The organism is Streptomyces sp. A5-4, assembly GCF_051131715.1.
Taxonomy (GTDB): domain Bacteria; phylum Actinomycetota; class Actinomycetes; order Streptomycetales; family Streptomycetaceae; genus Streptomyces.
The window spans coordinates 2,794,809-2,849,845 of sequence record NZ_CP178591.1 but is presented as its reverse complement, the minus strand read 5'-3'; the positions used below and the strand labels follow the sequence as shown (position 1 = coordinate 2,849,845).

52 protein-coding genes, 2 tRNA genes, 1 pseudogene and 1 riboswitch (2 of these 56 cut by a window edge) are annotated in these 55,037 nt (G+C 70.8%); of the genes and pseudogenes, 34 read left to right on the top strand and 21 right to left on the bottom strand.

The window, feature by feature from the left end:
• From ACLLJJ_RS13195 to ACLLJJ_RS13170, 6 genes are all read left to right on the top strand, one after another.
• A protein-coding gene (locus ACLLJJ_RS13195; protein ID WP_434590266.1) for a beta-N-acetylhexosaminidase crosses the window boundary here: on the top strand, positions 1–1,053 show its 3' portion. The gene continues 597 nt to the left of window position 1, outside the view; the window shows 1,053 of its 1,650 coding nt (coding positions 598–1,650); the start codon falls outside the window, past its left edge; its stop codon occupies positions 1,051–1,053.
• Between the two features lie 302 nt (positions 1,054–1,355).
• Positions 1,356–2,255: an FAD binding domain-containing protein gene (locus ACLLJJ_RS13190; RefSeq protein ID WP_434590263.1), complete on the top strand. Its 900-nt coding sequence runs from the start codon at positions 1,356–1,358 to the stop codon at positions 2,253–2,255.
• Positions 2,252–3,715 carry a (2Fe-2S)-binding protein gene (locus tag ACLLJJ_RS13185; RefSeq protein ID WP_434590260.1) on the top strand — a complete coding sequence of 488 codons (1,464 nt, stop codon included), beginning with the start codon at positions 2,252–2,254 and terminating at the stop codon, positions 3,713–3,715. The genes ACLLJJ_RS13190 and ACLLJJ_RS13185 overlap by 4 nt, the downstream gene beginning before the upstream one ends.
• Positions 3,712–6,027 carry a xanthine dehydrogenase family protein molybdopterin-binding subunit gene (locus ACLLJJ_RS13180; RefSeq protein ID WP_434590257.1) on the top strand — a complete coding sequence of 772 codons (2,316 nt, stop codon included), beginning with the start codon at positions 3,712–3,714 and terminating at the stop codon, positions 6,025–6,027. Before ACLLJJ_RS13185 ends, ACLLJJ_RS13180 begins: the two co-directional genes overlap by 4 nt.
• Before the next feature lie 306 nt (positions 6,028–6,333).
• Positions 6,334–7,539, top strand: coding sequence for a lactonase family protein (locus tag ACLLJJ_RS13175; protein WP_434590254.1), 1,206 nt, complete (start codon positions 6,334–6,336; stop codon positions 7,537–7,539).
• Between the two features lie 144 nt (positions 7,540–7,683).
• Positions 7,684–8,868, top strand: coding sequence for an SUKH-4 family immunity protein (locus ACLLJJ_RS13170; RefSeq protein ID WP_434590251.1), 1,185 nt, complete (start codon positions 7,684–7,686; stop codon positions 8,866–8,868).
• 132 nt (positions 8,869–9,000) lie between these two features.
• Here the strand turns inward: ACLLJJ_RS13170 and ACLLJJ_RS13165 are convergent.
• Both ACLLJJ_RS13165 and ACLLJJ_RS13160 read right to left on the bottom strand, forming a co-directional pair.
• Positions 9,001–9,075: transfer RNA gene (locus ACLLJJ_RS13165), tRNA-Cys, on the bottom strand.
• A 175-nt stretch (positions 9,076–9,250) separates the two neighbouring features.
• Positions 9,251–10,117 carry an alpha/beta fold hydrolase gene (locus ACLLJJ_RS13160; RefSeq protein ID WP_434590248.1) on the bottom strand — a complete coding sequence of 289 codons (867 nt, stop codon included), beginning with the start codon at positions 10,115–10,117 and terminating at the stop codon, positions 9,251–9,253.
• Between the two features lie 103 nt (positions 10,118–10,220).
• On the opposite strand from ACLLJJ_RS13160, the gene ACLLJJ_RS13155 reads away from it, so the two are divergent.
• The 4 genes from ACLLJJ_RS13155 to ACLLJJ_RS13140 all read left to right on the top strand — a co-directional run bounded on the left by ACLLJJ_RS13155 (position 10,221) and on the right by ACLLJJ_RS13140 (position 15,770).
• Complete coding sequence (locus ACLLJJ_RS13155; RefSeq protein ID WP_434590245.1) at positions 10,221–11,756, top strand: MFS transporter; 1,536 nt, start codon at positions 10,221–10,223, stop codon at positions 11,754–11,756.
• Positions 11,757–12,065: 309 nt separating this feature from the next.
• Entirely contained in the window at positions 12,066–13,847 is a 1,782-nt protein-coding gene (locus tag ACLLJJ_RS13150) for a DEAD/DEAH box helicase (RefSeq protein WP_434590242.1), read from the top strand.
• Positions 13,848–14,209: 362 nt separating this feature from the next.
• Positions 14,210–14,851 carry an IclR family transcriptional regulator gene (locus tag ACLLJJ_RS13145; RefSeq protein WP_434590239.1) on the top strand — a complete coding sequence of 214 codons (642 nt, stop codon included), beginning with the start codon at positions 14,210–14,212 and terminating at the stop codon, positions 14,849–14,851.
• A 127-nt stretch (positions 14,852–14,978) separates the two neighbouring features.
• Positions 14,979–15,770 (top strand): S16 family serine protease, encoded by a 792-nt coding sequence (locus ACLLJJ_RS13140; RefSeq protein ID WP_434590236.1) that lies wholly within the window; start codon positions 14,979–14,981, stop codon positions 15,768–15,770.
• A gap of 32 nt (positions 15,771–15,802) precedes the next feature.
• Here the strand turns inward: ACLLJJ_RS13140 and ACLLJJ_RS13135 are convergent, their stop codons facing one another.
• From ACLLJJ_RS13135 to ACLLJJ_RS13105, 7 genes are all read right to left on the bottom strand, one after another.
• Positions 15,803–15,991 (bottom strand): hypothetical protein, encoded by a 189-nt coding sequence (locus ACLLJJ_RS13135; RefSeq protein WP_434590233.1) that lies wholly within the window; start codon positions 15,989–15,991, stop codon positions 15,803–15,805.
• Between the two features lie 63 nt (positions 15,992–16,054).
• Entirely contained in the window at positions 16,055–16,663 is a 609-nt protein-coding gene (locus ACLLJJ_RS13130) for an ArsR/SmtB family transcription factor (protein WP_434590230.1), read from the bottom strand.
• Between the two features lie 161 nt (positions 16,664–16,824).
• Positions 16,825–17,805, bottom strand: coding sequence for a glycine betaine ABC transporter substrate-binding protein (locus ACLLJJ_RS13125; RefSeq protein WP_434590228.1), 981 nt, complete (start codon positions 17,803–17,805; stop codon positions 16,825–16,827).
• Positions 17,802–18,683, bottom strand: a complete 882-nt coding sequence (locus tag ACLLJJ_RS13120; protein ID WP_434590225.1) for an ABC transporter permease — start codon at positions 18,681–18,683, stop codon at positions 17,802–17,804. The genes ACLLJJ_RS13125 and ACLLJJ_RS13120 overlap by 4 nt, the downstream gene beginning before the upstream one ends.
• Positions 18,680–19,924 (bottom strand): betaine/proline/choline family ABC transporter ATP-binding protein, encoded by a 1,245-nt coding sequence (locus ACLLJJ_RS13115; protein WP_434590222.1) that lies wholly within the window; start codon positions 19,922–19,924, stop codon positions 18,680–18,682. Before ACLLJJ_RS13115 ends, ACLLJJ_RS13120 begins: the two co-directional genes overlap by 4 nt.
• Positions 19,917–20,564 (bottom strand): ABC transporter permease, encoded by a 648-nt coding sequence (locus tag ACLLJJ_RS13110; protein WP_434590219.1) that lies wholly within the window; start codon positions 20,562–20,564, stop codon positions 19,917–19,919. The genes ACLLJJ_RS13115 and ACLLJJ_RS13110 overlap by 8 nt, the downstream gene beginning before the upstream one ends.
• A 43-nt stretch (positions 20,565–20,607) precedes the next feature.
• Positions 20,608–21,087 carry an Lrp/AsnC family transcriptional regulator gene (locus tag ACLLJJ_RS13105; RefSeq protein ID WP_434590216.1) on the bottom strand — a complete coding sequence of 160 codons (480 nt, stop codon included), beginning with the start codon at positions 21,085–21,087 and terminating at the stop codon, positions 20,608–20,610.
• Positions 21,088–21,210: 123 nt separating this feature from the next.
• On the opposite strand from ACLLJJ_RS13105, the gene hppD reads away from it, so the two are divergent.
• Together hppD and ACLLJJ_RS13095 are read left to right on the top strand one after the other, a co-directional pair.
• Entirely contained in the window at positions 21,211–22,356 is a 1,146-nt protein-coding gene (gene hppD, locus ACLLJJ_RS13100; protein WP_434590213.1) for a 4-hydroxyphenylpyruvate dioxygenase, read from the top strand.
• Positions 22,357–22,443: 87 nt separating this feature from the next.
• On the top strand, positions 22,444–23,385 hold the full coding sequence (locus ACLLJJ_RS13095; protein ID WP_434590210.1) for a phage baseplate protein: 942 nt from the start codon (positions 22,444–22,446) through the stop codon (positions 23,383–23,385).
• Between the two features lie 130 nt (positions 23,386–23,515).
• On the opposite strand, the gene ACLLJJ_RS13090 is transcribed toward ACLLJJ_RS13095, so the two are convergent.
• On the bottom strand, positions 23,516–25,051 hold the full coding sequence (locus ACLLJJ_RS13090) for a tetratricopeptide repeat protein (RefSeq protein WP_434590207.1): 1,536 nt from the start codon (positions 25,049–25,051) through the stop codon (positions 23,516–23,518).
• Positions 25,052–25,148: 97 nt separating this feature from the next.
• Between ACLLJJ_RS13090 and ACLLJJ_RS13085 the strand changes: the two genes are divergently transcribed.
• A complete protein-coding gene (locus ACLLJJ_RS13085; RefSeq protein WP_434590205.1) occupies positions 25,149–26,516 on the top strand; it encodes an FAD-binding oxidoreductase in 1,368 nt (455 codons plus the stop codon).
• Between the two features lie 4 nt (positions 26,517–26,520).
• Here ACLLJJ_RS13085 and ACLLJJ_RS13080 read toward each other — a convergent pair whose 3' ends face one another.
• Positions 26,521–26,997 carry an SsgA family sporulation/cell division regulator gene (locus ACLLJJ_RS13080; protein ID WP_434590202.1) on the bottom strand — a complete coding sequence of 159 codons (477 nt, stop codon included), beginning with the start codon at positions 26,995–26,997 and terminating at the stop codon, positions 26,521–26,523.
• Positions 26,998–27,393: 396 nt separating this feature from the next.
• On the opposite strand from ACLLJJ_RS13080, the gene ACLLJJ_RS13075 reads away from it, so the two are divergent.
• Positions 27,394–29,034, top strand: coding sequence for an RDD family protein (locus tag ACLLJJ_RS13075; RefSeq protein WP_434590200.1), 1,641 nt, complete (start codon positions 27,394–27,396; stop codon positions 29,032–29,034).
• Between the two features lie 92 nt (positions 29,035–29,126).
• Positions 29,127–29,837, top strand: a complete 711-nt coding sequence (locus tag ACLLJJ_RS13070; protein WP_434590197.1) for an RDD family protein — start codon at positions 29,127–29,129, stop codon at positions 29,835–29,837.
• Here ACLLJJ_RS13070 and ACLLJJ_RS13065 read toward each other — a convergent pair.
• Positions 29,826–30,146, bottom strand: a complete 321-nt coding sequence (locus ACLLJJ_RS13065; protein ID WP_434590194.1) for a hypothetical protein — start codon at positions 30,144–30,146, stop codon at positions 29,826–29,828. The two genes, ACLLJJ_RS13070 and ACLLJJ_RS13065, sit on opposite strands and share 12 nt — an antisense overlap.
• Before the next feature lie 487 nt (positions 30,147–30,633).
• On the opposite strand from ACLLJJ_RS13065, the gene ACLLJJ_RS13060 reads away from it, so the two are divergent.
• Both ACLLJJ_RS13060 and ACLLJJ_RS13055 read left to right on the top strand, forming a co-directional pair.
• Positions 30,634–32,991 carry an immune inhibitor A domain-containing protein gene (locus ACLLJJ_RS13060; protein ID WP_434600397.1) on the top strand — a complete coding sequence of 786 codons (2,358 nt, stop codon included), beginning with the start codon at positions 30,634–30,636 and terminating at the stop codon, positions 32,989–32,991.
• 121 nt (positions 32,992–33,112) lie between these two features.
• Positions 33,113–33,430 carry a hypothetical protein gene (locus tag ACLLJJ_RS13055; protein WP_434590191.1) on the top strand — a complete coding sequence of 106 codons (318 nt, stop codon included), beginning with the start codon at positions 33,113–33,115 and terminating at the stop codon, positions 33,428–33,430.
• Between the two features lie 102 nt (positions 33,431–33,532).
• Here the strand turns inward: ACLLJJ_RS13055 and ACLLJJ_RS13050 are convergent, their stop codons facing one another.
• Positions 33,533–34,126, bottom strand: coding sequence for a nicotinamidase (locus ACLLJJ_RS13050; RefSeq protein ID WP_434590188.1), 594 nt, complete (start codon positions 34,124–34,126; stop codon positions 33,533–33,535).
• Positions 34,127–34,361: 235 nt separating this feature from the next.
• The gene (locus ACLLJJ_RS13045; protein WP_434590185.1) at positions 34,362–35,690 is read right to left on the bottom strand and encodes a nicotinate phosphoribosyltransferase; all 1,329 of its coding nucleotides are present in this window, start codon (positions 35,688–35,690) and stop codon (positions 34,362–34,364) included.
• Positions 35,691–35,772: 82 nt separating this feature from the next.
• On the opposite strand from ACLLJJ_RS13045, the gene clpS reads away from it, so the two are divergent.
• The 4 genes from clpS (at position 35,773) to ACLLJJ_RS13025 (ending at position 38,992) form a co-directional block, all read left to right on the top strand.
• Entirely contained in the window at positions 35,773–36,087 is a 315-nt protein-coding gene (clpS, locus tag ACLLJJ_RS13040; protein ID WP_434590182.1) for an ATP-dependent Clp protease adapter ClpS, read from the top strand.
• Entirely contained in the window at positions 36,087–36,680 is a 594-nt protein-coding gene (locus ACLLJJ_RS13035; RefSeq protein WP_434600396.1) for a DUF2017 domain-containing protein, read from the top strand. Before clpS ends, ACLLJJ_RS13035 begins: the two co-directional genes overlap by 1 nt.
• 370 nt (positions 36,681–37,050) lie before the next feature.
• On the top strand, positions 37,051–38,484 hold the full coding sequence (locus tag ACLLJJ_RS13030; RefSeq protein ID WP_434590179.1) for an amino acid permease: 1,434 nt from the start codon (positions 37,051–37,053) through the stop codon (positions 38,482–38,484).
• Positions 38,485–38,575: 91 nt separating this feature from the next.
• Entirely contained in the window at positions 38,576–38,992 is a 417-nt protein-coding gene (locus ACLLJJ_RS13025; protein WP_434590176.1) for a Mov34/MPN/PAD-1 family protein, read from the top strand.
• Here the strand turns inward: ACLLJJ_RS13025 and ACLLJJ_RS13020 are convergent.
• Positions 38,976–39,245 carry a helix-turn-helix domain-containing protein gene (locus ACLLJJ_RS13020; protein WP_434590173.1) on the bottom strand — a complete coding sequence of 90 codons (270 nt, stop codon included), beginning with the start codon at positions 39,243–39,245 and terminating at the stop codon, positions 38,976–38,978. The genes ACLLJJ_RS13025 and ACLLJJ_RS13020 overlap by 17 nt on opposite strands.
• Before the next feature lie 263 nt (positions 39,246–39,508).
• Here ACLLJJ_RS13020 and ACLLJJ_RS13015 point away from each other — a divergent pair.
• The 7 genes and pseudogenes from ACLLJJ_RS13015 to ACLLJJ_RS12985 form a co-directional block, all read left to right on the top strand.
• Positions 39,509–39,637 (top strand): annotated as a pseudogene (locus tag ACLLJJ_RS13015) (diguanylate cyclase); the annotation flags it as partial.
• Positions 39,638–39,684: 47 nt separating this feature from the next.
• Positions 39,685–39,777: riboswitch (adenosylcobalamin (AdoCbl) riboswitch) on the top strand.
• Positions 39,778–39,830: 53 nt separating this feature from the next.
• A complete protein-coding gene (locus ACLLJJ_RS13010) occupies positions 39,831–40,823 on the top strand; it encodes an ABC transporter substrate-binding protein (RefSeq protein ID WP_434590170.1) in 993 nt (330 codons plus the stop codon).
• Positions 40,824–40,828: 5 nt separating this feature from the next.
• Positions 40,829–41,869: a FecCD family ABC transporter permease gene (locus tag ACLLJJ_RS13005; protein WP_434590167.1), complete on the top strand. Its 1,041-nt coding sequence runs from the start codon at positions 40,829–40,831 to the stop codon at positions 41,867–41,869.
• Positions 41,866–42,675, top strand: coding sequence for an ABC transporter ATP-binding protein (locus ACLLJJ_RS13000; RefSeq protein ID WP_434590164.1), 810 nt, complete (start codon positions 41,866–41,868; stop codon positions 42,673–42,675). Before ACLLJJ_RS13005 ends, ACLLJJ_RS13000 begins: the two co-directional genes overlap by 4 nt.
• Positions 42,676–42,719: 44 nt before the next feature.
• Entirely contained in the window at positions 42,720–42,848 is a 129-nt protein-coding gene (locus ACLLJJ_RS12995) for a putative leader peptide (protein ID WP_434590161.1), read from the top strand.
• Positions 42,849–42,961: 113 nt separating this feature from the next.
• Positions 42,962–43,240, top strand: coding sequence for a MoaD/ThiS family protein (locus ACLLJJ_RS12990; RefSeq protein ID WP_434590158.1), 279 nt, complete (start codon positions 42,962–42,964; stop codon positions 43,238–43,240).
• Positions 43,240–44,190 (top strand): PLP-dependent cysteine synthase family protein, encoded by a 951-nt coding sequence (locus ACLLJJ_RS12985; RefSeq protein WP_434590155.1) that lies wholly within the window; start codon positions 43,240–43,242, stop codon positions 44,188–44,190. Before ACLLJJ_RS12990 ends, ACLLJJ_RS12985 begins: the two co-directional genes overlap by 1 nt.
• A gap of 386 nt (positions 44,191–44,576) precedes the next feature.
• Here the strand turns inward: ACLLJJ_RS12985 and ACLLJJ_RS12980 are convergent, their stop codons facing one another.
• The gene (locus ACLLJJ_RS12980; protein ID WP_434590152.1) at positions 44,577–45,038 is read right to left on the bottom strand and encodes a type II toxin-antitoxin system PemK/MazF family toxin; all 462 of its coding nucleotides are present in this window, start codon (positions 45,036–45,038) and stop codon (positions 44,577–44,579) included.
• A 174-nt stretch (positions 45,039–45,212) separates the two neighbouring features.
• Between ACLLJJ_RS12980 and ACLLJJ_RS12975 the strand changes: the two genes are divergently transcribed.
• A complete protein-coding gene (locus ACLLJJ_RS12975) occupies positions 45,213–45,965 on the top strand; it encodes an MBL fold metallo-hydrolase (RefSeq protein ID WP_434590149.1) in 753 nt (250 codons plus the stop codon).
• Positions 45,966–46,053: 88 nt separating this feature from the next.
• Here ACLLJJ_RS12975 and ACLLJJ_RS12970 read toward each other — a convergent pair whose 3' ends face one another.
• Together ACLLJJ_RS12970 and ACLLJJ_RS12965 are read right to left on the bottom strand one after the other, a co-directional pair.
• A complete protein-coding gene (locus tag ACLLJJ_RS12970) occupies positions 46,054–47,319 on the bottom strand; it encodes a PTS transporter subunit EIIC (RefSeq protein ID WP_434590146.1) in 1,266 nt (421 codons plus the stop codon).
• 274 nt (positions 47,320–47,593) lie between these two features.
• Positions 47,594–48,904: a PTS transporter subunit EIIC gene (locus ACLLJJ_RS12965; RefSeq protein ID WP_434590143.1), complete on the bottom strand. Its 1,311-nt coding sequence runs from the start codon at positions 48,902–48,904 to the stop codon at positions 47,594–47,596.
• Between the two features lie 223 nt (positions 48,905–49,127).
• On the opposite strand from ACLLJJ_RS12965, the gene ACLLJJ_RS12960 reads away from it, so the two are divergent.
• The 4 genes from ACLLJJ_RS12960 (at position 49,128) to rdgB (ending at position 51,328) form a co-directional block, all read left to right on the top strand.
• The gene (locus ACLLJJ_RS12960) at positions 49,128–49,361 is read left to right on the top strand and encodes a glucose PTS transporter subunit EIIB (RefSeq protein WP_434590140.1); all 234 of its coding nucleotides are present in this window, start codon (positions 49,128–49,130) and stop codon (positions 49,359–49,361) included.
• An 80-nt stretch (positions 49,362–49,441) separates the two neighbouring features.
• Entirely contained in the window at positions 49,442–50,182 is a 741-nt protein-coding gene (gene rph, locus ACLLJJ_RS12955) for a ribonuclease PH (RefSeq protein ID WP_434590137.1), read from the top strand.
• A 119-nt stretch (positions 50,183–50,301) separates the two neighbouring features.
• A complete protein-coding gene (locus tag ACLLJJ_RS12950; protein ID WP_434590134.1) occupies positions 50,302–50,688 on the top strand; it encodes a hypothetical protein in 387 nt (128 codons plus the stop codon).
• Positions 50,689–50,725: 37 nt separating this feature from the next.
• A complete protein-coding gene (gene rdgB / locus ACLLJJ_RS12945; protein WP_434590131.1) occupies positions 50,726–51,328 on the top strand; it encodes an RdgB/HAM1 family non-canonical purine NTP pyrophosphatase in 603 nt (200 codons plus the stop codon).
• A gap of 58 nt (positions 51,329–51,386) precedes the next feature.
• On the opposite strand, the gene ACLLJJ_RS12940 is transcribed toward rdgB, so the two are convergent.
• From ACLLJJ_RS12940 to bcp, 3 genes are all read right to left on the bottom strand, one after another.
• Positions 51,387–51,471 (bottom strand) — tRNA-Leu (locus ACLLJJ_RS12940).
• A 1,235-nt stretch (positions 51,472–52,706) separates the two neighbouring features.
• Positions 52,707–54,200 (bottom strand): glycine betaine/L-proline transporter ProP, encoded by a 1,494-nt coding sequence (proP, locus tag ACLLJJ_RS12935; protein WP_434590128.1) that lies wholly within the window; start codon positions 54,198–54,200, stop codon positions 52,707–52,709.
• A 147-nt stretch (positions 54,201–54,347) separates the two neighbouring features.
• Entirely contained in the window at positions 54,348–54,815 is a 468-nt protein-coding gene (bcp, locus tag ACLLJJ_RS12930; RefSeq protein WP_434590125.1) for a thioredoxin-dependent thiol peroxidase, read from the bottom strand.
• A 146-nt stretch (positions 54,816–54,961) separates the two neighbouring features.
• On the opposite strand from bcp, the gene ACLLJJ_RS12925 reads away from it, so the two are divergent.
• Positions 54,962–55,037, top strand: the 5' end (the start) of a protein-coding gene (locus tag ACLLJJ_RS12925; protein WP_434590122.1) for a DUF3618 domain-containing protein. It continues 245 nt past the right edge of the window; 76 of the gene's 321 nt are visible here — the first part of the coding sequence; its start codon is at positions 54,962–54,964; its stop codon lies off the right edge, out of view.

Below are 55,037 nucleotides of genomic sequence, written 5' to 3'. Positions count from 1 at the left end.
CGCGCGCGCACCAAATGGGGCCATCGGGCGTCGGAGCTGTGGACCGACACGCCGCACGGCGGCTACTACACGCAAGGCGACATCCGCGAGATCGTCGCGTACGCCGCCGAGCGGCACATCACCGTCGTCCCCGAGATCGAGATCCCGGGCCACTCGCAGGCCGCGATCAGCGCCTACCCGCAGCTCGGCAACACCGACGTCGTCGACACGGCGGCGCTCAAGGTCTGGGACACCTGGGGCATCAACGCGAACGTCCTGGCGCCCACGGACGAGACCCTGCGCTTCTACGAGGGCGTCTTCGAGGAGCTCCTCGATCTCTTCCCCTCCACCTTCATCCACGTCGGCGGCGACGAGGCGATGAAGGACCAGTGGAAGGCGTCCCCGGCCGCCCAGGCCCGTATGAAGGAACTGGGCCTCGCCGACGAGGAAGAGCTGCAGTCCTGGTTCATCCGGCACTTCGACACCTGGCTGGCCGAGCGCGGACGCCGGCTCATCGGCTGGGACGAGATCCTTGAAGGCGGCCTCGCGCCCGGCGCCGCGGTGTCGTCCTGGCGCGGCTACGCGGGCGGCATCGCCGCGGCCAGGGCCGGACACGACGTCGTCATGTGCCCGGAGCAGCAGGTGTACTTGGACCACCGGCAGGACGGCGGGCCGGACGAGCCGATGCCCATCGGATACGTACGCACCCTGGAGGACGTCTACCGCTTCGAGCCCGTTCCGCCGCAGCTCACCGAGGAGGAGGCACGTCATGTCATCGGCACCCAGGCCAACGTCTGGACCGAGGTGATGGAGAACCAGGGCCGCGTCGATTACCAGACGTTCCCGCGCCTCGCCGCCTTCGCCGAGGTCGCCTGGTCGGCGCTGCCCGCCCCCGCGGACCGCGACTTCGCCGGCTTCGAGACGCGGATGGCCGGGCACTACGCCCGACTTGACGCGATGGGCGTCGGCTACCGGCCGCCCGGCGGCCCATTGCCGTGGCAGAAGCGGCCCGCTCCGGAAGGGGCGACGGCCAGTCTCGGACGCCCGATCGAGGGCGCGCCCCCGAACGTGTGAGAGGACCGCGAGCCGACTGCCCCGCCGTCCGGGGCCTGGGACCGTGGAGGCCCCGGCCCGGCACAACTCGAAGCCCCGGACGGCATAAGTCGTACAACGGTCACTGAAGAGTGGCATTTCGCACGCACCGCCAATGAGGTGCGAAAGCGGACCAATGCCCTGGTGGGGGACGAGAGTCCCCGGGTGGACCCTCGCGTCGGACGGTTCGCAAGATGTGCCAGAGTTGCCACGTCCGGGCTGTGAGCACGTACCGTACGGCGCAACAGACGGCACAGCCGGGACACCGGGAAGGGGCAGCTGGGTTGACCACGCACGCACCGCAGGCAGCGCAGTCCGTGACGCTCCCGGTCTCGCTCGACGAGGCCGTGGCGGCGCTCACCGCCATGCCTGCCGCCGTGCCCGTCGCGGGCGGCACGGACCTGATGGCATCGGTGAACTCCGGGCAGCTGAGGCCCGCCGCCCTGGTCGGGCTCGGCCGGATCAGCGAGATCCGCGGCTGGCAGTACCAGGACGGCCACGCGCTGCTCGGCGCCGGTCTCACCCACGCCCGGATGGGACGGCCCGACTTCGCCGCCCTCATCCCGGCCCTGGCCGCCGCCGCGCGCGCCGCGGGCCCGCCGCAGATTCGCAACGCCGGGACGCTGGGCGGCAACATCGTCACCGGCGCCCCGACCGGCGACGCGCTGCCCGTCCTGGCCGCGCTGGAAGCCACGTTGGTGATCGCCGGACCGGGCGGCGCGCGCCGCACGATCCCCGTGTCCCACCTGCTGGCCGGCCGCGAAATGCTCGGCGCCGGCGAGCTCATCGGCTTCGTACGGGTGCCACTGCTGCATGCCCCCCAGGTGTTCTTCAAGGCCACCGGGCGCACCGGGCCCGGCCGCGCCAGCGCCTCCGTCGCCCTGGTCCTCGACCCGGCGCGGCGCGAGGTGCGCTGCGCGGTCGGCGCGATCGCACCGATGCCGCTGCGCCCCATGGAGGCGGAGCGCTGGATCGCCTCGCTCATCGAGTGGGACGCGGACCGCAAGCTGGCGCCCGAGGCGTGTGCGGCGTTCGGCGAGTACGTCGCCGCGGCGTGCATCCCGGACCCGGCGCCGGCGGTGGACGGGGGAGAGACACCTCCCGCGCTGCTGCCCGCCGTACTGCACCTGCGGCGCACGGTCGCCGCGCTGGCCCGACGGGCGCTGGGGAGGGCACTGTCATGAACGAACCCGAGAACGAGCGCGAGAGCGGGCAGGAGGCCGCCGGAGCCCCGCGGGCCCCCGGCGGCTGGCAGCCGATCCCGCAGGGCGGCGAGTACGACGCGGACGCCACGGCGTTCGTGCAGCTGCCCGAGGGCATGACGGGCATCGGCGAGCCGCTGGCCGCGCCGGGGCACGACTACGTACCGCCGGCGCACATCACGCCGCAGGGCGCCCCGCACGACACGTCGCCCGGCCCGGTGGCGCCGGGCACGGACGCCGGTCCGGGCGCGACCGGCACCTGGAGCCTGCCGTCGATGCCCGGCGAGCTGCGCTGGCCGGAGCCTGGAGCCGCCCCCGCCCCGGCCCCCCTTCCGCCGCACGAGCCGGGCGCCACGGGCCAGTGGAACTTCGGCGACACCGCGAACGAGCCCGGCAGCGGAACCGGGGCCGCCGGTGGCGCCCCGGGCGCTTCCGCGTCCGAGCTCACGGGCCAGTGGACCATCCCGGTGGCCCCGGGTGATCTCCCGGACGAATCGGGCGAGTTCACCACCTCGGCCCTCGCCTCCCAGTGGTCCGACGGCCGACCCCCGGTGACCCTGCCCGGCGGTGCCAACGCGCCCTGGGCGAACACGGACGACGCGGGCATGACGCTGCCGGGCGGGGCGCCCGCCCCCTGGGCCGCCGCGCTCGCCCAGGAACACGCGCCGGCGCCGGAGAACGCCCAGGAATCCGCGTCCTCGGCGACCCCGATGCCGCCACTGTCCTTGCCGGAGCAGCAGCAGGGCGAGGCCGCCGAACAGCCCCCGGACGCGGTCGCGCACGCCGCGCCCGAGGCGGACACCGCACCCGGACCGGAAGCCGAGGCCGCGCCCGAGCCGGTCGCCCCGCCCGCCGAACCGGTCCCCAGCGAACACCCCCACGCCTCCTACGTCCTACGGGTGAACGGCGCCGACCGGCCCGTCACCGAGGCCTGGATCGGCGAGTCCCTCCTGTACGTCCTGCGCGAACGCCTCGGCCTCGCCGGCGCCAAGGACGGCTGCTCACAGGGCGAGTGCGGCGCCTGCGCCGTGCAGGTCGACGGCCGTCTCGTCGCGTCCTGCCTGGTGCCCGCGGCCACCACCGCCGGCAGTGAGGTGCGTACCGTCGAGGGCCTGGCCACCGACGGCGAGCCCTCCGACGTACAGCGCGCGCTGGCCACCTGCGGAGCCGTCCAGTGCGGCTTCTGCGTGCCCGGCATGGCCATGACCGTGCACGACCTCCTTGAGGGCAACCACGCCCCCAGCGAGCTGGAGACCCGCCAGGCCCTGTGCGGCAACCTCTGCCGCTGCTCCGGCTACCGCGGTGTCCTCGAAGCGGTACGCGAAGTGGTCGCCGAGCGCGGCGCGTCCGCCGCGGACGAAGCGCGCATCCCGCACCAGGCACCGCCGGGAGCCGGCAGTGTCCAGCAGCAGCCCCACCCGCACGACGGAGGCATGGCGTGACCAACGACGCGGCCACCGCGACCGGCAGCCCGGCGGCCGGGGGCGCTCCGCAGGAGCCGCCCGCGCACGGGCTCGGCGCCTCGCTCCCACCGGCCGACGCCCGCGCGAAGACAGAGGGCACCTTCCCCTACGCGGCCGACCTGTGGGCCGAGGGTCTGCTGTGGGCCGCCGTGCTGCGCTCCCCGCACGCGCACGCCCGCATCGTCTCGATCGACACCACCGCCGCGTCCGAGATGCCCGGGGTCCGGGTCGTGGTGACCCACGAGGACGTGCCCGGCGACCCCGCGCACGGCCGGACCGTCGCCGACCGCCCGGTCTTCGCCTCCACACTGGTCCGCCACCATGGCGAGGCCATCGCCGCCGTGGCCGCCGACCACCCCGACACCGCGCGCCTCGCCGCCGCCGCCATCGCCGTCGAGTACGAGATCCTGGACCCGGTCACCGACCCGGAACAGGCGTTCGCCGCCGAACCCCTGCACCCCGACGGCAACCTGATCCGGCACATCCCGCTGAGCTTCGGCGACCCCGAGATCGCCGGCGAGGTCATCGTCGAGGGCCTGTACCGCATCGGCCGCCAGGACCCGGCCCCCATCGGCGCGGAAGCGGGCCTCGCGGTCCCCCGCCCCGACGGCGGCGTCGAGATCTACACCGCGTCCACCGACCCGCACACCGACCGCGACCGCGCGGCGGCCTGCTTCGGCCTGGAGCAGGAGCGGGTGAAGGTCGTGGTGACGGGGGTACCCGGCGCCACCGGCGACCGGGAGGACGGCAGCTTCCAGATCCCGCTCGGCCTGCTGGCCCTGCGCACCGGCTGCCCGGTCAAGCTCGCGGCGACCCGCGAGGAGTCCTTCCTCGGCCACGCCCACCGCCACCCGACCCTGCTCCGCTACCGCCACCACGCGGACACCGAGGGCCGCCTGGTGAAGGTGGAGGCGCAGATCCTCCTCGACGCCGGCGCCTACGCCGACTCCTCGTCCGAGTCGCTGGCCGCCGCGGTCGCCTTCGCCTGCGGCCCGTACGTCGTCCCGCACGCCTTCATCGAGGGCTGGGCCGTACGCACCAACAACCCCCCGTCCGGCCACGTCCGCGGTGAGGGCGCCCTCCAGGTCTGCGCGGCCTACGAGGGCCAGATGGACAAGCTCGCGACGAAGCTGGGCCTGGACCCGGCCGAGCTGCGCCTGCGCAACGTCCTGGCCACCGGCGACCTGCTGCCCACGGGGCAGACGGTCACCTGCCCGGCCCCCGTCGCGGAACTCCTGCGCGCGGTACGGGACTTCCGCCTCCCCACCCTCCCCAAGGACTCCCCGGAGGACGACTGGCTGCTGCCGGGCGGCCCGGAGGGCGCGGGCGAGCCCGGCGCCGTACGCCGCGGAGTGGGCTACGCGCTCGGCATGGTCCACATGCTCGGCGCGGAGGGCACCGACGAGGTCTCGACCGCGACGGTGAAGGTGCACGACGGCGTCGCGACGGTCATCTGCGCGGCGGTCGAGACCGGCCAGGGCTTCTCCACCCTCGCCCGGCAGATCGTCCAGGAGACCCTGGGCATCGACGAGGTGCACGTGGCCTCGGTCGACACGGACCAGCCCCCGGCGGGACCGGCGACGCACGGCCGCCACACCTGGGTGTCGGGCGGCGCGGTGGAACGCGCGGCGAAGATGGTCCGCACCCAGCTGCTCCAGCCGCTCGCCCACAAGTTCGGCATGTCCACGGAGCTGCTCCAGATCGCCGACGGCAAGATCACCTCGTACGACGGAGTCCTCTCCACCACCGTCACCGAGGCGATGGACGGCAAGGAACTGTGGGCCACAGCCCAGTGCAGACCGCACCCGACCGAGCCCCTCGACGACATGGGCCAGGGCGACGCCTTCGTCGGGCTCGCCTTCTGCGCGATCCGCGCGATCGTCGACGTGGACATCGAGCTGGGCTCCATCAGGGTGGTCGAAATGGCCGTCGCCCAGGACGTGGGCCGCATCCTCAACCCGGCGCAGCTGGTCTCCCGGATCGAGGCGGGCGTCACGCAGGGCGTGGGCGCGGCGCTGACCGAGAACCTCCGCACCCCGCGCGGCCTGGTCCGTCACCCCGACCTGACGTACTACGCGCTGCCGACGTCCCTGGACGCCCCGGACATCCGCATCGTGAAACTCGTCGAGGAACGCGACGTGGTGGCCCCCTTCGGTGCGAAGGCGGCCAGCGCGATCCCGGTGGTCACCTCCCCGGCGGCGGTCGCCTCGGCGGTCCGGGCCGCGACCGGCCGCCCGATCAACCGCCTCCCCATCAGGCCGCAGGCGGCCGTGGGCGTGCCCAACGCGTGACCGCGTGGCCGTCGGCTCCGACGACCGCGGTGCGATGCCGCCGGGCGGGCGGCGCCGACAGGTGCTCGCCGACTGCTTCCCGTGCGTCCGCGCCATCGTCGGCAATGGCGAACGGACGCGGTCCGTGCCCCCGCTGGAAGCCGCTGCCCGAGGCCGATGTCCGGGCGGAGCGCCGCGAGCGGCTGCGGCGCCCTCGATCGGCCCCTTGTCCCGGCGCGGTGGTCCGGGCCACCATGCGAGCGCGAGCGCGAGCGCGAGCGTGACCGCGACACGACCGACGGGCCGACCGAAAGACATGAGGGCTTCATGAGCAGCGACACGCGCACGGGAACAGGCGCAGCCGGTTCAGCCGATTCGCCCGCCGACAGCGACTCGGGCCTGAGCCGGCGCCGGTTCACGGTGCTGGCCGGTGCGGGTGTCGCCGCAGCCGCGCTCCCCGGGACCGCCGCGCGTGCGGCCCCGGCCGTACGCCCCGCCTATCTCGGTACGTACACCGCGCAGCCGGGTGGCGGCGCCGGGATCGGGTTGGCCTCCTACCGGCCCGGCAGCGGGCGGCTCACCCCGACCGGGGTGCTCGGCGGCGTGGCGAACCCCTCGTTCCTCGCGCTGTCGCCCGACGGCAGGACGCTGTACGCCGTCGACGAGCGGGCCGAGGGCGCGGTCACCGCCGTACGGGTGGGGCGCGGCGCGCCCGAGGTGCTCGGCAGCCGGGGCACCGGCGGCGCCGACCCCTGCCATCTCTCCGTGCACCCCGGCGGGCGCTTCCTGTTCAGCGCGAACTACACGGGCGGCAGCGTCTGCGTGCACCCCGTCGGGCGCGACGGGACACTCGGTGAGGCCTGCGATGTCGTACAGCACAAGGGCTCGGGGCCCGACCCGGAGCGCCAAGCGGGCCCGCACGCGCACATGGTGGTCATGGACCCGGCCGGCCGGTACGTCCTCGCGGTCGACCTGGGCACCGACACCGTGCACACCTACCGCCTCGACACCGGCAGCGGGCGCCTCCAGGAGCGGAGCCGCGCCACGATGAGGCCCGGGGCCGGGCCGCGTCATCTGGCCTTCCACCCGTCCGGCACGCACGCGTACGTCGTGAACGAGCTCGACAGCACGGTCGTGGTCTGCGACTACGACCGCCGCACCGGGGCACTGACCCCGGGCACGCCGCGGCCCACCCTGCCGCCCGGCACCGAGCCCCCGGAGCGCAACTACCCGGCCGGGGTGCTGGTTTCGCCGGACGGACGGTACCTCTACGTCTCCAACCGCGGCCACGACAGCGTGGCCGTCTTCGCCGTCGAGTGCGGCGGCGCGGCTCTGCGACCGGTGTCCGTCACCCCGTCGGGCGGCTCGTACCCCCGGCACATCGCACTCGACCCGTCCGGCACGCTGCTGTTCGCCGCCAACCAGAAGTCCGGCTCGGTGACGACCTTCCGGGTGGACCGCGCCACGGGCGGACTCTCCTCGGCGGGCGCGCCGCTGACGGCCCCGATCCCGGTGTGCGTGCTGCCCGGGTAGGGAGCCGGCGGAGGCCGCCCCGGGGGCGCCGTCCGGGCGTTGGTGTCCGGGCGTCACTGTCCGGGCGTCGCTGTCCGTCACGTTGTCAGTGGTGGCGATTAGCCTTCCGGGTACGTGGTGACATCGGCCCGGGGGAGGAACGCCATGCAGGTCGTGAGGGTTGTCCAGGAGGAACTGCACCCGCTGGTGGTGCACGGGCCCACGCGGGCGCGGCTGTCCGGCGAAGGGCTGCCGAGGCAGACCGCGCTGCTGGGATTCGGGCCGGTCGCCGAGGGGCGCATGACGACGGTCGCGGAGCAGTACGAGCACGCGGTGAAGGTGCCGGACAGGGTCGGGGGGATGCTCGTGATCGGACACCTCATCGACGCCGACGGCGAGGAGCTGGAGGAGATCGTCCTCGACGGACGCACCGGGCGGGTCGCGCTGGCCGACCTCGAAAGCCGCTTCCTCGATCCACGGCCGCTCGCCACCGACCTGGACGCGCTGCTGCGCATGGCCGCCGCCGTGGAGGAACTGGGCTCCGGCGCAGGAGAGTTCGGGGCACGGTTCGCCGGGCAGTACGGCCCGGAGGCGGTCACGCGGCTCGCTGACGCCCTGCGGGAGATCGCAGACGAGGACTGCGACTACTGGACGATCGCGACCCGGATACGGCCGCTGGCGCGCATCGCGGGGCCTGGCGACGGGCTGCTGCTCCAACTGCCCGATGGGCTGCTCGACGAGGAGTTCGGGGCGAAGACAGGTACGGAGCCGGGCGCCGGGCCCGGCGCGGGGCCCGAGGCGGACCCCGCAGTGGGCGAGGTGGCGCGGTTCACGGACGCCGACCTGCCGGCCGCGCTCACGCACGAGTCGACCCGGCGGTTCCTTCGGGACGTGGGGCTGCCGGTGGACGGCGGGATGTTCACGCTCGACGAGGACAGGCCGGCCCGGACCCTCGCGGAGGTCTACGCACACCAGGACGAGGACCTGCTGCCGGAGCGGGCGGACCGCCTCGTCTGCCTCGGCTATCTCGTCGAGGACATCGACCTAGTGGTCGACGGGTCCACCGGCCTGATCCTGGGCCGGCACGCCGAGGACGCCGGGCTGCGGCCGGTCAACGCGGATGTGTCGACGCTGGCCTTCACCCTGTGGCTGCTGCGCCGGGCGAGGTCGATGGACGCCGAGTACAAGGTCACCGACGAGTCGTACGCCGTCCTGGCGGCCACGATGCGGGAGATCCTGGCCGAGGTCGACCCGGTCGCGTGCGACCACGCGGCGGGCGGCACACGGGGCGACGACGGCTGGCGTTACTGGCCGGAGGCGTTCGACGACGAGGCGGGCGGCGCTCTCTGACGCCGGGTCCAAAATCCGGTGCGTAGGGCGCGATCCGGGCGGGGCGCTCCGGCCGGGCGCGCAGTGCGCCGGACGCGGACGGGGCGGCGCCCGTATGGGGCGCCGCCCGTCCGTAGCCCCTGATCGGGGAGGTGGAGGCCGTGATCGGAATCGAACCGACGTAACTCGCTTTGCAGGCGAGTCCCTCAACCACTCGGGCACACGGCCGTGGGTGAGAACTCCTTGACCGTAAGCCGGTCGAGGGGCCCGCTCAAGGGGTCGGGGCACGGTGCAACGCGACTGTCATGCCGCGTTCACACAGGGCCGCACGCGCACGGAAGTGCCACCTGGTGCGCTGCCGCTGCCGCGCTGCTCCCGTGTCAGGCGCGGCTCACCGTGCGGCTCACCGTCCGGTCAGGAAGTCCGTCACCGCCGTGCGGAACGCCGTGGGGTCGTCCACCCACGGGTAGTGCCCGACGCCCGCCAGGCGCCGGTACTCGGCGTTCGGGAAGGACTCGGAGACCGCTTCCCCCGCCCGTACGCCCGACACCGCGTCCAGCTCCCCCGTCAGCGTCAGCACCGGGCACCGCACCTCGGCGAGCCCCTTGAGCAGCGCCAGCCGGGCCGATTCGTCCACGCCCTGCCAGAACCCGGCCCGTGGCACCGGGTTCAGCTGGCCCATCTCCGCCGCCGCGTGGGCCTGCTGCGGGGAGTCCCAGTGGGCGTACGCCATGGGGGCCGCGCGGATCAGCAGTTCGCGGATCTCGGCCCAGTCGGAGGCTGCGGCCAGCCGCCGGACGGCTGCGGAGGCCTCCGGCCACCAGGGCTCGGCGCTGCGGGACTCGAAGATCTCCAGGGCGTCGACGGGCAGCTCGCCCTGCAGCTGGGCGCCGGGCGTGACCAGCACAAGACCCGCCAGCCGTGCCGGGTGCGAGGCGGCGTACGCCTGGGCGGTGGTGGCGCCCGCGTCGTGCGCGAGCAGCGTGCAGCGCTCCAGGCCGAGGTGGTCGCGGAGCGCGTCGATGTCCTGGGCCAGGGACGGGAAGGCGTAGCGGTCGGGGTCGGCGGACACGGGGGACTCGCCGGTGCCGCGGGAGTCGGGGATCACCAGCCGATGCGTGCCTGAGGGGCCGCCGAGGCCGCCCAGGTCCCCGAGGTACGCGGCGTCGCGCCCCGGCCCGCCGGCCAGGCAGATCAGCGGTGGAGCGCTCTCGGGGCCCGCCGTGCGGTAGGCGAGTTCGGCTTCGTCGTACGTGCGGAAGTGCGGCATGTGCGTACGCCTTCCCCGTAGAGCCGGTCGTACGACCAAAGGCTGACTCTCGTCCCGCCCTGAGACAGGGGTCACCCGGTATCACGCCCCTTACGCTGGGCGCATGACCGCCCTGGAACCGCGCGACGCCGAGGTCGCGCCCGAACCTGCCGGAATATCCGGCACGCCACCCGACGCAGCTCTGCCCGCGACGGGTACCGCGGCGTTCACGGAAGAGCTCGCGGAGCGGCTCACGGAACAGCTCGTGGAACAGGGCGGCATCCTCGGCCGGACGCATCGCGCGCTGAGCATCGGCATCGTCTCCGTCGTGCTGCTGATCGCCTTCGAGGCGACAGCGGTCGGGACGGCGATGCCGGTGGCGGCCCGCGAGCTGAACGGGATCTCGCTGTACGCCTTCGCGTTCTCCTCGTTCTTCACCACCAGCCTGTTCGCCATGGTGCTGTCCGGGCAGTGGGCCGACCGCAGGGGCCCGCTCGCACCGCTCGCCACCGGCATCAGCGCCTTCGCCGCGGGACTGCTGCTCTCCGGCACGGCGGACGCGATGTGGCTGTTCATCGTCGGTAGGGCCGTCCAGGGGCTGGGCGGCGGCCTGGTGATCGTCGCGCTGTACGTGGTGATCAGCCGCGCCTACCCGGGGCGGCTGCAGCCCTCGATCCTGGCGGCCTTCGCGGCGAGCTGGGTCGTCCCCTCCGTCGTCGGACCGCTGGTGTCCGGGACGGTCACCGAGCAGCTCGGCTGGCGCTGGGTGTTCATCGGCATCCCCGTCCTGGTCGTCTTCCCGCTCGCCCTCGCGCTTCCCGCGATCCGCCGTATGGCATCGGGGCCCGCCGACCCGGACAGGCCGGCCGGGCCCTTCGACCGCCGCCGGATCCGGTTCGCCCTCGGCATTTCGCTGGGCGCGGGGCTCCTCCAGTACGCCGGCCAGGACCTTCGCTGGCTCTCGCTGATCCCGGCGGCGGCGGGCGCGGTCCTGCTGGTGCCCGCCGTCCTGGTGCTGCTGCCGCGCGGCACCTACCGGGCGGCGCGCGGGCTGCCATCCGTCGTGCTGCTGCGCGGCATCGCGGCCGGTTCGTTCATCGCCGCCGAGTCCTTCGTGCCGCTGATGCTGGTCACCCAGCGCGGGCTCTCCCCGACCATGGCGGGGCTCTCACTGGCGGTCGGCGGCGCGACCTGGGCGCTCGGCTCGTTCGTCCAGTCGCGGCCCCGCATGGCCCCGTACCGGGAGCGGATGGCGTCCGGCGGCATGGTGCTGGTCGCCGCGGCCATCGCCACCGCGCCCAGCGTGCTGATCGCGTCCGTCCCGGTGTGGGTGGTGGCGGTCGCCTGGGCCGTCGGCTGCTTCGGGATGGGCACGGTCATCGCCTCGACCAGCGTGCTGCTGCTCAAGCTCTCCGCACCGGACGAGGCCGGCGCCAACTCCGCCGCCCTCCAGATCTCCGACGGCCTGTCGAACGTCATGCTCCTGGCGATCGGCGGCGCGGCCTTCGCCGCGCTCGGCGGTGGCGCGGTGGGCGCGGTACACACGGCGGCCACCGGCGCGTCCGGCTCCCACCCGGGGGCGTTCGCGGCGGTGTTCCTGCCGATGGCGGCGGTGGCCCTGGTGGGGGTGTGGGTGGCGACGCGGCTGCGGGAGCGCTGAGGTTTCCGCGCGCCAACTCCGGCGCGCCGAGGCGCCCCGCGTCGACCTTGGTGTTTACGAAGCGGCTGCGGGGAAAGCGGACATGGCCGGGGCCCGTGCCCGCTGTGAAGCGCATCTCAACGCGCCCCGGACCGGCGGCGTCCGTACGTGGTCGCGGCCGGGTCGCCGGTAAGGTGGCCCGGTTGTCGTACGACCCTTCGACGTCGATGAGCCGGTTCTCGATGAGCCGGTTCTCGTCGAGCCGGTTCTCGAAGACCGAGATTTCAACGATCCCCCCGCCGCGTACCCGAGAGCACCGAACCGGAGACCGTGACTACTACCGCCTCCCACCACCTCTCACCCGCCTTCCCCGGCCGCGCCCCCTGGGGCACCGCCAGCAAGCTGCGTGCCTGGCAGGAGGGTGCCCTGGAGAGGTACCTCCAGGAGCAGCCCCGTGACTTCCTCGCCGTCGCGACGCCCGGCGCGGGCAAGACCACCTTCGCCCTGACGCTCGCGTCCTGGCTGCTGCACCACCACGTCGTGCAGCAGATCACGGTCGTCGCGCCGACCGAGCACCTCAAGAAGCAGTGGGCGGAGGCGGCGGCCAAGATAGGGATCAAGCTCGACCCGGACTACAGCGCCGGTCCGCTGAGCAAGGACTACCACGGCATCGCGGTGACCTACGCGGGCGTCGGCGTGCGGCCGATGCTGCACCGCAACCGCTGCGAGCAGCGCAAGACGCTGGTCATCCTCGACGAGATCCACCACGCCGGTGACTCCAAGTCCTGGGGAGAGGCCTGCCAGGAGGCGTTCGACCCGGCGACCCGCCGGCTCGCGCTCACCGGCACCCCCTTCAGGTCGGACACCAACCCGATCCCCTTCGTCGCGTACGAAGAGGGCCGCGACGGCATCAGGCGCTCATCCGCCGACTACACCTACGGCTACGGAAACGCGCTGGCCGACGGTGTCGTCCGGCCCGTGATCTTCCTCAGCTACAGCGGCAACATGCGCTGGCGCACCAAGGCGGGCGACGAGATCGCGGCCCGCCTCGGCGAGCCGATGACCAGGGACGCCATCGGCCAGGCCTGGCGCACCGCGCTCGCGCCCACCGGCGAATGGATCCCCAGTGTGCTGGCCGCCGCCGACAAGCGGCTCACCGAGGTCCGCAAGGGCATCCCGGACGCGGGCGGCCTGGTCATCGCCACCGATCAGGACACGGCCCGCGAGTACGCCAAGATCCTGAAGAAGATCACCGGGGACCGGCCCACCGTCGTGCTGTCCGACGAGAAGGCCGCGTCGAAGAAGATCGACCAGTTCACCGACGACGGCTCCCGCTGGATGGTGGCGGTCCGGATGGTGTCGGAGGGCGTCGACGTGCCGCGCCTCGCGGTCGGCGTGTACGCCACCACCATCTCCACACCGCTGTTCTTCGCGCAGGCCGTCGGGCGCTTCGTGCGCTCCCGCAGGCGCGGCGAGACGGCGTCGGTGTTCGTGCCGACGATCCCGATGCTGCTGGAGTTCGCGAACGAGATGGAGGTCGAGCGCGATCACGTGCTCGACAAGCCGAAGAAGGCCGACGAGAACGAGAACCCGTTCTCCGAGGAGGACAAGCTCCTCGCCGACGCCGAGAAGGCGGAGGACGAGGAGACCGAGGAGCAGCTGCCCTTCGAGGCCCTCGAATCAGACGCCGTCTTCGACCGGGTGCTCTACGACGGCGCCGAGTTCGGCATGCAGGCGCATCCCGGCAGCGAGGAGGAGCAGGACTACCTGGGGATCCCGGGGCTCCTGGAGCCCGACCAGGTGCAGCTGCTGCTCCAGAAGCGGCAGACCCGGCAGATCGCGCACAGCCGCCAGAAGCCGGCCGAGCAGGCCGACCTGCTGGAGAAGCCCGCCGAGGCGCGGCCGGTCGTCACGCACAAGCAGCTGCTCGGGCTGCGCAAATCGCTGAACACGATGGTCGGGGCGTACTCCCACCAGAGCGGCAAGCCGCACGGTGTGCTCCACACGGAGCTGCGGCGGGTGTGCGGCGGGCCGCCGAGCGCGGAGGCGACGGCGGGACAGCTCCAGGACCGGATCAAGAAGGTCCAGGAGTGGGCCACCCGGATGCGGTGACGCCCGCCCGTACGGCATGGACGTGAGCAGGCGGGGCCCGGAGATTGCGACTCCGGACCCCGCCCACTGGGTCACCATAATATCCCGGTAAGACGTGTATGGCGCCGAAAGTCCCGCGTGAAGGTGACTTAAGTCCCTAACGGGGATCAATTGCCCTTCCGCGCCCGGATTCTGGACGAGGCCTTCCGCTGAGCGGTGCCGATCGCTACCTTTCCGGCAACGCAATACGCCCCGTGGCAGCGCCGCCGCGGAGCGCAGCCGGTGCCATGGCCCGCCGGCGGCCTCTGCGAGCGACGCCGGTGGGACCCGGCGCCGCACACTCGTGAGAGCGACCGCCGCACCACCACAGAGGAGTGGGCGTCGTGACCGCGGAGACTTCCCAGACGCTCGACCGGGGACTACGGGTCCTCAAGCTGCTCGCCGACACGGACCACGGGCTGACCGTCACCGAGTTGTCCAACAAACTCGGTGTCAACCGCACCGTCGTCTACCGGCTGCTCGCCACGCTCGAACAGCACGCCCTGGTACGCCGTGACCTCGGCGGCCGCGCCAGGGTCGGTCTGGGCGTGCTCCGCCTGGGCCGCCAGGTCCACCCGCTGGTGCGCGAAGCGGCGCTGCCCGCGCTGCGTTCGCTCGCCGAGGACATCGGCGCGACGGCGCATCTGACGCTGGTCGACGGCGCGGAGGCACTCGCCGTCGCGGTCGTCGAACCGACCTGGACGGACTATCACGTGGCCTACCGCACGGGCTTCCGTCACCCGCTGGACCGGGGCGCGGCGGGCCGGGCCATTCTCGCGGCCCGCCGGGGCGACCTGGCCGACCCCGGCTTCACCCTCACCCACGGCGAGCTGGAGGCGGGCGCGAGCGGGGCCGCGGCGCCGCTCGTGGGAGTGACGGGCCTGGAGGGCAGCGTGGGGGTCGTCATGCTGTCCGACTCCGTCCCGGAGCGGGTGGGGCCCCGGGTGGTCGACGCGGCCAATGAGGTCGCGGAGGCGCTGCGCTGACGTGGGCACCCCAGGCCTCCGCCGGGCGTACGCGCCCCACGCGGCCACCGGGTGTACGGACCCACGCATCTGCCGGGCGTACGCGCCCGGCAGATCGGTGGGCGCGTACGCCCACTAGGTTGGGGGCGTGCTCTCACGTCACTCCCGTACCCGCGTCCTCGCCGTCTGCGCCGCCCCCGTGCTCGCCCTCTTCGCCGTGGCCGCCTTCGCGCCGTTGCCCTACGTGCTGGCGCAGCCCGGCTCGACCGCGAACGTCCTGGGCGACGACAAGGGCAGGCCGGTGATCACCGTGACCGGCGCACCGACCCGCGAGACGAGTGGGCAGCTGCGGATGACGACGATCGTGGCGACCGGCCCCTCCGTCGACATCGACCTGGGTCAGATCGTCGACGCGTGGTTCAGGACCGACCGGGCCGTGATGCCCAAGGAAGCCGTCTACCCGACCGGGGACACCGACGCGCAGATCGAGCGGCACAACGCCGACGAGATGCAGAAGTCGCAGAACGTCGCGGCCCGTGCGGCGCTCAACTACCTCGACAAGGACCAGGACGAGGTCAAGGTCGACCTCAGCCTCGCCGACATCGGTGGGCCCAGCGCCGGGCTGTTCTTCGCGCTGGGCATCGTCGACAAGCTGGACGGCGACGGCGCGGGCGGTGACCTCACCGGTGGCCGCAACATCGCCGGTACGGGCACGATCAGCCCCGACGGCACGGTCGGCGCGGTCGGTGGCGTACCGCTCAAGACCCAGGCCGCCAGGCGCGACGGGGCGAGTGTCTTCCTCGTACCGCGCGACGAGTGCTCGATGGCTCGGGCCGAACTGCCCGACGGGCTGCGGCTGGTCCCGGTCACGACACTCAAGGACGCGGTGGGTGCGCTCAGGGAGCTGGCGAAGAAGGACGGCAAGGCCCCGAGCTGCTGACCGGGTGACGCGCGGCCCCTGGCCCTCGGCGGTCAGGCGGCGCGGGCGGCGCCCAGGGGCGGCTGATGGACGAGGCGCAGCCCCAGCTCGACCATGGTCCAGCCGAGGCGGGTGCGGATGGGGTGCTGGGCGGCGCGGGGGAGCAGCGCGTACTCGGCCGCCTCGCGCCGCAGTTCGGCGGCGCGCAGGGCGTGCAACCGCAGTTGCGTTTCGGGGTGCATGGCAGGGTTCCTCTCGGTCCGTGGGCCGACCCGGTTCGTGGCGGGCCGAGTCCGTGGGGCGGCTCAGTCCGTGGGGCGGCGCGGGAAGGAATGCGTGTGGACGCGGACCTGGGCGGAGCCCTCGGCGCTCAGTCCGCGGTAGCTGTCGACGAGGTCGTGCATCCGCTGGTTGAGCTCGCTCAGCTGCTCGGCGGTCAGCTGCAGAGTGAAGTCGCTCATGTCCGCGCTCCTGGCCCACTCCTCGGGCCAGTCGCGTGAGGTGCCCAGCCAGGTGCCGAGCTCCTGGGTGTGGATGTTCGCGACCTCGTGCATGAACAGGTCCGCGGCTCCGCGCACCTCGGGGTCGGTGCTGTTGTGCAGTTCCTCGGCGAAGCGCGTGCCCTCCTGCGCCGCCTTCCACCACCGCTCGCGGCCCTTGCCGCGCTCCGGATCGTCCTCGACGAACCCGTGCGTGGCCAGTTGGCGCAGGTGGTAGCTGGTGGCGCCGCTGGACTCGCCGAGGCGCTCCGCCAGCTGGGAGGCGGTGGCCGGTCCGTCGTGCCGGAGGGTCTTCAGCAGGCGGATCCGCAGGGGGTGGGCGAGGCCGCGCAGGGAGCGGGCGTCCAGGGTGAGGGACGTCTCGGGCTTCGGGGCCCTCGGCGCGTCCGGGATCTCGGGCTCTTGGTGGGGCATGCTGCCACCCTAGAGTTGCAAAGAACTCGTTGCAAGTACTTCTTTGCAACGAGTTCTTTGCGTGCGCTGGACCGTCTGCCGGACCGTCTGCCGGACCGTGTGCTGGACCGTCTGCCGGACGCTGTGGTGGACGGTCCCGGGGGAGAGGGCCCAGAGGTTGGCTAGCCCTCCTTGATGAACCCCTCCTTCACCATCCAGTCCTTCGCCACCGCGTGCGGGTCCTCGCCGTCCACGTCCACCTTGGCGTTCAGCTCCCGCGCCATCGTGTTGTTCAGCTTCTTGGTGATCGGTTCGAGGACGGCCGCCATCGCCGGGTACTTCTTCAGCGCCTTGGTGTTGATCTCGGGCGCCACGTTGTAGTTCGGGAAGAAGTGCTGGTCGTCGGCCATCACGGACAGGTTCATCGCCTTGATGCGGCCGTCGGTGGTGAAGACCTCGCCGTAGGTGCAGGACGAGCCCTTCGACACCTCCGTGTAGATGATTCCGCCGTCCATCTTCGAGACACCGGACGCCGGGATGTTCATTCCGTACGCCTTCTTCATGCCGTTGAGCCCGTCGTCGCGCGAAGCGAACTCGCTCTCCACGCACACGGTCGCCGCCGACGGGTCCTTCTGCGACAGCGCGGCCACGTCCGAGAGCGTCTTCGTCCCGTACTTCTTCGCGTTGGCCTGATTCATCGCCAGCGCGTACGTGTTGTTCAGCTCGGCCGGCGGCAGCCAGGTGATCCCGTTCTTCGCGTCCGCGTCGCGCACCGCCTCCCACTGCTGCCGCGGGTCGGCGATCGGCTTGTCGTTGCCGAGGTAGGTGATCCAGGCGGTGCCCGTGTACTCGTACATCACATCCGCGTCGCCGCTCCTGACGGCCTCGCGCCCGCCGATGGACCCCTGGATCCCGGTCCGGTCGAGCACGTTCGCGCCCGCCGCCTTGAACGCCAGGCCCAGGATCTGCCCGAGGACCAGCTGCTCGGTGAACTCCTTGGACGTCACCGTCAGATCGGCGCCCTTCAGTGGCAGACCCTTGCCGATCGTCCCCGGCTGTACGTCGTCGACCAGCGGGCTGCCACTCGTCAGGCCGCACCCGGCCAGCAGCACACCGGCGCCCAGCGCGGCCACCACGGCCGAACCCATTCGCGTACGCCTCATGCGCCTGCCTCCAGACCGCGCGGTCGCAACAGCAGTTCCACGATCGACGCCAGCCAGTCCACGAACAGCGCCAGGGCCACCGTCAGTACGGAGCCGAGGACCAGCACCGGCATCCGCTGATTGGTGATCCCGGTGGTGATCAGGTCGCCGAGACCGCCGCCGCCGCCGAAGGTGGCGAGCGTGGCCGTGCCGACGTTCAGGACCAGCGCCGTCCGTACGCCCGCGAGGATCAGCGGGACGGCCAGCGGCAGTTCGACCTTCGCCAGCACCCCCGCGGTCGACATCCCGATGCCGCGCGCGGCCTCCAGGAGCGTCGGATCGTTCGCCTTCAGACCCGCGATGGTGTTGGAGAGGACCGGCAGGACGGCGTACGCGATGATGCCGATCAGCGCCGCCTTCATCCCGATGCCCAGCCAGATCACCAGCAGCGCCAGCAGACCGATCGCCGGCGTCGCCTGCCCGATGTTGGCCAGCGCGGTCGCGATCGGCGCCGCCCGGCGCAGGCCGGGGCGGGTGAGCGCGATGCCCAGCGGGATCGCGATGATCAGCACGAAGAAGGTGGAGATCACCGTCAGTTCGACGTGCTGCTTGAAGCGCAGCCAGACATTGCCGTCACCCAGCGCGTTGCGCGAGATCGAGTCCAGATCCGCGTCGTGGTACCAGAGCCAGGTCGCAAGGAGCACCACCGCCAGCAGGGCCGGCAGGACCACCATCTTCTGCCAGCTGACCCGGCGCGGCAGCAACTCGGCGGTCGCGGCGGCCGGTTCCTCCACCACCTCGCCCTCGTCGCGGAAGGTCACGCCCTGCACCTCGTGCTCGCCGCGCGGCCGGTCCGGCCCCTCGCGGCGCTCGTCGCGCTCCCGCCGTGCCGGGCTCATGCGAAGTCCTCCGAGACGCCGGTCCCGCCCTCCTGGGCGAGCTGGGTCTGCCGGGCGCGCTGCTCCTCCAGCTGGTGCTGGTGCTCCGACGCGTCGAGCCGGTCGGCCTCCAGCATCTCCTGCACGGAGTTCATCAGCGTCGCCATGTCCACGACGCCGGTGTACTCGCCGCGCCGCCCGGTGACCGCGACCCGGCCCGCGTTGTCGGTCAGCACCGCCTCCAGCGCGTCGCGCAGCGTCGCGTCCCTGGTCACCGTGTCGTGCACCAGGGTGCCCGCCCGCGCCAACGACCCCTTGGCGCGCATCAGATCACCGCGCCGCAGCCACTTGTAGGGGCGGCCCCGCTTGTCGAGCAGCAGCAGCTCGTTGGTCTGCGCGTCCCGCAGCTTGTCGAAGATGTCCTGGAGCGGATCGTCGACGGTCACCGTCGGGAACTCGGCGATCTCCACATCCCGTACCCGGGTCAGATTGAGCCGCTTCAGCGCGGCGCCCGCCCCCACGAACCCGGACACGAAGTCGTCCGCCGGGTTCGTCAGGATCGCCTCGGGGGTGTCGAACTGCGCGATGTGCGACCGGTCGCGGAGCACCGCGATGCGGTCGCCCAGTTTGATGGCCTCGTCGAAGTCGTGGGTGACGAAGACGATCGTCTTGTGCAGCTCGTGCTGGAGCCGGATCAGCTCGTCCTGGAGATGGTCGCGGGTGATCGGGTCCACGGCGCCGAACGGCTCGTCCATCAGCAGTACGGGCGGGTCCGCGGCCAGCGCTCGCGCCACCCCCACGCGCTGCTGCTGTCCGCCGGAGAGCTGGCGCGGATAGCGCCCGTGGAACTCACCCGGGTCGAGCCCCACCAGGTCCAGCATCTCCTCGACCCGGTCCTTGATCCTGGCCTTCGACCAGCCGACCATCTTCGGCACGAGCGCGATGTTCTGCGCGACCGTCATGTGCGGGAACAGGCCGGACGACTGGATCGCGTAACCGACCTTGCGGCGCAGCTTCACCGGGTCCATGTCGGTGACGTCCTCGCCACCGATCCTGATCCGCCCCGACGTCGGCTCGATCAGCCGGTTGATCATCTTGAGCAGGGTGGTCTTGCCGCCGCCCGACGGGCCGACGAAGATCACGGTCTCGCCCGCCTTGATCTCCAGGCTGACGTTGTCCACCGCGGGGTACGGGCTCCCGGGGTAGCGTTTCGTCAGATTCTCCAGCTCGATGGCAGCGCCACCGACAGCGGTCTCAGGCACGGATCCCCCTCGGGATGGTCAGGCGTCCGATGAGGACGTAGACGGCGTCGAAGATCAGAGCCAGGATGACGATGCCGAAGGTGCCGGCGAACACCTGGTTGATCGCGTTCTTGCTGCCCAGGGACGAGATGCCGCGGAAGATCTCATTGCCGAGGCCGGGCCCGGAGGCGTACGCGGCGATGGCGGCGATGCCCATCAGCATCTGGGTGGAGACCCGGATGCCGGTGAGGATCGGTGGCCAGGCCAGCGGCAGTTCGATCCGGAGCATGCGGGCCGTGCGGGACATCCCGATGCCCTTCGCCGCGTCGACGAGGGTCGGATCCACCCCGCGCAGCCCCACGATCGCGTTGCGCACGATCGGCAGCAGGCCGTACAGCACCAGCGAGATGACGGTGGGGGCGACGCCGAGGCCGACCAGCGGGATGAGCAGACCGATCATCGCGAGGGACGGGATCGTCAGGATGGTGGAGGTGACGGTGGTGGCGAGATTGCCCGCCCACTCGCTGCGGTACGTGGCCACGCCGATCAGCACGCCCAGCAGCGTGGCGACGACCATGCACTGGAAGACGGCGCTGGCGTGCTGGTAGGCGTCCGCCAGCAATTGCTGGTGGCGACTGCCGAGGTATTCCCAGAAATTCAACGGGCCCACTCCTCGGTGAGGACGCGGCGGGCCCCGCATGGCGTCAGGCGGTGCCCGACGCCTGCTCCACCAGCGGAATGATCCGCAGCGGAACGGGATTCTCCATCACGATCGCCGTGGAAGCCCGCACGATGCCATCAAAACCTACAACCCGGTCGATCACCCGTTGTAGATCGGCGTTGGACCGGGCCACCAGCCGGCACAGCATGTCGCCGTGCCCGGTCGTCGTGTGCAGCTCCAGGACCTCGGGCACACCCCCCAGATGCGCCCGTACGTCGGCCCCTTGGCCCTGCTTGATCTCCAGCGTCGCGAAGGCCGTCACCGGGTAGCCGAGCGCCGCCGGATCGACGTCCGGGCCGAAGCCGCGGATGACTCCATTGGACTGAAGACGGTCCATCCGGGCCTGTGCCGTCCCGCGGGCCACGCCGAGCCGCCGGGACGCCTCCAGCATCCCGATCCGCGGCTCGCGTGCCAGCAGCACGATCAGCCGGCCGTCCAGTTCGTCGATTCCCTCGGTGGGCATGCACCGGCCTCCTGATGGTCATCCTGTACACATCGCCCGACCATAATCCCAGCCGGTTGTACATATTGCCCAGCACTTCAGCGAACTATTGCGCAGCTTGCGATACAGAGGGACTCTGCGGCCATGACTGAGACCATCCAGAACACCCCCAGCACCGCGCGCGAGGCCGACCCCTTCCCGGTCAAGGGAATGGACGCGGTCGTCTTCGCCGTCGGGAATGCCAAGCAGGCCGCCCACTACTACTCCACCGCCTTCGGCATGAAGCTCGTCGCCTACTCCGGACCGGAGAACGGCAGCCGCGAGACCGCCAGTTATGTGCTGACGAGCGGCGCCGCGCGCTTCGTCCTCACCTCCGTCATCAAGGCGTCCACCGACCACGGCCGCTTCCTCGAAGGCCATGTCGCCGAGCACGGCGACGGCGTCGTCGACCTCGCGATCGAGGTGCCGGACGCCCGCGCCGCCTACGCCTACGCCACCGAGCACGGCGCCACCGGCCTCACCGAGCCGCACGAGGTCAAGGACGAGCACGGCACGGTCGTGCTGGCCGCCATCGCGACGTACGGCCAGACCCGCCACACGCTCGTCGAGCGCACCGGGTACGACGGCCCGTACCTGCCCGGGTACGTCGCCGCCGAGCCGATCGTCGCGCCCCCGGCCAAGCGCACCTTCCAGGCCATCGACCACTGTGTGGGCAACGTCGAGCTCGGCAAAATGAACGAGTGGTGCGCCTTCTACAACGAGGTCATGGGCTTCACCAACATGAAGGAGTTCGTGGGCGACGACATCGCGACCGAGTACTCGGCGCTGATGTCCAAGGTCGTCGCGGACGGCACCAAGAAGGTGAAGTTCCCGATCAACGAGCCGGCGATCGCGAAGAAGAAGTCGCAGATCGACGAGTACCTGGAGTTCTACGGCGGCCCCGGCGTCCAGCACATGGCGCTCGCCACGAACGACATCGTCGCGACGGTGCAGGCCATGCGGGCCGCGGGCGTCCTGTTCCTGGACGTGCCCGACTCGTACTACGACACCCTCGGCGAGTGGGCCGGCGAGACGCGCGTCCCCGTCGACATCCTCCGCCGGGAGAAGATCCTCGTCGACCGCGACGAGGACGGCTACCTGCTGCAGATCTTCACCAAGCCGGTCCAGGACCGTCCGACCGTCTTCTTCGAAATGATCGAGCGGCACGGCTCGATGGGCTTCGGCAAGGGCAACTTCAAGGCCCTGTTCGAGGCGATCGAGCGCGAGCAGGACAAGCGCGGCAACCTGTAACCCCACCGTCCAGCCGCGGCCCCACGGACCTGCCCCGTGGGGCCGCGGCGCTGCGCCCGCCCGTTTATGCGTGGGTAAACCACAGACATGGTGAACACGGCGAACACGACGGGCCTGGCGAGCGACGAGCGCATCAACCTGACGGTGGGATCGACCCGTTGGCAGTTCAAGAAGCAGCTGCGGCACACGACGGTCCTGCAGTCCTTCGCCTTCGACGACGTACGGCTGAGGATGTACGTCGCGCAGGTGATGCAGGGCGGCATCAGACTGGCGGGCGAGCCACGCGCGTACACCGGGGACGAGCGCCGCCGCCGCGGCGACCTGTGCCTCAACCAGCTCGACTACACCGGCACTTGGCTCAACCACATGTACCTCCTCGGCTTCGGGCACGGGGTCGCCTTCGGGGTGGAGACGGGACCGCCGGGCTCGGCCTGGATCTGGACCGAGGCGGACGCCAGAGCGGGCGGCACGGCCGCGTTCGGCCGGGGCATATCGCGCTTCGCCTTCGTCAAGGGCCAGACCCGCAGAAGCACGGCGGCGGCCACCAGCTATCCGGTCGCGGGCTCCACCGCCAACCAGCCTTCCGTGGACATGGAGTTCAAGAGGCTCGCGGTACGCCACCGCATCGGCAGCAGGCTCCGCTACCGCGTGTACGACCTGGCGGACGCGGTCCAGGGCGACTTCACCTCCCCGCTCCACGACTTCGCCCAGACCGCCACGCACCCGGACCCGGGCGTCGACTTCCAGGGCTTCGCGCTGCACGGCAACTACCTCTACCAGCTGGCGGGTACGGCGTACGGACCCGGCAACCCAGCCTCGGAACACGGCAACACACACGTCTCCTGCACGGACATCCGCACCGGCCGCCAGGTCCAGCGGACGAGAACGGAGGCGGGCTACTCCCTCGACTACCGCGAACCGGAGGGCCTGGCCGTGCAACGCACCGCGAAGCCGAGGCTGTGCATGGGCCTGGCGTCGGGCGCGGTGGGAGCGAGGCGGTACTCGATCTACTACAAGGAGCGGGGGTGAGCGTCCCCGCCCGCCCTACCGGCCCACCTCGCCCATTTCAACCCGTCCGGCGTTTGAGGGCCTGGGTCCGGGGCGGAGCCCCGGTGGTGGGAAGGGCGGGTAGGGGGACAGCCCCGCGCAGCGGCCCCCGTCACCGCCCCCTCCCCGGCTTCGCAACACCCGCACCCGGCTTCGCCCCCGGCACCGGCCGCGCCGCCGTCTCCCGGTCCCCGTACACATCGCGCGGCCCACCCGACGGCGGCTCACCCAGCGCGTTCAGCGCCTCCCGCGCCCGAGCGGCCTGCAGCGGCGAGAACTCGGGATTGACCCGCACCGCCTCCTCCAGATGCCGCCGGGCCGCCCCGTACTCGCCGAGCCCCCGCTCGATCGCGCCCAGGTGATAGAGGAACAGCGCGCTCCGCACCCCCTGATCCGTCGCCCTGCGCGCCCACTTCAGGGCCGCCCTGCCGTCCCCGTCCCGATGCAGCGCCCATCCCAGCGCGTCGGCGACCTCCGCGCCGGGATGCCGCTTCCACTCCGCCGAGAGCCGCCGCACCGCCGCCCCGGGGTCGCCGTGATCCGCGTCCAGGAGGCCGAGCAGCAGCTCGTCGGGGCCGACCCCGCGCCGCTGCTCCAGGGCGACATGGGCCCGCACCAGCACGTACTGCTCCCGCGCCTCGGCGACCCGGCCCAGCGATTCCAGGAACTCCCCGTACTCCAGGGCGTAATCGGCCCCCGGCGCCGCAGCGAGCACCGCCCGGTACTCCCGCTCCGCGTCCCCCGTCCGCCCCAGCGCCGCCAGCGCCCGCGCCTGCCCCGCCCGCGCCCCCGCGTGCGCGCGGTCGGTGTGCAGCGCCGACTCGTAGTAGCGCAACGCCACTTCGGGCTCGCCGCGCTCCCACGCCAGCTCGCCCAGCCGGTGGAGCCCGGCCGCCCGCTCGGCCGGCGCACCGGCCCGCGCGGTCGAGTCGGACAGGGTCGCCGCCGCGTCCTCCCGCCACCCCCGGTCGCGGTACACCTGCGCGGCGAGCTGCTGCACCCGCGCCCCCGACCGCAGCTCCCGCAGCTTCTCCACGGCCGCGTTCGCCGCCTTCCGGTCGCCGAGGCGGCCGTACGCGTCGATGAGCACCGGGTACGCGGTCCAGCGCCGGGGCGACTTCGCCCGTACCGTCTCGCCCCACTTCTTCGCGCCCCGGTAGTCGCCCCGCGCCTGGGCGAGCGCCGCCAGCCCCACCAGCGCGTCCAGGTTCCCGCTCGCGGCGGGCCGCGCGGCCAGCGAGCGGCGCAGCGCGCGCTCCGCCCGCGGATAGTCCGCCGAGTCGGACCGGGAGCGCCCCCGCTCCAGATACGCGGAGCCGAGCACCGCCCAGGAGTTGTCGTCACCCGGATTCCTCCGCAGCCACTTCTCACGGTCACCGATCAGCGCGGTAAGGTCCCCGGCCGACGCGGGCACCCCGGCGCCCACCGCCCCCGCGGCGGCCATCGCCCGCCCGACCGGGCCCGGAGCGGGCGGTGGCCCCTCGTCGCCGCCTCCGGCCGTGAACGTGAGGACCCCCGCCACCCCCGCGACGAGTACCGCCGCGCCCGCGAGGACGACCACCAGGGGCCGCCGTCGTCCGCCCCACCGCTTCGCCTCCGCGCCCCGCGTCGGCGCCTGCGCCTGCGCTGCCCCTGCATCCGTCTCCATGCCGCTCACTGTGCGCCAGTACGAAGAGCCCATCGGGACCCGCGATGTGGATCGCGGACGGGTTCACACCGATGGCCCCGAGTGCCAGGCTGGGACCATGGACGATCTTCTCGAACAGCTGCGCGCGGGCCTGCCGGCCGAGGCCCTGATCACCGACCCGGACATCACGGCTTCGTACGCCCACGACATGGCGAGCTTCTGCGACGCGGGCATCCCGGCCGTGGTCGTCCTGCCCCGCACCGTCGGGCAGGTCCAGCACGTCATGCGCACGGCCACGGCCCTGCGCGTCCCAGTGGTCCCGCAGGGTGCCCGCACCGGCCTGTCCGGCGCCGCCAACGCCACCGAGGGGTGCATCGTCCTGTCGCTGGTCCGGATGGACCGCATTCTGGAGATCAGCGCGGTGGACCGGATCGCGGTGGTGGAACCGGGTGTCATCAACGCCGTCGTCTCCCGGGCGGTCGCCGAGCAGGGGCTGTACTACCCGCCGGACCCGTCCAGCTGGGAGACCTGCACCATCGGCGGGAACATCGGCACCGCGTCGGGCGGCCTGTGCTGCGTCAAGTACGGCGTCACCGCCGAGTACGTCCTGGGCCTGGACGTCGTCCTGGCCGACGGCCGTCTCCTGAGCACCGGGCGCCGCACCGCCAAGGGCGTCGCGGGCTACGACCTGACCCGCCTGTTCGTCGGCTCGGAGGGCAGCCTGGGCATCGTCGTCAAGGCGATCCTGGCGCTCAAGCCCGCCCCGCCGAGGCAGCTCGCGCTCGCCGCCGAGTTCCCCTCCGCTGCCGCCGCCTGCGCGGCGGTCTGCGAGATCATGGCGCGCGGCCACGCCCCTTCCCTGCTTGAACTCATGGACCGTACGACCCTGCGCGCCGTCAACAAGATGGCCAACATGGGCCTACCGGAATCCACCGAGGCACTCCTGCTCGCCGCCTTCGACACCCCGGACCCGACCGTGGACCTGGCCGCCGTCGCCAAGCTCTGCCTCGCGGCGGGCGCCACCGAGGTCGTGCCCGCCGAGAGCGCCGCCGAGTCCGAACTGCTGCTCCAGGCACGGCGGATGTCGCTCACGGCACTCGAAGCGGTCAAGAGCGCGACGATGATCGACGACGTCTGTGTGCCGCGCTCCAAGCTCGGCGCGATGATCGCGGGGACCGCGGCCATCGCCGAGAAGTACGACCTGACCATCGGCGTGTGCGCCCACGCGGGCGACGGCAACACCCACCCCGTCGTCTGCTTCGACCACGCCGACGCCGACGAGTCGCGGCGCGCCCGCGAGTCGTTCGACGAGATCATGGCGCTCGGCCTGGAGCTGGGCGGCACGATCACCGGCGAACACGGAGTCGGCGTACTCAAGAAGGACTGGCTGGCCCGCGAGCTGGGCCCGGTCGGGCTCGACCTGCAACGCTCCGTCAAGGCGGCCTTCGACCCGCTGGGCCTCCTCAACCCGGGCAAGCTCTTCTGATCCCTCACCCCTCCCCGTCCTGGGACTCGTCCGACGGCCAGGGGTCCCGCAGCCACAGGTCGTCGGCGGGGGTCGGGGTGAGCAGCTCGGCGAGCCCCTCGTCGATGCCCAGCCGCTCGGACTCGGTGCCGGGCGGAACCATCCGCAGCGTGCGCTCCAGCCAGGCGGACACGGCCACCGCGGGCGCTTCGAGGAGGGCGTCGCCGTCGGGGGAGCTGAGCGCCATGCAGATCACGCTGCGTGAGTCGACCTTGGTCGGCCAGATCCGCACGTCGCCGTGCCCGCAGGGCCTGAAGTTCCCCTCGACGAGCAGCTCACGGGCGAAGGTCCAGTAGACGGGGGATTCGGACTTGATGTGGAAGGTGACGTGCACGGCGTACGGATCGCCGGTGCGGTAGGTCAGCCGGGCCGGTACGGGGATGCTGCGCTCGGGCGACAGCACCAGATTGAGTTCCAGCTCGCGTTCCACCACGGTGTTCATGGGGTGCCCTTCCTCTCCTGCACGAGGCCCTGGTGCGGGCCGTACTGGGGAGACGGGCCTGCCCGCCTTTCATTACGCGACTTTCGCGCATTACTTTTCGCGCTCAGACATCCGCCGGGCCGGCCGGGCGGGCGTATGTTCGCTTTCTCGTACGTGCTGACGAGTCGACTCCGCCCAAAGCCTTGCGCTCCGTTTCGAAAGCTGTACTCCGTCGCCCGAACCCGGTCTTTCTCCTGGTCTCCCTCTTCGGGGTCCCGCGTTCTTCGTTAATGTCCTCCTTGGACAGGCGGAGACGCGCGCCCGGTCGCCGGGGGCGTACGCCGTACAGCCTGTAGCCGGACCCAGCTTCCGAGAGCGTCGACGCTGGATGTCGCGGGCAGGTCAAATGTGTTGGTCATGAACGGAGTTGGGGACATGGTGGCCTCTCCTGGCGACGGTACGGACGTAGCCCGGGAAGGGTATTACCCGGATCCTTCCATCCCCGGATATGTCCGGTACTGGAACGGCGCGGCCTGGGTACCCGGCACCAGCCGCCCCGCACCGGCGACCGGCGACGCGATGCCCACCGGGCCCGGCGGCGGAGCCGCCGCGCCCGCCCCGGCCGCCGTTCGGCACCCGACCGTCGAGGAGACCGGGCCGGTCTTCTTCGACGAGGAGCCCGAGGGCGCCCATCTGCACGGCAGCGCCCCGGAACCCGCCTCCGCCTGGCACGCCGACACCTCGCGCCAGACGGGCTTCGGTGGTGAGCGCGACCGGCGGGTCTCGTGGGGATCCCCGACGCCGGATCCGCGCACGGCCGGCGACAGCGACGGCGGTTCGGGCCGGACCCCGCGGAGCGGCGAGGGCGCCCCGGCCGCCCACGACCCGCGTCCGGCGGGCGCCGGCGCCGCGCAGGCCACCCCGGGCGCCGGGAGCCCGGCCGGCCCCACCGCCGACCCCAGCCGGGGCGCGCTGCCGGGTGTCCGTTCCCCCGGCCAGACTCCTGGGCAGGCGCAGGCCCAGGGGCCGGGGCAGACTCAGGGCCAGGGGCGCGCGGACAGCGGTCCGGCCGTCCCCGCCGACAGCACCATGGCCATCCGCGCGCTGCGCGCCGGTGCCACGGGGGCTGCCGCCGCCGCGGAGTCCTCCCGTACGGCCAGGGGCGACGGCACGATGGCGATCCGGACCATGACTCCCGGCGCCCGCAACCCCCAGGTCCCCGCCCAGGCGCAGCCGCAACAACCCCAGCCGCAGGCGCAGCCGCAACAACCCCAGCCGCAGGCGCAGCCGCAACAACCCCAGCCCCAGCCGCAACAACCCCAGCCCCAGCCCCAGCCTCAGCCGCAGCAGGACCAGCCGCAGTCCCCGCCCGCCCCCGCGGCCCCCGTCAGCTCCGCGTCCGGCGGTGGCGCCGCCTCCTGGGCGCAGCAGGTGCACCGGCTCGCCCAGTCGGAGCACGGCGGGGCCCCGGCGCACCAGCAGCAGTCGCAGCAGGACCCGCAGCAGCCCGTCGTGCCGTGGAAGCCGCCGGTCAGTGATCCCTTCCTGCGAGCGGCGCAGGCCCAGGCAGCCGTCAGGCCCGCGGGGCTCGGCAGGCGACTGGCCGCGCGGCTGGTCGACACGCTCGTCCTGGGCGCCGCCGTCGGCGCGGTCGGCGTACCGCTCGTATCGAAGGCGCTCACGCACATCGACGACAAGGTCGAAGCGGCGAAGCTGTCAGGCGAGACCGTCACCGTCTGGCTGATCGACGGCACCACCGCCGGCTGTCTCGGCATCGTGCTGGGCGCCTTCCTCCTCTTCGGCGTGGTCTACGAGGCGTTCCCGACCTCGAAGTGGGGGCGGACGCTCGGCAAGAAGCTCTTCCGGCTGCACGTCCGGGACATCGAGGAGCACGAGCCCCCGGCCTTCGGCGCCGCACTGCGCCGCTGGCTGCTCTACGGCGTGCTGGGGGTGCTGCTCATCGGGATCGTCAACGTCGCGTGGTGCCTGTTCGACCGTCCGTGGCGGCAGTGCTGGCACGACAAGGCGGCCCGCACCTTCGTGGCCGGAAACAGCTGAGACGAGCGCCGAGACGCCCATAGGGGGCGCCGCGTCCCCCGAACGGCACCCGGCCGGATGCGGACCGCGGGCGGGCGCGGTCGACTGCGGGTATGAGCACCGACCAGCCGCCGCCCGGCGGCCAGCCGCCGGAGGACGATCCGTTCCTCAAAAAGCCGCAGGACGACCCGACACCGCCTCCTCCGCCCCCTCCGCCCCCACCGCCGAGCGGCTCCCCGTACGGCGGCGCCCCGACCGGTGGCTCTCCGTACGGTGACCCCCCGCAAGGGAACTCCCCGTACGGCGGCAACGCTCCGCCGCCGCCCTACAGCGGTGGCGCGGCCGATCCGCTCGCGGGGATGCCGCCGCTCGCCCCCACCGGCAAGCGCGTCGTGGCCCGCATCGTCGACGCGCTGATCGTCGGCATCCCGATGAGCCTGATCGGCTGGCTCATCGGCATGTTCGACGGCTACAGCAGCGACTGGGACGACATCTCCGACCAGGCCGGCGGCGGCAAGTCGCTGCTCTGGCAGCTGATCACGATGGTCGTGTACGTCGGTTACGACACGTACATGACGTCCAGGAAGAACGGGCAGACCGTCGGCAAGCGCCTGATGGGACTGCGCGTCGCGATGCTCAACAGCGGCACCGTCCCGGAGACCAGCGCCTCACTGATGAGGGCCGTTGTGCTGTGGGTGCCGGCGCTGATCTGCTGCTTCTGCATCTGGTGGCTGATCAACCTGGTGATGATCCTGGTCGACAAGCCCTACAAGCAGGGCCTGCACGACAAGGCGGCCAAGACCGTGGTGGTGTCAGCCACGTAGCGAGTGCTCGCCGACGGCCGAGCGGGTGCGCGGGGCAGGCACCCGGGACTCGTAACTCTCGGCCTCGGGGAGAGCCACGGCGGCCGCACGGTCCGGCGCACGAGTCGCATCACTCGTGCGCCGGGCCGTGCGCGCCGTCTTCGGCATGGGCACGGTCAGGGCGACGAGCAGGCCGAGCGCCAGCGCGGCGAAGGTGATGACGGCGATTCCGATGCCGGTCGCCGTCTGGGAGAGCAGCAGCATGGCGAGGGTCGAGAAGACGACCGTGGCTGAACCGTAGGCGAACTGTGCGGCAGTGGGACGCGGCATGGCGATATCCGTCCTCGGAGCAGCGATCGGGGGGCAGCGATCGGGGGGTGTCTCTCAACGCGGTCGCACTGCAGGCGACCCTACGACGGTGAGTGCCCGCGTGGAACAGGTAGTAAGCGTGACCTAACCCACGGTGCCGAGGCATGGGGGGCGCACGGAGTCATTTCGCATTCCAACAGGTGAGATCGACGCGCCCGCCGACGGCACTGGTTCCTGCCGGTCGAGGCCCGTTCCGGACCCATTTTCGGTGCCATCCGCATCCATCGAGTGTTCGGATAGCGGAACTGAGCATCTACATAGTGCACTTGGTTCGTTTAAGTCAAGATCTGTCTTTTCTTCTGAGACTCCGGTCAAATGTCGTCACTTGAGACGCGTGTCGCGCCCGGAACCCCTCACCTTCGGTCCGTGCTGGTGCGGCCGCAGGGGAGGACATCGTCAAGTGACCATCAACAGAGGGCGGATCAGAGCCGCCGCCATGGTTGTAGCCATGGCAACAGCCGCCGCGACCGCATCCGCGTTCGCGACCGCGCAGGCCGACGACAACACGTCGGCCGCAGCGGGATCGGCGGAGGCCGAGCGCCGTGACCCGGCGCCCGCCAAGGGCCACGTCGAGCATAATCTCGAAGGCCCGTTCAGCAAGCAGCAGGACGCCGCGCGTCAGGCGGCGCTCGAAAAGGTGATATCGGGCGACGCCACCGTGCAGCAGCGCGGCGGCTCCAAGGTCGTGAAGCTCGACGACCGCAAGTACGTCGAGCTGGGTCGGGAGAAGACCGACAAGATCTTCACGATCCTGGTGGAGTTCGGCGACAAGGTCGACAACACCACGATGCACGACCCGGACGGCGACGGCCCCAAGCCGCCCGTCAAGAAGTACGGCGGCGACCCGGGCCCCGCGCACAACGCGATAGCCGAGCCGGACCGTAAGGAGGACAACTCCACGGCCTGGCAGAAGGACTACAACCAGAAGCACTTCAAGGACCTGTACTTCGGCAAGGCCAAGGGCCAGGAGTCGCTCAAGACCTACTACGAGAAGACCTCGTCGGGCCGTTACTCGGTCGACGGAGAGGTCTCCGACTGGGTCAAGGTCGACTACAACGAGGCCCGTTACGGCTCGAACTACTGCGGCGACACCAACTGCTCCAACGTCTGGGACACCGTCCGCGACGGTGTGACCGCCTGGACCGCCGATCAGAAGGCCAAGGGCAAGACCCCGGCGCAGATCAAGGCCCAGCTCGCCAAGTACGACCTGTGGGACCGCTACGACTTCGACGCCGACGGCAACTTCAACGAGCCCGACGGCTACATCGACCACTTCCAGATGGTGCACGCCGGCGAGGACGAGTCGGCCGGCGGCGGCGCCCAGGGTGAGAACGCCCTGTGGGCGCACCGCTGGTACGCGTACGGCACCGACCAGGGCAAGACCGGCCCCGCGGGCAACCAGGCGGGCGGCGCCCAGATCGGCGACACCGGCATCTGGGTCGGCGACTACACGATGCAGCCGGAGAACGGCGGCCTCGGCGTCTTCGCCCACGAGTACGGCCACGACCTCGGCCTGCCCGACCTGTACGACACCTCGGGCGGCGGCGAGAACGGCGTCGGCTTCTGGTCCCTGATGTCGGCCGGCTCCTGGCTCGGCACCGCGAAGAACGAAATCGGCGACCTGCCGGGCGACATGACCGCCTGGGACAAGCTCCAGCTGGGCTGGCTCGACTACGACAAGGCCAAGGCCGCGAAGAAGTCGACGCACAAGCTGGGTGTCGCCGCGTACAACACCAAGAACCCGCAGGCGCTCGTCGTCGAGCTGCCGAAGAAGGCCGTCACCACGACTGTCGTGAAGCCCTCCGAGGGCTCCAAGCAGTGGTGGAGCGGTATGGGTGACGACCTCAAGAACACCCTCACCCGGTCCGTCGACCTGACGGGCAAGGCGAAGGCGTCCCTGGACCTGCAGGGCTGGTGGGACATCGAGGCCAACTACGACTGGCTGTACGCCGAGGCGTCCACCGACGCGGGCAAGACCTGGAGCGCGCTCGACGGCACGGCCGACGGCAAGGCGCTGGAGCGCGACGCCGCCGACAAGCCCGGTCTCACGGGCCCGGGTGGCGCGTACAAGAAGCTGGCCTTCCCGCTCGACGCGTACGCCGGCAAGAAGGTCGACGTCCGCTTCCGCTACCAGACCGACGGCGGCGCCGGCGGCAAGGGCTTCGCGGCCGACGCGATCACCGTGACCGCCGACGGCAAGCCGCTGTTCACGGACGGCGCCGAGGGCGACGACAACGGCTGGACCGCCAAGGGCTTCACGCGCATCGGTGAGTCCTTCACCAAGGACTACGAGCAGTACTACCTGGCCGAGAACCGCCAGTACGTGTCGTACGACAAGACCCTGAAGAACGGCCCGTACAACTTCGGCTTCTCGAAGACCCGGCCGAGCTGGGTCGAGCACTACCCGTACCAGAACGGCCTGATGGTCTGGTTCTGGGACACCTCGCAGAAGGACAACAACACCAGCCAGCACCACGGCCAGGGCCTGATCCTGCCCGTGGACGCGCACGCCAAGGCCCTGAAGTGGGCGGACGGCACGCTGCTGCGCAACAAGGTCCAGACCTTCGACTCGACGTTCAGCCGGTACCGGACGGACGCGTTCACGCTGCACAACGCGGATGTTCCGCTGTGGCTGAAGTCGCAGAAGGGCGTCTCGGTCTTCGACGACCGCAAGGGGACGTACTGGGACAAGGCGAACCCGACCGGTGGGGTGAAGGTTCCTGACACCAACACCAAGATCTCGATCGTCAGCGAGCCCAAGAGCGGCCAGACCATGACCGTGAAGGTCGGCCCCTCCACCAAGTAATCCGCATCACCGCAGGTCGGAGCATGATCGGCCGTCGCCCTCTAGCGGGCGGCGGCCGTTCGCGTTTAGATGCCTCTTGGCAGCTCTTATTGACACGGCGTCTTACGGGGGAGTGATCGGCATGTCCGGTGGAGGTTTCGTCAGGCTCCCGGGAGGCAGCGTGGTGGTCGCCCTCACGCTGCCCAGCCCCGCGGCCGACGACCACAAGGTCCGCATCCTGGTGCACTCGGTGAACCGGGCCCGCGCCCTGACCAGGCTGCGGAACCTCGGGCTGCGCGCTGTCTACCTGCGCGGCAACACGGCGCCACCCACCCTGGACGAGATCACGGCCGTCCTGCACCACCCCGACGGCCTGCTGTGGCGCACGGCCCCGGAGGAGGTCGAGGAGCTCTGGCACCCGATACGGGCGCTGCTCAGGTCCTCCGTGCGGTCCGCCTGAAGGCCCGTCCGCCGGCCGCCGCCCGAGCGGCTCATCCGTGCGCCGCGCCGAGAGTGCTCCCACGGGGCCGGTGGCGGCCTCCCGCCGCCGGCCCGGCCTCCCTCACACCACCGGCTTGCCCGACAGCTCCACACCGGCCTCGCGGAGCTCCTCCAGGGCCCGCTCGGTGCTGGCCTCGGAGACGCCGGCCGTCAGGTCGAGCAGGACGTGGGTGGAGAAGCCCGCGCGTACCGCGTCCAGGGCGGTGGCCCGCACGCAGTGGTCGGTCGCGATGCCGACCACGTCCACCTCGGTGACCCCGCGGCCGCGCAGCCAGTCGCCCAGCAGCACGTCGTTCTCGTCGGAGCCCTCGAAGCCGCTGTACGCCGCCGAGTACGCGCCCTTGTCGAAGACCGCGCCGATCGCGCCCGACGCGACGGCCGGCGCGAAGTTCGGATGGAAGCCCACGCCCTCCGTGCCGGCGACGCAGTGCACCGGCCACGAGTGCACGTAGTCGGGGAGCGCCGGGGGCGTGGCGAAGTGACCCCCCGGGTCGATGTGGTGGTCACGGGTGGCGACGACATGGCGGTAGCCGGCCGGCGCCGCGCCGATCAGCTCCGTGATGGCGGCGGCGACGTCGGAGCCCCCCGGCACCGCGAGGCTCCCGCCCTCGCAGAAGTCGTTCTGAACGTCGACGACGATCAAGGCGCGGTGCATGGCGGGTGCCCTTCGGTGGGGACGAGAGGGGGGCCGGTCGGTCTCCGTCGGAGAAGGAGCGGACCCCCCGGCGGGGGCGGTGTCTGACAGGCGCGGGCGGTGTGATTCGAGCGTAGGGAATCCAACGGCCTTGCGGGAGGGGGCATTTGGCTGATAAAGGCCGCAATGGTTCCGGGGGGCACATGCCCGCTCACCCCGCTTTCATGCATACGTACGATCGCGTCTACGCCTGCGCCTACACGTATTCGGTGGGCAGCACCGGCTCGCCCCTGGAGAGCTGCATCGCCGACATCGGCAGCGCGCCGCGCGCCGCGATGTGCCGCTCGCGCACCGCGTCCAGCGGCTCGCGCGCCACCACGTCGCCGCCCTTGACGAGCTGCACGAGCAACTGCCGGTCGGCCAGCTCGGGCGGCACCGCGCCGGTCCCGATGACCTCCGCCTCCGCGACGCCGTGCTCGTCCGCCCGGCGCGCCGCCCACTTGCGGCCACCGATCGAGGTCTTGCCGCCCATCGCCTTCTTCGCCACCGGCTGCAGCGGCGCCTTCGGGTCCGCGCTGCGGGCCCTGGCGACCAGCTTGTAGACCATCGAGCAGGTCGGGTGCCCGCTGCCGGTCACCAGCTGGGTGCCCACGCCGTACGCGTCGACCGGCGCCGCCGCCAGTGAGGCGATGGCGTACTCGTCCAGGTCGCTCGTCACCACGATCCTCGTCCCGGTGGCGCCCAGCTCGTCCAGCTGTTGGCGCACCCGGTGCGCGACGAGCAGCAGGTCGCCGGAGTCGATGCGGACGGCGCCGAGGCCGGTCCCGGCGACCTCGACGGCGGTCCGGACCGCCCGGGTGACGTCGTAGGTGTCGACCAGCAGCGTCGTGCCGCTGCCCAGCGAGGCGACCTGCGCCTCGAACGCGTCGCGCTCGCTGTCGTGCAGCAGGGTGAAGGCGTGCGCGCTGGTTCCGACGGTGGGGATGCCGTAGCGGAAACCGGCCGCCAGGTCCGAGGTCGACGTGAACCCGCCGACGTACGCGGCGCGCGAGGACGCGACGGCGGCCAGCTCGTGCGTCCGCCGGGCGCCCATCTCGATGAGCGGGCGCCCGCCCGCCGCGGCGGCCATCCGGGAGGCCGCGGCGGCGATGGCCGAATCATGGTTGAGGATCGACAGGATCACCGTCTCCAGGAGCACGCACTCCGCGAAGCTGCCCTCGACCCGCAGGATCGGCGAGCCGGGGAAGTAGACCTCGCCCTCCGGGTAGCCCCAGATGTCACCGGTGAAGCGGTACGTGGAGAGCCAGCGCAGGGTCGGCTCGTCGACGATGTCGTGCTCGCGCAGGAAGCCCAGTACGTCCGCGTCGAAGCGGAAGTTCTCCACGGCGTCCAGTACCCGGCCGGTACCCGCCACCACTCCGTAGCGCCGCCCCTCGGGCAGCCGCCGGGTGAAGACCTCGAAGACCGAATGCCGGTCGGCGGTGCCGGCCTTGAGCGCGGCCTGCAGCATCGTGAACTCGTACTGGTCGGTGAAGAGGGCTGTCGACGGCACATCCACCGGCAGCCCGAGGTCCGCAGTGTTCATGGCAGGGATGCTACCCCTGATCTCGTCAGAGTGACGAGATCAAAGGGGGCCGTTTGTGCGATGGGCCCGTCCCAGTGGCAGCATGGGACAAGTGAGTGTTGCTCCCGCAGAGATCGAACAGACCGAGTCGGCCGAAGAGACCTTTGCCGTACCCGAGCCCGACACCCCGTGGGTGACGCTGGTCCACAACGACCCGGTCAATCTCATGAGCTATGTGTCCTACGTCTTCCAGACGTACTTCGGCTACTCCAAGGACAAGGCGCACAAGCTGATGCTCGACGTCCACCAGAAGGGCCGCGCCGTCGTCTCCAGCGGCAGCCGCGAGGAGATGGAACGCGACGTGCAGGCGATGCACGGATACGGGCTGTGGGCGACGCTGACGCAGGACCGCAACTGATGGCCGGGCTCTTCGAGAAGAAGAAGCGCGGCGGCTCGGCCGTCGCCCTCGACGAGGTCGAGGTCTCCATCCTGCGCAGCCTGGCCGTGCAGCTGCTCGAACTGGTCGGCCCCGGCGAGGAGCCGGTCGAGGGCGAGGACCCACTGGCCGCCCTCTTCGCCGAGGGCCCGAGCGAGCCGCCGTCCGACGCGGCCCTGGCGCGGCTGTTCCCCGAGGCGTACACCGGGCCGGGTACGGATCCGGAGGACAAGGAACTGCGGGAGGCCTCCGCCGAGTTCCGCCGCTTCACCGAGAACGACCTGCGCGGCCGCAAGCGCGAGGACGCGCTGGCCGTCGTACGCACCCTGGACTCGCTCGGCGCCAAGGGCGACGGCGGGGCCGTGCTGGTGCTGACGGCCGACGACGCCCGGCACTGGCTGGGCACGCTCAACGACCTGCGGCTGACCATCGGGACCCGGCTCGAGGTCACCGACGAGGACGAGAGCGGCGAGCTCTACCGGCTGTCCGACGACGACCCGCGCAAGCCGATGGTGATGGCCTACCTCTGGCTCGGCGCGCTCCAGGAGAGCCTCGTCGAGACGCTCATGCCGTAGGGCGCGGCAGGCGTGTCGCGCGGCGGTCGCCCGGCCGCCTCCGGACGTGCCCCGGGTCGGCGGCCGTGTCGATCAAGGTGTTCGCTCAACGGACACTCAAATCCGGATAACGATCGAGTGAACGTACCCGGATCCTTTGATGTCCCTAGGGGTATTTGTACCCATTTGAAGGTGGCGTGCGCCACAAGTGCGCCCGCCGATCACCCTTCTCGCCGTGATAGATCTTCACGACCGCCGGGGACGCCACCCATGTTCACGGGGGTGCTGTGGCCGGCTGACCGCCGACCGCACTCCATCCACATCCGGGGGGATCAGGATCTGATCCGCTGCCTGAAACAGGCGCGGATCGCATGGAGAAAGGCGCAACACCATGACCTCAGTGCAGGTCGACAAGCCACACGACGACGGCAATGAGGCCGCGGACGCGTCCGGCGCGTCGGGCGAGGGCTACCAGCGAGCGCTGGGGGCCCGCCAGATCCAGATGATCGCGATCGGCGGCGCCATCGGCACCGGCCTCTTCCTCGGCGCGGGCAAGGCCATCGACAGGGCCGGGCCCAGCCTGATCCTGGCGTACGCCATCGCCGGCCTGGTGATCTTCTTCATCATGCGGGCGCTCGGCGAGCTGCTCATGTACCGCCCCGTCGCCGGCTCCTTCTCGGAGTACGCACGCGAGTTCCTCGGCCCGTTCTTCGGCTTCGTGACCGGCTGGACGTACTGGCTCTTCTGGGTCGTCACCGGCATCACCGAGGTCACCGCCGCCGCCACCTACATGACGTACTGGTGGGACATCCCGCAGTGGCTCTCCGCGCTGGTCTTCACCGTCATCCTGTACGCCGCGAACCTGATCTCCGTGAAGCTCTTCGGCGAGCTGGAGTTCTGGTTCTCGATGGTCAAGGTCACCGCGATCATCGGCATGATCCTGATCTGCGCCGGTGTCCTCACGATCGGCTTCTCCGACGCCGGTGACACCGCGACCGTGGCGAACCTGTGGAACGACGGCGGGTTCTTCCCCGAAGGCATCACCGGCACGCTGATGACCCTGCAGATCGTCATGTTCGCCTTCCTCGCCGTCGAGCTCGTCGGCGTCACCGCGGGCGAGTCCAAGGACCCCAAGACCGTCCTGCCCAAGGCCATCAACACCGTGCCGTGGCGCATCGCCGTCTTCTACGTCGGCGCGCTGATCATGATCCTGTCGGTCGTCCCGTGGAGCACCTTCCAGCCGGGCGTCTCCCCGTTCGTCAAGGCCTTCGAGGAGATGGGCCTCGGCGTCGGCGCTGCGGTCGTGAACTTCGTGGTGCTGACCGCGGCCCTGTCGTCCTGCAACTCCGGCATGTACTCCACCGGCCGCATGCTGCGTGACCTGGCGCTCAACGGCCAGGGCCCGAAGGCCTTCAGGAAGCTGACGAAGAACGGTCTGCCGCTGGTCGGCACCACCTTCTCGGCCGCGCTGATGCTCGTCGGTGTCTGGATCAACTACCAGTGGCCCGGCGAGGCGTTCAACTACGTCGTCTCCTTCGCGACCATCTCCGGCATGTGGGCCTGGATCATGATCCTGTGCGCCCAGCTCCGCTACCGGGCCAAGGCCGACCGCGGCGAGCTGCCGCAGTCCACCTTCAGGGCCCCCGGAGCGCCGTACACCAGCTGGTTCGCCCTCGGGTTCATCGGCCTGGTCATCACGATGATGGCCATCGACAAGGACGCGCGGATCTCGCTCTACTGCGCGCCGGTCTGGGCGCTGCTGCTCGGCGTCTCGTACCTCGTGATGAAGAAGCGCAACCCGGAGAACTTCGCCCGCAAGGGCTGACCGGGGCCCCCGCGGCTTCCCCTGTCCGGCATATGGTCCCGCCCGTACCACTCCTCGGTACGGGCGGGACTCTTTGCTTATCCTGGGGTCCATGCTGACCCTTTCCCAGGCCCTGCACGACCAGATCGTCGCGCACGCCCGCGCCGACCACCCCGACGAGGCCTGCGGCGTGGTCGCGGGCCCCGAGGGCACCGGCCGGCCCGAGCGCTTCGTCCCGATGCTGAACGCCGCACGCTCTCCCACGTTCTACGAGTTCGACTCGGGGGACCTGCTGAAGCTCTACCGCGAGATGGACGACCGGGACGAGGAACCCGTGATCATCTACCACTCGCACACCGCGACCGAGGCCTACCCGTCCCGTACGGACATCTCGTACGCCAACGAGCCCGGCGCCCACTACGTCCTGGTGTCCACCGCCGACGCCGACGGCGAAGGCCCCTTCCAATTCCGCTCGTTCCGGATCGTGGACGGCGTGATCACGGAGGAAGACGTCATGATCGGGAGCTGAGCAGGGAACCGGCCCCCGGGCCCGTGCTGCGGAAGCGCGCGGCGTACGCCGACGGGGTCACCCCGAAGTGCCGGGCGAAGGCCCTGCGCAGGCTCTCGTCGCTGCCCAGGCCGCTGCGGGCCGCCGCCCCCGTGACGCTCGCGCCGGCCTCAAGGAGGATCCGGGCCGCCTCCAGCCGTACGGCCTCCACGAAGCCGGCCGGGGAGGCGCCGGTCTGCTCCCGGAACAGCCGCGACAGCTGCCGGGTGCTCACCCCGGCGCTCCGGGCCATCGCCCGCAGCCCGTGGTCCGCCGCCGGGTCGGCGACGACGGCGTCCAGCAGGGGACGCAGCCGAGGGTGGCGGGTCGGCGGGGTGCGGGAGGCGGCGGGAACTGCGACTGGCCGCCGGGCCGCTGCAGGAACACCACCAGGTCGCGCGCGACCCGCCTGGCCTCCGCCGCGCCCAGGTCCTGCCCCACCAGGGCCAGGCACACACCGATGCCGGCCGTGACGCCCGCCAAGGTAAAGACCGGCCCGTCCCGCAGTACATGGAGCCGGAAGTCGCCCTGGTCACCGCGGGGGTGGAGTACGACGTACTCGGCATCGGCTACGAGGACATCAGCCCCGAACACCGGGCCGAGATCACCGCTCTCCACCCGCGCCCCGCCGCGGAAGCCGGGGCCCGGCCGGGTGAGACACTGTGCCCGACCCGGGCGGCAGACCCAGGAAGCCGGTGCGAATCCGGCACGGTCCCGCCACTGTGACCAGGCCAAAACGCCTGGAAGCCAGGAACTGAGCTGCCGCCTTCCGCACCACCGACCAGGGGACGAGGAAATCCCCCGGAGGAGGCACACCGCCATGTCCTGGCCCCCGCGTACCCGCGACCTCGCCGCGCTCATAGCCGCCGCCGTGGTTATGCTCCCGCTCACCGCGTGCAGCTCCACCCCGGAGAAGAAACCCGCGGCCGACGCGGGCGCGGGATTCCCGTACACCGTCACCAACTGCGGTGTGAAGACCACCTTCCAGGCGCCCCCGAAGCGCGCCGTCACCATGAACCAGCACGTCACCGAGGTGATGCTGGAGCTCGGCCTCGCCAAGTCACTCGCCGGGACCGCGTATCTCGACGACAAGGTGCTCCCCAAGTACGAGCAGGCGTACGAGGCCACCCCGGTGGTGGCCAAGGAGTACCCCTCGTACGAGAAGCTCCTCGCCGCCGACCCCGACTTCGTCTACGGCGGCTACGCGTCCGCGTTCACGGCCGGCGACGGCCGCAGCCGCGAGGCGCTCAAGAAGTCCGGCATCGAGTCGCGCCTCAACCTGGAGAACTGCGCCAAGGGCAGGATCACCCTCGACGACCTCTACACCGAGGTCCGGCAGACCGGCCGCACCTTCGGCGTCGGCGACCGCGCCGAACGCTGGATCACCGAGGCAAAGGCCACCGACGCCGCCACCGCCAAGAAGCTCAAGGGCCTCGACCCGGTCCCCGTCTTCGTCTACGACAGCGGCGACAAGACCGCCTTCACCGCGGGCGGCAAGGGCATCGGCAACGAGATCATCAGCAGGGCCGGCGGCGCCAACGTCTTCGACGACCTCAACAAGGCGTTCGGCGACGCCTCCTGGGAGAACGTCGTCGACCGCAAGCCCGAGGCCATCGTCATCTACGACTACGGCGCCACCACCGTCGCCCAGAAGAAGAAGCGGCTCCTGGCGGACCCGGCGCTCGCCGATGTCCCCGCCATCAAGAACAAGCGCTTCGCCGTGGTGCCCCTCTCCGACATGGTCCTCGGCGTCCGCGCCCCCGCCGCCATCGAGAAACTGGCCCAACAGCTGCACCCGGACCCGAAGAAGTAGCGCCCGTGCCCTGCGAGACCCCCGCCGCGCGCGGGCGGCTCCGCTACGGCCTCGTGCTCACCGTCCTCGCCGCGGCCCTCGCCCTGGCAACGGTCGCGGGCCTCGCCCTGGGCTCGGTACGGATCCCCGCCGACCGGGTCCTGGAGATCCTCACCGGTGGCGCCGACCCCGGCCCCTACCGCACGATCGTCCTCGACGTGCGGCTGCCGCGCGTCCTGCTCGGCGTGGTCGTCGGCGCCGGGCTCGCCGTCATCGGCACCGTCCTGCAGGCCCTCGTTCGCAACCAGCTCGCCGACCCGTTCCTCCTCGGCGTCTCCTCCGGGGCCTCCGTGGGCGCCGTCGCCGTCATCGTCCTCGGCATCGGCGCGGGCGTCGCCACCACCGTCACCATCCCGCTGGCGGCCTTCGCCGGCGCACTCGCCTCACTCGTCGTCGTGTACGCGCTGGCCCGCACCGGCGGCACCCTCACGACCGGCCGGCTCATCCTCGCCGGAGTCGCCGTCTCCTACATCCTGTCCGCGCTGACCAGCCTCCTCATGGTCACCTCGGCCCGCGCCGACCACCTCAAGGAAATCCTCTACTGGACCCTCGGCGGCCTCGGCAGCGCCCGCTGGGACCAGCTCGCGCTGCCCTCGATCGTCCTCGTAGTCGGCACGGCCCTGCTCCTCGCCGTCGCCCGCCCGCTCGACCTGCTCCTGGTGGGGGAGGAGGGCGCCACCGTCCTGGGCCTGGACACCGGCCGCTTCCGCGCCGCGGTCTTCGTCCTGGCCTCGCTGCTCACCGGCGTACTCGTCGCCTTCAGCGGCGCGATCGGCTTCGTCGGCCTGATGGTCCCGCACGCCGCCCGCATGGTCGTCGGCGCCGGACACCGCAGACTGCTGCCCGTCGCCGCACTCGCCGGAGCCGTCTTCCTGGTGGTGGCCGACCTGGCCGCCCGAACCGTCGCGGCGCCCCAGGACATCCCCGTCGGCGTACTGACAGCCCTGACCGGCGGCCCGTTCTTCCTGTGGATGCTGCGCCGCCGCCCCGAAGGAGCCCCCGCATGACCGAGCTGCGCACCGAGGGACTCAGTTACGGAATCGGGGGCCGCCACCTCGTCGACGACGTGGACCTGACAGCCACGCACGGCGAGACCGTCGGCCTGGTCGGCCCCAACGGCAGCGGCAAGACGACACTGCTGCGCTGCGTCTACGGGACCCTGCCGCCCACCCACGGCCGGGTCCTGCTCGACGGCGACGACCTGCACGCCATGGGGGCGAAGGCCCGCGCCCGGCGCATCGCGACGGTCCCGCAGGACGGCCAGGCGGGCTTCGAGCTGACCGTCCGCGAAGTCGTCGCCATGGGCCGCTCCCCGCACAAACGCTTCTGGGAGGCGGACACCGGGACCGACGCGGAGCTCGTACGGTCCGCTCTCACCCGGGTCGGCGTCGCCGACCTCGCCGAACGGGGCTTCGCCTCCCTGTCAGGCGGCGAACGCCAGCGGGCCCTGATGGCGCGGGCCCTCGTCCAGCAGCCGTCGCTGGTCGTCCTCGACGAGCCGACCAACCACCTCGACATCCGCTACCAGCTGGAAATCCTCAGCCTGGTCCGGGAATTGGGCACCACCAACCTCCTCGCCCTGCACGATCTGAACCTCGCGGCGTACTACTGCGACCGCATCTACGTCCTCGCGGCCGGCCGGATCGTCGCATCGGGCACTCCCAAGGAGGTGCTCACCGCCGACCTCCTGCACGCCGTTTACGGCGTATCCGCCGAGGTCAGCATCCATCCCGCGACCGGCGCCCCGACGGTCGTCTACCTGCCGTCGACCCACGCTCGTCCACCTGTCGAACACAATTCGACCACCATGTGAGATCACATTCCGAAACCCGGACCGGGAATCGATACGATGACCGCATGGTTCCCCTCGACGTGAGCGAAAAGACGCCGGGCACGCTGCTCGTCGCGCGCCTGCACGTCGACCTGTGCAGGCTCTCCAGCGCGATGTGTACGAGCCGCAGCCTGCCCTCCCGCCGCACGGCCTGAGCCGCGGCCCGGAGCGCCCCGCCCCACCCGCACCACCCCCGTCCCAGCGCGGGACACCGCCGCGCGCGTCGCACGCCACTCGTCCTCGCCACTTCCGACAGGAGCCCAACGCCATGGCCATCGAGGTCCGCATCCCGACCATCCTCCGCCCCTACACCGACGGCGCAAAGGCCGTCGAAGGCAGCGGGGACACACTCGCCGACCTCTTCACCGACCTGGAGAGCCGGCACAACGGCATCCGGGAGCGGATCGTCGACGGCGGCGAGCTGCGCCGCTTCGTGAACGTCTACCTCAACGACGAGGACGTCCGCTTCCTCGACGGCATCTCCACCAGGCTCGCCGACGGCGACAGCATCACGATCCTCCCGGCCGTGGCCGGCGGCATGGTCTGATGCGGTACGACTCACCCCTCGCCGCGGTCGGCAACACGCCACTCGTCCGCCTCCCGCGGCTCTCCCCGTCGGACGACGTCCGGATCTGGGCCAAGCTGGAGGACCGCAACCCGACCGGCTCCATCAAGGACCGGCCCGCGCTCCACATGGTCGAACAGGCCGAGAAGGACGGCCGGTTGACACCCGGCTGCACCATCCTGGAGCCGACCAGCGGCAACACCGGCATCTCGCTGGCCATGGCGGCCAAGCTCAAGGGCTACCGCATCGTCTGTGTCATGCCGGAGAACACCTCGTCGGAGCGGCGCGAGCTGCTCGCCATGTGGGGTGCGGAGATCATCCCGTCCCCGGCGGCGGGCGGCTCCAACACGGCGGTACGCGTCGCCAAGGAGCTCGCCGCCGAGCACCCCGACTGGGTGATGCTCTACCAGTACGGCAACCCCGACAACGCGGGCGCGCACTACGCCACCACCGGCCCCGAGGTCCTGGCCGACCTCCCCACGATCACCCACTTCGTGGCGGGCCTGGGCACAACGGGCACGCTCATGGGCGTCGGCCGCTACCTGCGCGAGAACGTCCCCGGCATCAAGATCGTCGCAGCCGAGCCGCGCTACGACGACCTGGTCTACGGCCTCCGCAACCTCGACGAGGGCTTCGTCCCCGAGCTCTACGACGCGTCCGTCCTGACCACCCGCTTCTCGGTCGGCTCCGCGGACGCGGTCACCCGCACCCGCGAGCTGCTCCAGCAGGAGGGCATCTTCGCGGGCGTCTCCACGGGTGCGGCGCTGCACGCGGCGATCGGCGTGGGCAACAAGGCGGTGAAGGCGGGGGAGAGCGCGGACATCGTGTTCGTGGTCGCGGACGGCGGCTGGAAGTACCTGTCGACGGGCGTCTACACGGCACCGACGACAGAGGCGGCCATCGAAACGCTCCAGGGCCAGCTCTGGGCGTGACGCCCGCGGCGGGCTGTTCCCCTGCCCGCCCTCCCCCAAACCGGGGGAGGCCCCCGGGCCCCTTGGACGCCCCTCGGGCGTGTCCTCAAACGCCGGACGGGCTGAAAAGTTCAGCCCGTCCGGCGTGCGAGGACCGGGACCGGGGCGTGGGGCGGCCCCCGCGTTCTCCCACCCCGCTCATTTCAGCCGTCCGGCGTTTGAGGACCGGGGTCTGGGGCGGAGCCCCAGTTTCGGGAAGGGGCGGGTAGGGGACAAGCGCCGCAGGCAACCCGCCCGTTAGCGCGGCCAGCGCTCCGCCTGCCCCGGCACGCGTACCCCCCCCCCGTTCAGCTAGGGCCCCGCACCCGCACCCGTGCCCCGCTCGGCCCCGCACACCCGCACCCCGCTCAGCGGGCCAGATGCCGGACCCGCTCCCAAACCGCCGGGTCCGCCACCCCCACCCGCCGCCGAAACTCCCGCACGGCGACATCCCGCAGCTCATCCGTCTCCAGGAAGCTGCGCCGCCCGTTCGCATCACCCACCGCACCCCGCGGCAACGCGATCACCCCGGGCCGCTCCTCATGGTGCTTACTGGTGATCTTCGCGACGAGCGCGTTCCCGCCCCGCACGGAGAGCACCAGACAGGGCCGGTCCTTCGAGCCGGGACCGTCCTCGAAGGGCACGTCGGCCCACCAGATCTCCCCGGGCCGCGGGCTGCGCCCGCCCGTCTTCCGGCGTGGTCCGCGGGGGCGCGCGGGGGGCCGGGTGCGCCCGCCCGGACGACGCCCGCGTTTCCAGCCGTCGGCCAGCGCCGCGACCAGCGCGATCACCACGACGGCGACCAGCGCCGGCCACCAGGACGTGTTCATACCCCGACGGTACCGGCGCGCGGCCCGAATCGCGCGCCCCGCCCGAACCGGTGACAGCGCAGGTGAGTTCCCCCACAACAGACGGTCATCGAGGAGCGACCAGGTCTTTCGCGCCTTACGCTCGACGAACCCGCACGAACCCTCCCCGTCTCTTGTCACGGAGGTTCACGCTCCATGAAGCTCACCGTCGTCGGCTGCTCAGGGTCGTTCCCGTCCGCGGAATCGGCCTGCTCGAGCTACCTCGTCGAGGCCGACGGCTTCCGGCTGCTTCTCGACCTGGGCAACGGCGCCCTCGGCGAGCTGCAGCGCCACGTCGGTCTCTACGACATCGACGCCGTCTTCCTCAGCCATCTGCACGCGGACCACTGCATCGACATGTGCGGTTATTTCGTCGCTCGCTACTACCGGCACGAGGGTGGTCGACCGCCGTCGATCCCGGTGTACGGCCCGGAGGGCACCGAGCAGCGCCTGACCACGGCGTACGCCGACACTCCCAGCGAGAAGTCGATGAGCGAGGTCTTCGACTTCCACACGCTGAAGTCCGGCTCCTTCGACATCGGCCCCTTCTCGGTGCGTACGGAGAAGGTCTGCCACCCCGTCGAGACGTACGGCATCCGTATCGAGCACGGCGGCAGGGCCCTCACGTACTCCGGTGACACGGGCGTCTGCACGGCCCTGGACGAACTCGCCGAGGGCGCCGATCTGTTCCTCTGCGAGGCGTCCTTCACCTACGGCAAGGAGGACATCGCCGACCTGCACCTCAACGGCAGGGAGGCGGGCGCGCACGCGACCCGCGCGGGCGCGGGCCGGCTGGTCCTCACGCACATCCCGCCCTGGACGAACGCCGAGGTCAACCTCGCGGACGCCCGCGCGGTGTACGACGGCCCGGTGGAACTGGCCACCGCGGGCGCCGAGTACGAGGTCTGACGCGAGCCGTCACGCGAGAAGCCGAAGCCCCCGCGCCCTCCGAACGGAGGGCGCGGGGGCTTCGGCTTCGGCAGCTGGGGCCTGAGGGTTACTTGGCCTCGGCCTTGGCGAGCTCGGCGAGCTCCTCGTCGCTCTCGCGACCGGGGGTCGGGAGGTTCCACTTGGTGATCGCGAAGCGGAAGACCACGTAGTAGATCGCCGCGAAGCAGAGTCCGACCAGCGCTAGGCCCAACGGGTTGGACGCGATACCCAGGTTGAGGAGGTAGTCGATCAGACCTGCGGAGAAGCCGAAGCCGTCCCGCATGCCCAGCGCCCAGGTCAGTGCCATGGAGATACCGGTCAGCACGGCGTGGATCGCGTACAGCACCGGCGCGATGAACATGAAGGTGAACTCGATGGGCTCGGTCACACCGGTCACGAAGGACGTGAGGGCGAGCGAGAACATCATGCCGCCGACGACCTTGCGACGCTCGGGGCGTGCGCAGTGGACGATCGCGAGGCAGGCCGCCGGGAGGGCGAACATCATGATCGGGAAGAAGCCGGTCATGAACTGTCCGGCGCTCGGGTCGCCTTCGAGGAAGCGGGCGATGTCGCCGTGCTTGCCGTTGTACTCGCCGGCCTGGAACCACGGGAAGGAGTTCAGCAGGTGGTGCATGCCCACGGGGATCAGCGCACGGTTGGCGACACCGAATATGCCCGCGCCGACGGCGCCGGAGTTGACGAGCATCTCGCCGAAGTTGTGCAGACCGGCGCCGAGGATCGGCCAGATGAGACCGAAGATGATGCCGATGAGCAGACCCGCGAAGGACGCGAGGATCGGAACGAGGCGGCGACCGCCGAAGAAGCCGGCCCAGTCGGGCAGCTTGGTGCGGTGGAAGCGCTGGTAGAGCAGGGCGACGACGATGCCCATGACGACACCGCCGAGTACACCGGCGTTCACCGGGGCCTCATTCATGACGATCTTGCCGTCGGCGACCGCGGCGACCTTCGGCAGGTTGCCGTCGGTGAAGGTGGCGAGCACCTTCTGGAAGACCAGGTAACCGGCGACGGCCGCGAGAGCCGTCGAGCCGTCGGACTTCTTTGCGAAGCCGATCGCGATACCGACGGCGAACAGCAGCGGCATGTTGTCCAGGATCGCGCCGCCGCCGGCCGCCATGTAGCTGGCGATCTTTGTGATGACGGTCGGGAACGATTCCTTGCCGAGCATGTCGCCCTGGCCGAGACGCAGCATGAGCGCGGCGGCAGGCAGCACGGCGACCGGCAGCATGAGGCTGCGGCCGATGCGCTGCATGACGGCCATCGCGCCGGAGCCCTTTTTCTTGACGGCCGCGGGGGCGGCGCTGTCCGTGGACATCAATTCCTCCATGGGGCAAGGCGCCGCCAGGGGACACGGAAAAAGGACGGCGGCGTCTTCGGGGGTACGTGACCGAAGGCCACGTGGTCTACACCACTCAGTGGTGTAGACCTGTTTTAGCACGGTGAAGGACAGATGAGGAACCCTCGATTTCCGTGCTCAGGGACACATCCGCACACGTACGACAAAGGCCCCCGGACCGTGAGGTCCGGGGGGCCTTTGGGCGGCATGGGCGCGAGGGCCCGCTGTCGCCGATCGCGCGGCTGTCGTGCCGTTATGCCTTTGTGTTGTCCCGTTCGATTTCCTCTTCCAGTTCCTCGGGCTCCCGGCCCGGAGTCGGCAGGTTGAACTTGGTGATCGCGAAGCGGAAGAGCGCGTAATAGATCACCGCGAAGCCGAGACCGATCGGAATGATCAGCCATGGCTTGGTCGCCAGGCCCCAGTTGATGACGTAGTCGATCAACCCGGCCGAGAAGCTGAAGCCGTCCTTCGCGCCCAGCTCCCACGTCACGAACATCGAGACACCCGTGAGCAGCGCGTGGATCGCGTACAGCAGCGGCGCGATGAAGAGGAACGAGTACTCGATCGGCTCGGTGATTCCCGTGACGAACGACGTCAGACCGACCGACAGCATCAGACCGCCCACCGCCTTGCGGCGATGCGGCTTCGCGCAGTGCGTGATGGCCAGCGCCGCGGCCGGCAGCGCGAACATCATGATCGGGAAGAAGCCTGTGGTGAACTGGCCCGCCGTCGGGTCGCCCGCCAGGAACCGGTTGATGTCACCGTGGACGACCGTGCCGTCGGGCTTCGTGAAGTCGCCGAACTGGAACCACACGAAGACGTTCAGGAACTGGTGGAGGCCGATCACCAGCAGCGCACGGTTTGCGACACCGAAGATGCCCGAGCCGCTCGCCCCCAGATCCACCAGCCACTTGCTGAAGCTCGTGAGTCCGTCACCGATCGGCGGCCACACCCACAGGCAGATCGCCGCGAACGCGATCGCCACGAACGCCATGATGATCGGGACAAGTCGGCGGCCGTTGAAGAAGCCCAGCCAGTCCACCAGCTTCACGCGGTGATAGCGCTGCCAGAACCACGCCGACATCAGCCCCATGACGATGCCGCCGAAGACACCCGGATTCTGATACGTCGCCGCCGTGAAGGTCTCCCCGGCCAGGCAGCCGCCCGTGACCGTCGTCGAACCCGACGGGCAGGCCACCGGGAACTGGTGCAGCACCGAGTAGTAGACGAGGAAACCGGCCACCGCCGCGAGCGCGGTCGAGCCGTCCGACTTCTTGGCCATACCGATCGCCACACCCACCGCGAACAGCAGCGGCAGCCCCAGCGAGGAGTCCAGCAGCGCACTGCCCGCACCCGCCATGACCTTCGCGATGTTCGTCCAGCCCAGGCCCTCGTCACCGAACACGTCCGGCTGACCGAGGCGGTTGAGGATGCCGGCCGCCGGGAGCACGGCGATGGGAAGCTGGAGGCTGCGCCCCATCTTCTGCAGGCCCTGGAAGAGACCGTTCCACCACTTCTTCCCCGGCGCGTTCTTCTGTGGCACGGCCGCGCTGTTCGAACTCATCGGCGTCCTCCCGGAACAAGCCAGGTTTGGCGGGCGTTGAAAACTGGTGTAGACCAGTCGCGATACGGTCCGGAGCTCGGCCGGAAGACAGGGCGCCGGTGATCGCCATCATTCGGTACGAGGCGCCTACGCGCCCGCGAAGTTGGGCCAACCGTGAGTTACCGTGTCAAAGCGGACCAACGGTGGGCCGAGACTTGGTGCTTTGGAAAACAGGGAGAAAGACATGGCCAGCAAGGCTGAGAAGATCGTCGCCGGTCTCGGCGGTATCGACAACATCGAAGAGATCGAAGGCTGCATCACTCGCCTCCGCACCGAGGTCCACGACCCCAGCAAGGTCGACGAAGTCGCCCTCAAGGCCGCGGGCGCCCACGGCGTCGTCAAGATGGGCAATGCGATCCAGGTCGTCATCGGCACCGACGCGGACCCCATCGCAGCCGACATCGAAGACATGATGTGAGCAGCTGACACCCGCTCGGCACCGAGGGCCCGTTCCGCATCCGGAACGGGCCCTCACCCATCTGCCGATAGGCTCGTCCCATGTCTCGTATCGACGGCCGCACGCCCGAACAGCTCCGCCCTGTCACCATCGAACGCGGATGGAGCAAGCACGCGGAAGGCTCTGTCCTCATCTCCTTCGGCGACACCAAAGTCTTCTGCACCGCCTCCGTCACCGAAGGCGTCCCGCGCTGGCGCAAGGGCAGCGGCGAAGGCTGGGTCACCGGCGAATACTCGATGCTGCCGCGCGCCACCAACACCCGCGGCGACCGCGAGTCCGTCCGCGGCAAGATCGGTGGCCGCACCCACGAGATCAGCCGCCTCATCGGCCGGTCCCTGCGCGCCGTCATCGACTACAAGGCCCTCGGCGAGAACACCGTCGTCCTGGACTGCGACGTACTCCAGGCCGACGGCGGCACCCGCACCGCGGCCATCACCGGCGCCTACGTCGCCCTCGCCGACGCCATCACCTGGGCCCAGGGCAAGAAAATCATCAAGGCCAACCGCCAGCCCCTCACCGGCACCGTCTCCGCCGTCAGCGTCGGCATTGTCGACGGCGCCCCCCTCCTCGACCTCTGCTACGAGGAGGACGTCCGCGCCGACACCGACATGAACGTCGTCTGCACCGGCGACGGCCGCTTCGTCGAGGTCCAGGGCACCGCCGAGGCCGAGCCCTTCGACCGCAAGGAGCTCAACGCCCTCCTCGACCTCGCCGCCGGCGGCTGCGCCGACCTCACCGCCCTGCAGGCCCGCGCCCTGCAGACCGAGCCCCTCCAGAGCTGAGCAACCGTTGACGCCCCACCGGCGTCGTAACGGATACGGGCGCACGGGCAGAACCGTGCGCCCGTCCGCACAACCAGCCCGCCGCTCGCTCGTCCGTATTGCTCGGGGAGGACCGTTCCATGGCCGCCAGTCGTCGCCGTATAGCCGTCGTGATCGCCGCGACAGCCCTGGTCGTACCCATCACCCTCGGCTGCAGCGCCGTGAACAAGGCAATGGACTGCGTCCAGGCCGCAGACTCCATCGCGCAGAGCGTCGACAAGCTCCAGGAGGCCGTCAACAACGCCTCGGAGAACCCGCTCCAGGCCGAGCAGGCCCTCAACGACATCGACAAGGAACTGACCGACCTCGGCGACAAGACCGACAACGCCGACCTCAGCAAGGCCGTCGACGACCTCAACACCGGTGTGGGCAACGTCCGTCAGTCCATCAAGGACGGCGACGCCACCCCCGACATCGGCCCGGTCACCAGCGCGGCCACCGAAGTCGGCAAGGTCTGCACGCCGTAGTCCCGAGCCACTCCGGGGGCCCTGGGACAATCGGCTCATGACGCGCCTGATCCTCGCCACCCGCAACGCCGGGAAAGTAACCGAACTCCACGCGATCCTCGCCGACGCAGGCCTGCCGCACGACCTGGTCGGCGCGGACGCGTACCCCGAGATCCCCGACGTCAAGGAAACCGGCGTCACCTTCGCCGAGAACGCCCTCCTCAAGGCCCACGCCATGGCCAAGGCCACCGGCCTGCCCGCCATCGCCGACGACTCGGGCCTGGCGGTCGACGTCCTCGGCGGCGCCCCCGGTATCTTCTCGGCCCGCTGGTCCGGCACCCACGGCAACGACCGCGCCAACCTCGACCTGCTCCTGGCCCAACTCGGAGACATCGCGACCCCGCACCGCACGGCCCACTTCGCCTGCGCGGCAGCCCTGGCCCTGCCGGACGGCACGGAACGCGTGGTCGAGGGCCGCATGCCGGGTATTCTCCGCCACACCCCCAAGGGCACGAACGGCTTCGGCTACGACCCGATCCTCCAGCCGGACGGCTACGACATCACCTGCGCGGAGCTGACCCCGGCACAGAAGAACGCGATCAGCCACCGGGGGAAGGCGTTCCGGGCGCTGGTGCCGGTGGTGCGGGAGCTGGTGGGGTAGGCGCCGTGCCGCAGAAAACGGCCTGCGAACCAACCATCGATTCGCAGGCCGTTCAGTGTGCGGCGGAAGGGATTCGAACCCTCAAGCCGTTTCACGGGCCACAGATCCTAAGTCTGTTGTGTCGCCAGATGCACCACCGCCGCTAGCCGTCTGCCATAGTACCGGGCGCGCGGCCGACGGGGCATTCGGCGGCGATGGCGCGGAGGCGTGCGGTTTCTTCTTCCGGTTGCGGCACCACGTCTCGGTGAGCGCATGGCAGTTGGGGCACAGGTAGCGGAGGTTCTCCGGCCGGTTGTCCAGCCAGTTCCCGTTGACGTGATCGATCTGGAGCGTGATCGCCTGTCCCCGCCATTCGCCGGTGTTCCCGCACGAGGTGCAGCGATACGGAACGCCGATTTCTCGCAGCGCGCGATGCAGGCGTGGGCGGTTGGTTCGGGACGAGCCGTCGGCGAGCACGACGAGCGTCGTCACAGCTGTCGACCTGGGCTCGCTCACCTGCACCGAACCCCAGGCGCGTCGCTTGAAATGTCCGGTGTCCAGGCCGAGTTCAGCGACCTTGCGTCGTACCCGACGGTGGTTGGTGTCGCTTACGGAAAGGTCGAGTGCGCGCATGAGGTCGGCGTAGCTCGTGGCGGCGGGCACGGCCGCGATCAGAGCCGCCTCGGGGATCCGCAGCCGTGCGTTGCGGAAATGGGCGGTCTCAATTCCTCGGGACCTCAGCATGTGCCCGAGCGCCGCGCGTGACCGGCTGTCGTCGGGTACGCCCAGCGCGCGGGCGACTCCGCGAATGCTATTGCTGGATGCCGCAGCCGCACTCAACTCCTGTGTGGTGAAAGGGAGTTCCGTCTGTATACGGCTCATGCCCGAAAAATGGCTGATGTCGATACCCGCCGCTGCGATACGGCGGCCAATGTGCGACAACGTGCCAGTGGCCGGTGGCGCGCCGAGTTTGGTGACGACCTCGCGCAGCGTCGATGAGGAGGCGGCTGCTGCTGCGATGGCCTCGTCCGGGTACTTGCGCCAAGGGCTGCGCTTCTTGAAGTGGCTGGTGTCGAGACCTTGCGCGGACGCCTTCTCCTGAAGAGTGCGCCGTCGGCCGCCGCTCTCCTTGAGTCCAAGGCGGCGCATCAGGTCCGCCCACCCCTTGGACTCGGCGATGGCCGAGGCCAGCCGGCCCTCGTCGTCCGGCTCGGACTCGGCTCCTCCGCCAAGCTCACGTGTGTACCTGACAGACCCCACGGCCCCTCCGTAACCGACCGCGCGTTCGCAGTCTCGTACGGACCAACGAACCGTTAATCGGATGGTTACGTCCGGAAGGCGGAACAGCCCGTACCGCCGCGAGCAGATCGCGAGCGGTACGGGCCGTGAGCGAGCAGGGTCAGAACTTCGGCGCCTGCGCCTCGACCAGTTCTGCTGCTTCTTCCTTCGTCTCCACCGACGGCGGGGAGCCCGCCAGGGGCTTCTGGGCCGTTTCCTTCATGCATGCCACCGCGATCATGCCGATCAGCGCCGCCGCCATGCAGTAGTACGCGGGCATCAGGTTGGAGCCGGTCACGCTGATCAGGGCCGTGATGACCAGGGGCGTCGTACCGCCGAAGAGGGAGGCGCTGAGGTTGTAGCCGACCGACAGGGAGCCGTAGCGGACGTCGGTGGGGAACAGGGCCGGGAGCGCCGCCGACATCGTGCCCAGCATGCAGAGCAGCGAGAGACCCAGCATCAGCATGCCGATCGTCACCGCGGGGATGCTGCCCTGCTGAATCAGCAGGAAGGCCGGCAGGGACAGGAAGAGGAAGCCGGCCATGCCGGTCATGAGCAGGGGCTTGCGGCCGAAGCGGTCGCTGAGGCGGCCGACCCTGCTGATGATCAGCATCAGGAAGACCATGACGGCCAGCAGGATGAGCAGGCCGTGGGTCTCGCTGTAGCCGAGCTCGTCCGAGAGGTACGTCGGCATGTACGAGAGCAGCATGTAGTCGGTGACGTTGTACGCGCCGACCAGGCAGATGCAGAGGATCAGCGTCGGCCAGTACAGACGGAAGATCTTCGCGAGGTCGTCCTTGGTGGTGGTCTCCACCGTGTCGGCGGCCTCGGTGGCGCGGGCGTTCTCGTTCTCCAGCTTCTGGAAGGCCGGCGTCTCGTCCAGCTTCAGCCGCAGATAGAGGCCGACCAGGCCGAGCGGGCCCGCGACCAGGAACGGGATGCGCCAGCCCCAGCTCTCCATGGTGTCGGAGCCGAGGACGGTGGTGAGCACGGTGACCAGGCCGGCCGCGCCCACGTAGCCCGCCAGGGTGCCGAATTCGAGGAAGCTGCCGAAGAAGCCGCGGCGCTTGTCGGGGGCGTACTCGGCTATGAAGGTGGAGGCGCCGCCGTACTCGCCGCCGGTGGAGAAGCCCTGGAGGAGACGGAAGAGGACCAGCAGGGCCGGTGCCCACCAGCCGATCGACGCGAACGACGGGATCAGGCCGATGGCGAGGGTGCCGATCGCCATCAGGATCATCGTCAGCGCGAGGACCTTCTTGCGGCCGACCCGGTCGCCCATGGGGCCGAAGAACATGCCGCCGAGCGGTCGTACCAGGAAGGCGACGGCGAAGGTCGCGAACGAGGAGAGCAGCTGGGCGGTGTCGTTCCCGGACGGGAAGAAGACGTGTCCGAGCGTCACGGCCAGGTAGCTGTAGATGCCGAAGTCGAACCATTCCATGGCATTGCCGAGCGACGCCGCCTTGACCGCGCGCTTGACCGCCGATTCGTCGGTGATGGTGATGTCCGACCGGCGCAGCGGGGGGTTCTTCCGTCTGTTGGCTGCTCGGAAGAGGTTGCGGTGGCGTTTGATCGCTTGGGGATCGGCAGCCTGGTCGTCGGGGCCTGTGGCCGCCATGGCAGGGTTCCTTTCATTGGACATAAATCCAAGCTGAACACCTGCCTTGTATTCAAGGTCGCAAACCAAGGCCCCGTATGTCGCGAACCAAGGCCCCGTATGTCCGGGACCTTGGTCACAAAAAATCCGCGTGCGGTGCCCGTGGGGTCAGATGCCGAGGTCCTTGATGATCTTCGCCACGTGGCCGGTCGCCTTGACGTTGTAGAAGGCGCGCTCGACCTTGCCGTTCTCGTCGACGACGATCGTCGAGCGGATCACGCCCGTCACCGTTTTGCCGTAGAGCTTCTTCTCGCCGTAGGCGCCGTACGCGGTGAGGATCTCCTTGGACGGGTCGCCGACGAGCGTGACCTTGAGGTTCTCCTGGTCACGGAACTTCGCGAGCTTCTCCGGCTTGTCCGGGGACACGCCGATGACGTCGTAACCGGCGCCGGCCAGCAGTTGGAGGTTGTCGGTGAAGTCGCAGGCCTGCTTGGTGCATCCGGGCGTGAGGGCGGCCGGGTAGAAGTAGACGATGACCTTGCGGCCGTGGTGGGCGGCGAGGGAGACCTCGGTGCCGTCCGCGTCGGGCAGGGTGAATGCGGGGGCGGTGTCGCCGGTCTCGAGTCGCTCGCTCATCAAGGTCTCCTGGTGCGGCATGGTGCGGGGCAGGGGGGATACGCCTCTGAGCGTAATGGGGGTGCCGTGGGGTGCGGGGCGGCCCGAGCTGACAGACTGTCGATGACGGACTACCGGATTCGGCCCACGACCACGGAGGCAGCGCAGTGTCGGATGCCAGGAACCCTGCGCAGATCGAGGCGGACATCAAGAGCCGGCGCGACCAGCTGGCCGTAACGCTCG

What these genes read in the sequence shown, in the direction of transcription:
- ACLLJJ_RS13185 (WP_434590260.1), top strand. Translation starts at nt 2,252, where the DNA reads ATGAACGAACCCGAGAACGAGCGCGAGAGCGGGCAGGAGGCCGCCGGA.
- ACLLJJ_RS13175 (WP_434590254.1), top strand. Translation starts at nt 6,334, where the DNA reads ATGAGCAGCGACACGCGCACGGGAACAGGCGCAGCCGGTTCAGCCGAT.
- ACLLJJ_RS13170 (WP_434590251.1), top strand. Translation starts at nt 7,684, where the DNA reads ATGCAGGTCGTGAGGGTTGTCCAGGAGGAACTGCACCCGCTGGTGGTG.
- ACLLJJ_RS13160 (WP_434590248.1), bottom strand. Translation starts at nt 10,117, where the DNA reads ATGCCGCACTTCCGCACGTACGACGAAGCCGAACTCGCCTACCGCACG.
- ACLLJJ_RS13155 (WP_434590245.1), top strand. Translation starts at nt 10,221, where the DNA reads ATGACCGCCCTGGAACCGCGCGACGCCGAGGTCGCGCCCGAACCTGCC.
- ACLLJJ_RS13135 (WP_434590233.1), bottom strand. Translation starts at nt 15,991, where the DNA reads ATGCACCCCGAAACGCAACTGCGGTTGCACGCCCTGCGCGCCGCCGAA.
- ACLLJJ_RS13130 (WP_434590230.1), bottom strand. Translation starts at nt 16,663, where the DNA reads ATGCCCCACCAAGAGCCCGAGATCCCGGACGCGCCGAGGGCCCCGAAG.
- ACLLJJ_RS13125 (WP_434590228.1), bottom strand. Translation starts at nt 17,805, where the DNA reads ATGAGGCGTACGCGAATGGGTTCGGCCGTGGTGGCCGCGCTGGGCGCC.
- ACLLJJ_RS13120 (WP_434590225.1), bottom strand. Translation starts at nt 18,683, where the DNA reads ATGAGCCCGGCACGGCGGGAGCGCGACGAGCGCCGCGAGGGGCCGGAC.
- ACLLJJ_RS13105 (WP_434590216.1), bottom strand. Translation starts at nt 21,087, where the DNA reads ATGCCCACCGAGGGAATCGACGAACTGGACGGCCGGCTGATCGTGCTG.
- hppD (WP_434590213.1), top strand. Translation starts at nt 21,211, where the DNA reads ATGACTGAGACCATCCAGAACACCCCCAGCACCGCGCGCGAGGCCGAC.
- ACLLJJ_RS13095 (WP_434590210.1), top strand. Translation starts at nt 22,444, where the DNA reads ATGGTGAACACGGCGAACACGACGGGCCTGGCGAGCGACGAGCGCATC.
- ACLLJJ_RS13090 (WP_434590207.1), bottom strand. Translation starts at nt 25,051, where the DNA reads ATGGAGACGGATGCAGGGGCAGCGCAGGCGCAGGCGCCGACGCGGGGC.
- ACLLJJ_RS13085 (WP_434590205.1), top strand. Translation starts at nt 25,149, where the DNA reads ATGGACGATCTTCTCGAACAGCTGCGCGCGGGCCTGCCGGCCGAGGCC.
- ACLLJJ_RS13080 (WP_434590202.1), bottom strand. Translation starts at nt 26,997, where the DNA reads ATGAACACCGTGGTGGAACGCGAGCTGGAACTCAATCTGGTGCTGTCG.
- ACLLJJ_RS13075 (WP_434590200.1), top strand. Translation starts at nt 27,394, where the DNA reads ATGAACGGAGTTGGGGACATGGTGGCCTCTCCTGGCGACGGTACGGAC.
- ACLLJJ_RS13070 (WP_434590197.1), top strand. Translation starts at nt 29,127, where the DNA reads ATGAGCACCGACCAGCCGCCGCCCGGCGGCCAGCCGCCGGAGGACGAT.
- ACLLJJ_RS13065 (WP_434590194.1), bottom strand. Translation starts at nt 30,146, where the DNA reads ATGCCGCGTCCCACTGCCGCACAGTTCGCCTACGGTTCAGCCACGGTC.
- ACLLJJ_RS13060 (WP_434600397.1), top strand. Translation starts at nt 30,634, where the DNA reads ATGGCAACAGCCGCCGCGACCGCATCCGCGTTCGCGACCGCGCAGGCC.
- ACLLJJ_RS13055 (WP_434590191.1), top strand. Translation starts at nt 33,113, where the DNA reads ATGTCCGGTGGAGGTTTCGTCAGGCTCCCGGGAGGCAGCGTGGTGGTC.
- ACLLJJ_RS13050 (WP_434590188.1), bottom strand. Translation starts at nt 34,126, where the DNA reads ATGCACCGCGCCTTGATCGTCGTCGACGTTCAGAACGACTTCTGCGAG.
- ACLLJJ_RS13045 (WP_434590185.1), bottom strand. Translation starts at nt 35,690, where the DNA reads ATGAACACTGCGGACCTCGGGCTGCCGGTGGATGTGCCGTCGACAGCC.
- clpS (WP_434590182.1), top strand. Translation starts at nt 35,773, where the DNA reads ATGGGACAAGTGAGTGTTGCTCCCGCAGAGATCGAACAGACCGAGTCG.
- ACLLJJ_RS13035 (WP_434600396.1), top strand. Translation starts at nt 36,087, where the DNA reads ATGGCCGGGCTCTTCGAGAAGAAGAAGCGCGGCGGCTCGGCCGTCGCC.
- ACLLJJ_RS13030 (WP_434590179.1), top strand. Translation starts at nt 37,051, where the DNA reads ATGACCTCAGTGCAGGTCGACAAGCCACACGACGACGGCAATGAGGCC.
- ACLLJJ_RS13025 (WP_434590176.1), top strand. Translation starts at nt 38,576, where the DNA reads ATGCTGACCCTTTCCCAGGCCCTGCACGACCAGATCGTCGCGCACGCC.
- ACLLJJ_RS13010 (WP_434590170.1), top strand. Translation starts at nt 39,831, where the DNA reads ATGTCCTGGCCCCCGCGTACCCGCGACCTCGCCGCGCTCATAGCCGCC.
- ACLLJJ_RS13000 (WP_434590164.1), top strand. Translation starts at nt 41,866, where the DNA reads ATGACCGAGCTGCGCACCGAGGGACTCAGTTACGGAATCGGGGGCCGC.
- ACLLJJ_RS12995 (WP_434590161.1), top strand. Translation starts at nt 42,720, where the DNA reads ATGGTTCCCCTCGACGTGAGCGAAAAGACGCCGGGCACGCTGCTCGTC.
- ACLLJJ_RS12990 (WP_434590158.1), top strand. Translation starts at nt 42,962, where the DNA reads ATGGCCATCGAGGTCCGCATCCCGACCATCCTCCGCCCCTACACCGAC.
- ACLLJJ_RS12985 (WP_434590155.1), top strand. Translation starts at nt 43,240, where the DNA reads ATGCGGTACGACTCACCCCTCGCCGCGGTCGGCAACACGCCACTCGTC.
- ACLLJJ_RS12980 (WP_434590152.1), bottom strand. Translation starts at nt 45,038, where the DNA reads ATGAACACGTCCTGGTGGCCGGCGCTGGTCGCCGTCGTGGTGATCGCG.
- ACLLJJ_RS12975 (WP_434590149.1), top strand. Translation starts at nt 45,213, where the DNA reads ATGAAGCTCACCGTCGTCGGCTGCTCAGGGTCGTTCCCGTCCGCGGAA.
- ACLLJJ_RS12970 (WP_434590146.1), bottom strand. Translation starts at nt 47,319, where the DNA reads ATGTCCACGGACAGCGCCGCCCCCGCGGCCGTCAAGAAAAAGGGCTCC.
- ACLLJJ_RS12965 (WP_434590143.1), bottom strand. Translation starts at nt 48,904, where the DNA reads ATGAGTTCGAACAGCGCGGCCGTGCCACAGAAGAACGCGCCGGGGAAG.
- ACLLJJ_RS12960 (WP_434590140.1), top strand. Translation starts at nt 49,128, where the DNA reads ATGGCCAGCAAGGCTGAGAAGATCGTCGCCGGTCTCGGCGGTATCGAC.
- rph (WP_434590137.1), top strand. Translation starts at nt 49,442, where the DNA reads ATGTCTCGTATCGACGGCCGCACGCCCGAACAGCTCCGCCCTGTCACC.
- ACLLJJ_RS12950 (WP_434590134.1), top strand. Translation starts at nt 50,302, where the DNA reads ATGGCCGCCAGTCGTCGCCGTATAGCCGTCGTGATCGCCGCGACAGCC.
- rdgB (WP_434590131.1), top strand. Translation starts at nt 50,726, where the DNA reads ATGACGCGCCTGATCCTCGCCACCCGCAACGCCGGGAAAGTAACCGAA.
- proP (WP_434590128.1), bottom strand. Translation starts at nt 54,200, where the DNA reads ATGGCGGCCACAGGCCCCGACGACCAGGCTGCCGATCCCCAAGCGATC.
- bcp (WP_434590125.1), bottom strand. Translation starts at nt 54,815, where the DNA reads ATGAGCGAGCGACTCGAGACCGGCGACACCGCCCCCGCATTCACCCTG.